Genomic DNA, 57,671 nt, shown 5'->3' on the forward strand with positions numbered 1-57,671 from the left:
AATTTATAATCAGAATGCGATGACGGCGGCCCATCGGACGTTACCCTTTGGGACTCGGGTCAGGGTGACGAATTTAAATAATGGTCGGTCGGTGGTGGTACGGATTAATGACCGAGGGCCCTTTATTGCGGGTCGTATTATTGATTTATCCCGGGGTGCGGCTCAGGAAATTGGTCTGATTCGGTCTGGGGTGGCTCCGGTGAGTGTGGAGGTGTTGGGACGTTGAGACTCCGCGCTCTTGCCTAAACTGAATCCTAATAGATCCCGTTCACTCCTAGTGAATTTAGCTCATTGTCGGGAAGCCCCGCACTGTACGTTCGCGTTCGCAACGCTTTGCTACGCAACGCTTCGCGTTCGCGAAGCGTCACGAAGTGAACGCGAACGGGGATGTCCCTAAAAAGACATCTAGAGCCTCCCGTAGAAGCACCGAACGCCTCATAGTGATATGGGGAAGCCCGCACCGTACCCCTAGGGTCGGTGTCGGGAGGATGTCACGTCTGACGCACCCTTGTATAGTGGAAGAGAGGGTGAATAAGAGGTAAGCTATCCCAAGAGAACATCGGAAAAAGTGACTGATGAAATCTGTATCTTGGATTACGGTACGCACCACCAGCACGCGCTGGGAAGCTGAACTAATGCAGCAAATCCTGACCAGTCATGAGATTCCCTGCCGTGTGGTCAACTTGGGAGCGAGTGCCTGTTTTTTGTCGGGAGAGGCTGCTTTACAGGTGTTTCCCCAAGATCGATGGACGGCTTTATTACTCCTAAGTCCTCAAGAAGAGGAGGATCTCGACGACTTCCCGGAAGACTCCTGATCGTCCTCTGCTAGTTTCGTTGTTTAACAAAAACGTTGCGAAATTCCCCTTCCTCGTTTACAGGGAGGGAATGAATAGCCAACTAAAAATAAACTAAGCAATAGCGAATCATCTGATAAGATGTTACCATCTTATCGGTACTGTTGAGTTTTGATAATGTACAAGGCCTACAAATTTCGCCTATACCCAACGAATGACCAAAAAGTATCCCTTGCTAAAGCCTTTGGGTGCTGTCGTTGGTATTGGAATTTTGCCTTAGACTTGTGCCAGAAAACCTATATTCAGACGGGGAAAGGATTGTCCCGGGGATATATCCAAGGTCTATTACCAGGACTAAAAAAGGAGTATCCTTGGTTAACAGATGCCTACTCCCAATCCTTGCAGGTGGTTGCCCTTAATCTTTCCACGGCCTATAAAAACTTTTTTGAGAAACGGGCGCAGTTACCCCGTTTCAAATCAAAGCATGGTCGGCAGACTCTGAGTTATCCTGCTAATGTTAAGTTTGAAGGAGACTATCTCAAAGTACCGGGAAAAATTGGACTGCTCTATTGCCGTCGTCATCGGGAATTTGAAGGGACAATCAAAACCGTTACTCTTTCTAAAAATCCTGATGGTCAATACTATGCTTCGGTGTGGGTGAATGACGGGAAAGATACCATTACCCCATCAGTCGGAGGTAAAGCCATTGGGATTGATGTTGGTCTAACCCATTTTGCGATTACTAGCGATGGCTCTAAGTACGACAACCCTCGCCATTTTGCCAAGCATCAGAACAACCTAAAGCGTAAGCAACAAAAGCTATCCCGTAAACAAAAGGGAAGTCAAAATCGAGCTAAGGCTAAACAAAAAGTCGCCAAAGTTCATAGTAAGATAGCCCGATGTCGTGAGGACTTTCTACACAAACTATCCCGCAAGATAGTTAACGAAAACCAAGTGATTGCTGTAGAGAATCTGAACGTTAAAGGGATGGGACAAAACCCTAAACTTGCCAAGGCAATTAGTGATGTGGGTTGGGGGATGTTTACCACAATGCTGAAATACAAAGCCGAGTGGGAGGGGAAAACTTATATTGAAGTTGACCGCTTTTTTGCGTCTTCTAAAATTTGTCACGTTTGCCTTAATCGAGTGGATAGTTTACCGTTAGAAGTTCGGCAATGGGAATGTCAACATTGTGGGACTCACCACGACCGTGATCTCAATGCAGCGCAAAACATTAAAAATGAAGCCTTGCGGATATTGTCGTTGGGAACCAGCGATACTGCCTGGGGAGGGAACGTAAGACAACCTGGTAAAACTTCGGTTTTGCTAGATGCTATTCCCGTTGAATCAGGAAGCCACATCCTCGCCAATGGCAGGGTGGGGTAGTTCACTGCTCTTATTACACAAAAACCTAAACCCTTAAAAAACTATATGTCGTTATTTGATTGGTTTGCCAATCGGCAAAAATCAGAACAAACCACCCAACAAGGTCAAGCGGAACGAGAAATCGCGGATGGTCTTTGGACGAAATGCCCAGAATGCGGGGTTTTAGCCTATACCAAGGATCTGCAAGCCAATATGATGGTCTGTGCAGACTGTGGTCATCATATGCGGGTGGATAGCAATGAACGGATTCGTCAACTGATTGATCCCAAAACTTGGAAACCCCTCAATGAGGAGTTAGAACCCCTTGATCCCCTGAATTTCCGCGATCGCAAATTCTACAAAGACCGTATTCAAGAAACCCAAGCTAAAACCGGACTCAAAGATGCGGTACAAACCGGAACCGGCCTCCTCGATGGTTTACCTGTCGCCCTCGGCGTGATGGACTTCCGCTTTATGGGCGGTAGTATGGGCTCGGTCGTGGGAGAAAAACTCTGTCGGTTAATTGAATATGGTACCCAAGAGGGCTTGACAGTTATCATCATTTGTGCATCCGGCGGAGCGCGAATGCAGGAGGGGATGTTAAGTTTAATGCAGATGGCCAAGATTTCCGGGGCTTTAGATCTCCACCGTCAAGCCCATTTACTCTATATCCCTGTGTTAACCCATCCCACGACGGGGGGCGTAACAGCCAGTTTTGCCATGTTAGGGGACTTGATTTTGGCGGAACCCAAGGCAACCATCGGCTTTGCGGGGCGGCGGGTGATTGAACAAACTCTGCGGGAAAAACTACCGGACGATTTCCAAACCTCAGAATATTTGCTCCAGCATGGCTTTGTTGATGCTATTGTGCCACGAACTCAGTTGAAAAAGACTCTCGCCCAATTAATTAGTCTTCATCAACCCTTTTTCCCCTTGGATGCCGGGCCTAATGCCCATCACGCCATGTCAACGCAAACCCTTGTCCCTCAGAATTAGGGAACAGGGAACGGGGAATAGGTAATAGACATCTCCCCTGCTCTCCTGCTCCCCGACTCCCAACTCCCGGACTTGTTCAGTAAACCCTTCCTAGTTTTGCACTTTATTGGCGATCGCAAGCAACTTGAAAAAAACATCCAATTATTGGCTACTCTTGCCCTACCTCCGACCCCAAACCCCCATCATCGGGTTAGCGATGGTCTGTACCCTCGTGTTTACAGCTAGTTGGCCGATTTTGATTAAACTGGCTGAATTGATTGCCGACTCCGTAGGTCGCGGTCAGTTAGAAATTACCGGACAAATTGCCGGACTAGGGATTCTGGTGTTTTTAGTCCGCAGTCTCTCCCTCTATGGCCAAGATGTCTGGATTGCTGAGGCCTCCCTACAAGTCGCCCATCAACTGCGCTGTGATGTTTACGCCCACTTACAACGTCTGGGCTTAAACTATTTTGAAACCACCAAAACCGGGGACTTGTCCTATCGTCTCACCGAAGATACAGACCGCATCGGGGAGGCCATTAACCAACTCTTCCATCAGTTTGTGCCTTGTGTCTTACAACTGATTGTTGTGTTGGTCTATATGATTTACATGAACTGGCAACTCACCCTAGCGGCCTTTCTTATTGCCCCTCTGATGGCCTTATTGGTGACAATGTTTGGGGAACGTCTCTTAGACTTCTCTCGGCGCAGTCAAAACCGCATTTCTGACCTTTCGGCGCTGTTAATTGAGTTTCTCTCGGGGATTCGTCTCATTCAAGCCTTCGCCGCCGAAGACTACGCCCTGCGCCGTTTTACCCAAGAAGCGGAGGAAAACCGTAAAGCCCGTTTAGGGGTGGAGAAAATCAAGGTTTTTCAAATGGTTTTGGTGGGGTTTTTATATGCCACCAGTATCTTATTGGTGTTCTTTTTGGGGGGATGGCAAATCTCCCAAGCTAACTTAACGGCCAGTCAATTTGTGGGGTTTTTGGCGGCGGCTTTAATGTTGGTGGATCCGATTAATATTACCACCAATAATTACAATACATTCAAACAAGCTCAGGCTTCGGTGGATCGGGTGTTTGAACTGGTGCAACTCGCGCCTAATATTCGGGAAGCCCAAAAGGCGATCGCACTTCCCCCCATTACCGGGCGTGTCACCTACGAGAATGTGAGTTTTGGCTATAATCCCGAGCAACCTGTGTTAAAAAACCTCAGCTTTGAGGTAGAACCGGGGGAAATGATTGCGTTAGTGGGACATTCTGGGGCAGGGAAAACCACGTTAGTTAATTTACTCCCCCGGTTTTATGATCCTGACCAAGGCAAAATCCGAATTGATGGGCTAAATATTGAGGAAGTAGAACTAAAAAGTTTACGCCAACAAATTGGCATTGTCCCTCAAGATACGATGTTATTTTCTGGCACTATTGCGGAAAATATTGCCTTTGGTCAACGAAATTTTGACCTTACCGCCATTGAAAAAGCGGCCAGAATTGCCAATGCTCATCAATTCATCGCTCAATTCTCCCAAGGGTATTATACCTATGTCGGAGAGCGGGGGGTGAACCTGTCAGGGGGGCAACGACAACGGATTGCCATTGCTCGGGCGGTGTTACTCAATCCTCGTATCTTGATTTTAGATGAGGCTACCTCGGCGCTGGATTCGGAATCTGAGGCCTTAGTACAGGAAGCCCTCGAACGATTATTGCGCGATCGCACCGTTTTCGTCATTGCCCACCGTCTCGCCACCGTCCGCCAAGCCAATCGCCTTTTTGTCCTAGAAGCAGGGCAAATCATCGAATCCGGCACCCATCAAGAGTTGTTACAACACAATGGCCGTTATGCCCAGTTTTACGCCCAGCAGTTTTCGAGTTAGGGTTTACTGAATAAGGGAACGGGAAAAATGGAAAACGGGATTAACCCCGATGAAATTTAAGTTTTAAAACAATCATTTTGGACACAACCGCGTTTTCCCAACTCCTGACTCCCAATGCCTTGACTTCTAACGTTGGGCCTTAACTTGTCAAGATTGCCTATTCCCCATTACCTCCCCCCTGCTCCCCCCGTTCCCTTGTTACACGGAATCTACAATCAAAGGCTTGTAGAGTGGAACAAGCATCTTGCGCTCTACGGTCATTATTCTATTAGTAGAACAAATTGAGAGAGATTATGGACGACCCGAACACGCCCCAAACCCCTAAAAAATCGCTAGTTAATCCCCTTATCGCTGGAGCCTCTGCGATCGCAATTCTCCTAGGAGGTGGAACAGGCTTTTGGGCTTGGAATCAATTAAACAGCCCTCAACCCACCGTTGAAACTCCTAGTGAAGCTCCCACGGGAACAGCACAACAACCCCTCTCCCCCGATGTGATTCAAGAAACCGCCATCCAACTCTACTGGCTAGATGAGAACATTGAATTAGTCGCCACCCCAGCCACCTTATTAGAGAAAACTGGCACCCTCGAAGACTCCTTAGAAAATGCTATCCAGCAACTTCTAGACGGTCCCCCGGATGACAGCTACGGTACAACGATCCCCGAAGGAACAGAACTCCGAGGAGTGCGTCTAGAGGGGGATGGCATCCATGTAAATCTGTCCGAAGACTTTACCTTTGGAGGGGGAACCGCCTCCATGAGTGGGCGAGTTGCCCAAATTCTCTATACTGCAACCAGTCTCAATCCCGACGGCAAAGTATGGCTGGAAATTGAAGGGCAACCTTTAGAGGTACTCGGAGGAGAAGGACTGATCTTAGACCAACCCCTCACCCGTGAGGGCTACGCTCAAGACTTCCCTCTTTGACACTCCCGTCGCTAAAAGCGAGGGATTCTTGGTTCACCGAGTTTCCTTAACTTGACAGGACCTATCCAATAAGTTTTCGTAGGCACCGAGGGTCTTCACCCCGACATTCTCGATAACGGGCAAAAACCATGACGGGCAACAACGGACCAACAGCCCCACCCACAAGGGGATGGGGTTTTCCCGGCAATCTTTATGAATTTGGCAAGTCCTATTTCATCTTCCACTGAAAAGATGAGATATTTCATGCTACCGTGCTTTTTCCGGTAAAATCCCGAAAATGGCGCGCTTGCTGTTCAATACGAGCAGCCAGTCGGTTACAAACCAAATTACACAACTCAAAACTCAAGGGATCGTCAACACGGTAGTAGGCAGAAGTCCCTTCTGTCCGCCGTGTTAAGATCCCTGCTTGCAACATCACTTTGAGGTGTTTCGAGACATTGGCCTGACTGGTTTGAGTTGCTTCAACCAGTTCCTGTACACATTTTTCTTCTTCCCGCAGAAGACTTAATATCCGCAGACGCATCGGCTCGCTCAAAATACCAAAGTATTCTGACAACTGCTGAACAACCTCTTGAGGGATCGGCTTAACTGATTGCATACAAGTAAGCTACATTAGGTGATCCCCACATCATAGCAGTCTTTGTCGTTAAATAACAATAGTGTTAGCAAGTTAATTTGGATTAACACGCATCAAGACTTGACCATACTCCACAGATTCCCCATTCGCCACCAAAACCTCAACGACCTGACCCGCCACTTCGGATTCAATTTCATTCATGAGTTTCATGGCTTCAATAATACAAACCGTCTGACCGACTCGTACCGCTTCTCCTATATCCACAAAAGGTGGTTCATCGGGGGCAGGCGCACGGTAGAAGGTTCCCACCATAGGGGAGGTAATTTCAACCCATTTCGGGTCAATTGTTGGGGGGGGAGAACTTTCTACTGGGGGTGGGGTGGAAGATGCCGCCTGAATAACTACTGGGGGAGAGGGCATCGTCGCCATCTGTACCCCATCCGAGGCAACGGCAGGCATAGCCATGCCGCCCTTACGCACGGTTAATTCAAAGTCGTCATCTTTTAGTTGTAACTCAACAATGTCAGTATTCGCGATCGCAGCTAGCAACTCGCGGACTTGCTGAAAATCAATAGGCACAAGTCTTTTTCCTACTCTAGCGTTATCAATCGGTTTAAGCAGCCCAGCCCATTCACTCAGGAGGAATCCACCGAATTAGATTGTTACCTTACCCTCGTTGCTTGGCTGAAGTGACCTCCGTTTCAGATGTCCTTGGCAACGGGAAGCCTGTTCCCCTCCCCATGACTCAGAATTAATCTAGCAAGGGGACAACCCGCCGTTTAAGCCAGACTACCGCCCAGCGTCAGGATGGGAGAACTAGATTCTAACATTTTTCTTTAGTTATCTCGTCCCAAATAACTATCATTGCGGGTATCAATTTTAATTTTTTCACCAATGGAGATAAACAACGGCACCATCACCTGGGCGCCCGTTTCCACAATAGCGGGTTTTGTGCCTCCGGTAGCCGTATCTCCTTTCACACCAGGATCTGTATCCGTTACTTCTAAAACCACGGAGTTGGGGAGTTCGACCTCAATCACCTGAGTATTCCAACTCACCACATTGACCTCCATTCCTTCGGTGAGGTATTTTACGCGATCGCCCACCTGTTCAGGACTTAAACGCGCTTCCTCAAAGCTTTCCATGTCCATAAACACCAACTGCTCCCCATCCTTGTAGGTATGCTGCATGGTGCGTTTTTCCAGTGTGGCTTGAGGAACCGTCTCCCCGGCTCGGAACGTCCGTTCTACAACGCTACCCGTCTGGGCATTTTTCAACTTCGTGCGAACAAAAGCAGAACCTTTCCCCGGCTTCACATGGAGAAACTCCACAACACGCCACACCGAGCCATCTAGCTCAATTGTTACACCAGTTCGGAAATCATTGCTCGAAATCATGAGGTTTTATCGACAACCCAAGAATAGTCCGCCATCCATTTTACCCTTCTCTGGGTCTTTCCTAGAAGGTCGGATCGGATTTCCGCTAGATAAACCTCACCAACCTTATCCATCAAGGCTGAAACCTTGACACTTCACCACGCTTGAGTCGGTTTTACGGTCGGCTTCTCCCAATGGAGTCCGCTCGGGATTGTCAATGGGAAGGATAATGAACCTTGTGCCAATGGTGAGCAATATCAATTCGACGACAGAGCCAAACTTGCTCCCGTTGTTGAATATAGTCCAAAAACCGAGCCAGTGCGGCTGTGCGTCCCGGTCGTCCAACTAAACGGCAGTGTAGCCCAATACTCATCATTTTAGGTTGAGTTGCCCCCTCTTCGTATAAGGTATCAAAGGCATCCCGCAAGTAACTAAAAAACTGATCTCCACTGTTAAACCCCTGATAACTGGCGAAGCGCATATCATTGTTATCCAGCGTGTAGGGAATGACTAAATGGGGTTGACCATAGTCTAAAACCCAATAGGGGAGATCATCGGCATAACTATCCGAGTCGTAGAGAAACCCCCCGGCTTCTACCACTAAGCGGCGAGTATTGGGACTAATGCGCCCTGTGTACCACCCCAGAGGACGGTTTCCGGTCATTTTAGTGTGAATAGCGATCGCATAATGAATATGTTCCCGTTCCTGTTCCTCGCCAAAATACTGATACTCAATCCAACGGTAGCCATGGGAGGCAATTTCCCAATCCGCCTCTAACATCGCGGCAACCGCTTCAGGATTGCGCTCTAAGGCCATTGCTACCCCATAAACGGTCACAGGTACACCCCGCCCGGTAAACAGGCGATAGAGTCGCCAAAACCCGGCTCTGCTGCCATATTCAAACATGGATTCCATGTTCATATTGCGCACCCCCAACAAGGGCGCTGCTCCGATAGACTCAGACAAAAAGGCCTCTGATGCAGGATCTCCATGTAGGATGCAATTCTCCCCCCCTTCCTCATAGTTAATGACAAATTGAACCGCAATCCGGGCATCTCCGGGCCATTGGGCATGGGGAGGGGTGCGGCCATAGCCGATCAGATCACGGGGGTAGGGAGCAGAATGGGTCATAGTGTTGGCTCAAGAGAATCAGGATTTGGTTGAGGTCACGAGTAGAATGATTATATTCTCTAATTTTCTGAATGGCTCACACAGATGACTATGCTCCAACTCGCTGGTTATGAGGAACTCAATCAACTTTATGCTGGAAATCGTACTCTGGTCTATCGTGCCATTCGGAAACCAGAACAACAACCCGTTATTATCAAGATTCTGCGCAATCCTCACCCGGATTTTCAGGAGTTAGTTCAATTTCGCTATCAATACACCATTTCCAGTCAATTGGAACATCCCCGCATTGTTCAACCTCTGGCGCTGGAAACTCGGGGGAATAGTTATGCTTTGGTGATGCCGGATGAGGGTGCGATCGCCTTATCCGACTATTGGCCCGGTTCTCCCCGTTCCCTAGAGGCCTTTCTCTCCCTCGCCATCCAACTCACCGAAGCCCTCGGATACCTGATTCAACAGCGTATCATCCACAAAGATATAAAACCCGCCAATATTCTCATCCACCCAGCCACTGGGGAAATTAAGCTGATTGATTTTAGTATTTCCAGCTTACTGCCCAAAGAACAACAACACCTCATGAACCCCAACGTTCTCGAAGGCACCCTAGCTTATATTTCCCCCGAACAAACCGGACGCATGAACCGAGGCATTGACTACCGCACCGATTTTTACTCCTTGGGGGTGACATTTTTTGAACTGTTGACTGGAGAATTGCCCTTTAACAGCGATGATCCAATGGAGTTAGTCCATTGTCACCTTGCCCAAGAAGTGCGCTTTCCCCAAGACATTGACGAAGAGAAAATTCCCACCGTCTTACAGGCCATTGTCTTAAAACTGATGGCCAAAAATGCCGAAAACCGCTATCAGAGCGCCTGGGGGTTACGATACGACCTCGAACGCTGTTTAGAAGCCTTACAAACCACCGGGGAAATTGAACCCTTTACGCTGGGAGAACGGGATCAGTGCGATCGCTTTTCCATCCCAGAAATCCTCTATGGACGACAGGCCGAAGTGCAAACCCTCTGGGAGATTTTCCAGCGTGTTGCTGACCCCCACCAAGAACATAAACGGGCGGAAATGGTTCTAGTGGCTGGGTTTTCCGGCATTGGGAAAACCACCGTCATCAACGAAGTCCACAAACCCATCGTCAAACAACGGGGGTATTTTATTAAAGGCAAATTCGATCAATTCAATCGCAACATTCCCTTATTTGCCTTTGTCCAAGCCTTCCGCGACCTGATGGAACAACTCCTTGGAGAACCCGACCTTCAGTTAACCAACTGGAAAAATAAGATCCTCATGGCCTTGGGAGAGAGCGCCCAGGTGATCATTGAAGTCATCCCAGAATTAGCACAAATCATCGGCCCTCAACCCCCCGTCCCCGAACTCTCAGGCAATGCCGCCCAAAATCGTTTTAATCTTCTGTTCCAGAACTTTGTGCAAGTCTTCACCACCCCCCAGCATCCCCTCGTCATCTTCCTTGATGATCTCCAGTGGGCCGATGCTGCCTCATTAAACCTTTTGCACCGCTTAATGAGTGAATCAGAAGGAGGATATTTATTAATCCTCGGCTCCTATCGGGATAATGAAGTCTCTCCCTCCCATCCCCTCCTCCTCACTTTAAGGGAGATTGCCGAACAAGGCACCCCCTTAACCACCCTTACCCTCACCCCCCTCACGGTCGAGGATCTCAACCATCTGGTCGCTGACACCCTCCTCTGTTCCTCAGAACTCGCCACCCCCCTCTCCCAATTACTCCATCAAAAGACCCAAGGGAATCCCTTCTTTGCCACCCAATTCCTGAAAAGCCTCTATGACGACGATTTAATCACCTTTAATCTCAATTGTGGTCACTGGGAATGTGATTTGAACACCGTGCGCACCCTCGCCCTCAACGACGACATAGTAGGCTTTTTAGTGGAACGGTTGCGCAAGTTATCCCCCCCAACCCAAAAAATCCTGAAACTGGCGGCCTGTATGGGCAACCCGTTTGATTTAAAAACTTTAGCGGTGGTGGATGAACAGGACATGGAAACCGTCGCCACAGACCTCTGGGAAGCCTTACAAGAAGGGTTTATTGTGCCGGAGAGTGAAACCTATAAATTCCTTCAGGGCAATCCCCACCGGGGAGAATCTTGGCAAGGGGAAACCGTCACCTACCGCTTTTTACATGATCGCGTTCAACAAGCGGCCTATACGTTAATTTCCCCAGTTGAGCAACAACTCACCCATTTAACTATTGCTCGCCTTTTGCTCCACCATGCCCCAGAACCTGACGAGACTCTCTTTCAAATTGTCAATCAGTTCAATCTGGGAATTGCCCTCCTTGACGGTGATGTAGAACGGGAATTAGTAGTCCAATTAAACCAAAAAGCCGCCGAGAAAGCCAAGGCTTCCGCCGCCTACAGTGCAGCGCGAACCTATCTCCAGCAAGGGATTGCCCTGCTCAGTACCGCCCAGGCTTGGCAACAGCACTATGATCGCCTCTTGCCCTTACATAGCTTACTGGCCGAGGTCAACTACTTAAACGGTGACTTCACTCGTGCCGAGGAAGAGATTCAGACAGTCTTGACCCACAGTAAAACCGTTTTGGATGGGGTCAAAGTCTACGAAATTCGGATTCAGTGTTACGTCGCCCAAAACCAATGTCAAGCCGCCTTAGATGTGGGGTTAGAGGTCTTAAACTTACTGGAAATTCCCCTGAGTGATGCTCCCCTGCCTCACATTGAGGTAGAAGCCCTCTATGATTTGCCCCCTCTCACCGATCCCCGGATTCTCGCTGCCCTACGGATTTTAAGTAAACTCTGGGCTCCCGCCTTTATTGCTAATCCGGCTCTCCTGCCCCCAGTCATTTTCACCCTGCTCAACCTCTCCGTCACCCACGGCAACTCAAGCCTCGGGGCTTTTGCCTACGCCCTCTATGGGATGTTGCTCTGTGCCGCTATGACCGATATTGAGTTAGGCTATCGTTTCGGGGAATTAGCCCTTCATACCCTCGATCAGTATCAAGATGTAGAATTCACCTGTAAAGTTAATCAACTGTTCTACGCCTTCATTCGCAACTGGAAAGAATTAGTGCGCGATCGCGTCGAAGCCCTCGCCCAAAACGTCCTCACAGGTCTAGAAACCGGGGATCTCGAATTTGCCTGCTATTCCGCCATTAATTACTGTGATAACCTCTGTCTCATGGGCGAGTCCCTGCCCCTTGTCCAGCAGAAACAAGAATACTACATCGAACTCACAGGCAGCCTCCACCAAACCATTCAACACAATATCGCCCAATTGTGGGGGCAATTTGTAGAAAATTTACTCGGTCAAAGCGAAAATCCCACCCAACTCGAAGGCCAACAATTCCAAGAATCCCAACAAATCCCCGCCCTCCAAGCCGCCAACGCCTTCAGCGCCTTATTCTTCTTCTGGACCGCCAAAACCATCCTCGCCTACATTTTCCAAGACTATCCAGCCGCCCTGAACCATGCCACCACCGCCAGCCAGTACCAACTCGCAGGCGGGGGGTTATTGCCCATCACCCAGATTCCCTTTTACCGCGCCCTCGCCCAGTTAGCCCTCTACCCTAGTTTAGAGAAAGACCAACAAGCCCAAGCCCTTGTTCAAATTGAGCAAGATTACGCCCAACTGAGCCAATGGGCAGCCCACGCCCCCCAAAACTTTGAGCATAAAGTCAATCTCATCGCCGCAGAACGGGCGAAAGTCTTGGGGCAACGGGAACAGGCCATGAATTTTTATGATCGTGCGATCGCCCAAGCCCAAGACCATCAATATATCCACGAACAAGCCCTAGCCTACGAATGCGCCGCCCACTTTTACCTCGACTGGGGTAAAAACATCATCGGCAGCGCCTACCTCCAAAAAGCCTACTACTGCTATGCTCACTGGGGCGCTCGGGCCAAAATCCACCAACTCGAACAAAATTATTCCCCTCTCCTCGCCCCCATCCTCGAAAAACCCGATCTCACCGCCACCAATCCCCGGGTTTCCACCCAGAGTTTTAGCACCCTCACCACAACAACCACCCTCTTTGACCTCGGTTCCGCCCTCAAAGCCTCCCAAGCCCTCTCCGAAGAAATCGAACTCGATACCCTACTCGGGAAACTCATGCACATTGTCCTTGAAAATGCCGGGGCAGATCAGGGAGTATTAGTCCTCAACACATCCGGACAATGGGAAGTCGTCGCCCACTGCCAACCAAACAGTTGTTCCCTCATACATCTCACCCTCGACCAAGTAGACATCATTCCCCAAACCCTAATTAATTCAGTCAAACGCACAGCCCGCGCCATTCTGCTCAATCAGTGTGAACAGGATAATCCGTTCATCGGGGATCTGTATTTCAACCAACATCATCCCAAAAGCCTTTTCTGTACCCCCATCCTGAACCAAGGCCGCTTTATTGGGATTCTCTACCTAGAAAACAACCTCACCGCCCAAGTATTCACCCCCCGCCGGATTGAGGTATTAAACCTCCTCACCGCCCAAGCCGCCATTTCCTTAGAAAATGCCCAACTCTATCAAAATCTAGAAGAGAAAGTCGCCCAACGCACCGCCGAACTCGCCGCCGCCAATGCCGAAATTAGCCAACTTAACGAACGCTTGCAAGCCGAAAACCTGCGCATGGGTGCAGAATTGGACGTAGCTCGACGAGTCCAGCAGATGATTTTACCCAAACGGGAAGAATTAGAAAACATTACCCCCCTAGAAATTGCCGGATATATGACCCCAGCCGATGAAGTTGGGGGCGATTATTATGATGTATTAGTCGAAAAAGATATCATCACCATTAGCATTGGAGATGTCACCGGACATGGTTTAGAAAGTGGTTTAGTCATGTTAATGGCACAAACCATTGTCCGCACCCTACGGGAATTAGGCGAGCAAAACCCCGTCCGTTTCCTCAACACCGTCAATGCCACCATTTACAAAAATGTCCAACGGATGGGAGTTGACCGCACCTTGAGTTTAGCCGTTCTCAACTATAGAGACGGGTTATTAAGTATTAGCGGTCAACATGAATTAGTCTTAGTCGTGCGCGCCAATGGTCACTTAGAAGTAATTGACACCATGAACCTAGGGATGACCATTGGTTTAGTGGATGATATTAGTTCCTTTATCTCCCAAGTTTCCCTAGTCCTAGCACCGGGGGATGGAATTGTTCTCTACACCGACGGCATCCCGGAAGCCGAAAATGAGGTTGGCGACTTTTACGGTTTAGACCGTTTCTGTGAGATCATCCGCCTCCACTGGCACGAAGACGCATCAACGATTCATCAAGCCGTTATTAACGATTTAGAGACGTTTATTGCTTCTCATAAGGTGTTTGACGACATCACCCTATTAGTCGTTAAGCGTCGGGAACAAGATCAACAGGAATCCTAATTGAGTTTAAGTTGAGTCGCTGAACCAAAAACCTACGCACAGCGACGTTTGGAGAATCTTCGGCCTTCAGGCAGGAAAGTCTGTCAAGGATCACTGTTCTGTGCCATTCGTCGAATTTCCGAGTAAAACCCCGTTTGCACAAACGTCTCCCCTTGTTTCACTAAACTGGTGCGTAGGCGTAAATTGGGACTGGCAAACCAAATCCGCTCCTCGGCATAGGTAGAGTCTTCTTCAATGATTAACGTCAGGGTGTCCTCCGCGAGGATATAACGGCCGTAATGGGTGGGTTGGGGGGTAGCAGAGCGAATAAGTTGACCCTGTGCCGGATTGTTGCTATCGGGTATCATAACCATTAGGCTGAAGCCCACTTGTTTGGGTTTTCCCCAGTCTACGGAATTATCCCAACTCATTTTTAGGCCGCCTAAGATTTGCTCTGGGGTGAGGTGTTCGGCGGCACCCAAACTCGCCACGGTGGGATCTTGAGGGGACAAAATCTCTACGGTTAAATCGGATTTGCTATTGTCTACTTCTGTTCCGACTAATTGGTAGTTGGTGCGTTGGGAGAACCACTTCCCGGCGCATTGTGCTAAAAATTCGTTAATATCCATGAAAAAATCGCTGTTCTGGGGAAAACACAATAGAGACAATCGACCATAAACGGGGGTTTTGTCTCCCCGTTACTGCTCCTCCTGAGTCAGGCTGAAACAGTCTAACTCAGGGCTGTTAATCCCCATTGTATTATGATTCGGTTTCGAGCCGTTGCAAAGAAAGGGCGGCGGCTTGGTGAACTTGGGGGTGGCTGTCTTTGACGAGGTATCTTAGGGCCGAAAGGCTTTGTTCACAGGGCAGATGGCCGAGGGCTTCGGCTAAACGTTGACGAACTAACCAATCGGGGGATGAGACAAAGTTGAGCATTTCTGGGACGGCATCAAGGGCTTTAATTTCACCGAGGGCGGCGATCGCCGCTTGATGTAGAACTACCTCATCCCCTTTCAGCGCGCTGATTAGAGCCTCTTTCGCTCGGATGTCTTTTAAGTTGCCCAAAGACACGGCCGCACTAAAACGCACTAACCATTCTGTATCCTCATAAAACGCCCGCACCAACGGTTCAAAAGCCCGAGGATCTTCTAAATACCCTAATGCCCCGGCCGCATCTGCCCGAATGCCATAATCGGGATCCGTTTCCAGCAGTTTCACTAAAATCTCAAAACTCTCCTCCGTGGGTTTAATCCCCAAGGCAAAGACGGCCATTGAGCGAATTTGCAGCACTTCATCGTTGAGGACTTTTTTAATCAGGGGGAAAGCCTCCGAGGGGGAAAAGTCCCGCAGAGAGGCTAGGGCAATCATGCGATCGCGGGAATTCTCGCTTTCCAGTTGGGTGGCAATTTGTTCTAAACTCATGGGAATTCTGGGGATAATGATACCTTTACAAATTGTAATGAATTTCTCAGATAAACACCAAAACCTCACCCCCACACCCCAGAAACACGCTATGATCCCAAAGGACAACCATCCTTAACGAATCTTCATTTGCGGAGTGTAGCTATGTTTCTTGATGAACTCACGCCCCTAGGGAAAGAACTTCTACAACAACCCATTGCCTTTATGGGCGGCTTTTTTTCCGGTGTCTTTAAACTCAATCTAAATGAAGATCCCCTCAAAAGTTGGCTCAAAGAACAAGGAGCCGTCAATCTGTCCAATTCCGGGGGCAATGACAACAACGGCAACAATAACGGCCCCCAGCCTATTCAAATTGATTAGGGAACGGGGAAAAGGGGGGGAGTCGGGAGTCGGGAGTCGGGAGTCGGGAGTCGGGGAGAGAGGGGGAGAGAGTGAGAGAGGGAGAGGGGGGGAGAGGGGGAATTAAGACTTATTCCCTATTCCCTAATCCCTAATCCCTATTCCCTAATCCCTATTCCCTAATCCCTAATCCCTAATCCCTAATCCCTATTCCCTATCCCCTATTCCCTGTTCCCCAACTTTCCCAACAAGCCCTAGGTATTTTGACTTAATTTGGCAGAATTTGCCCAAAATTCCCCCTAAATCTGAAACCTATGTAAAGTTCAGCCCCTTTCCCCTCATATCTCCCTATCATGGATCAAAAAGGGGGAGTAGTTTTGTCGTGCCAATCGACAGGATTCTGGAGTGACCATCTTCTCAACTTCCCCTTGAGAATTACTGCTCATCTTGGAGGGGAAAATATGACAACATCAGAGCAAGCTGTAACGTCATCCACAGCGCCATCAGTTGTCCCAGAGCAGGCATTAGATCGGGATTGTACCACCTTATCCCGCCATGTCTTACAGCAAACCGTTAAAACACTTAATGCTCCCTCGCTATTGTCTCCTGAAGCCCAGGATATTAGCGCGATTATGAACCGAATCGCCCTCGCCGGGAAACTCATTGCAAGGCGCTTGAGTCGTGCCGGATTAATGGCAGGGGTATTAGGATTTACCGGAGAAGTGAACGTTCAAGGCGAGTCTGTAAAGAAAATGGACGTTTACGCCAATGATGTATTTATCTCTGTTTTTAAACAAAGTGGTCTGGTTTGTCGTTTAGCCTCGGAAGAGATGGACAAACCCTATTACATCCCCGAAAATTGCCCCATTGGACGCTATACGTTGCTTTATGATCCTATTGATGGCTCGTCCAATGTTGATATTAATTTAAACGTGGGATCTATCTTTTCAATTCGTCAACAGGAGGGAGAAGATTTAGACGGCGAAGCAGTAGATTTATTGCAAGATGGACATAAACAAATTGCCGCCGGATATATTCTTTATGGTCCTTCAACGGTTTTAGTTTATTCGGTGGGAGATGGGGTGCATTCGTTTATTTTAGACCCCAGTTTAGGCGAGTTTATTTTAGCAGAAGAAAATATCAAGATCCCTGAACATGGCCCGGTTTATAGTGTGAATGAGGGGAACTTCTGGCAGTGGGAAGAATCCTTACGAGACTATATCCGTTATGTTCACCGTCACGAAGGCTACACCGCCCGTTACAGTGGCGCATTAGTGGGAGATATTCACCGGATTTTGTTACAAGGTGGTGTGTTTTTATATCCGGGAATGCTGAATAAACCAGAGGGAAAGTTAAGACTACTTTATGAGTCTGCCCCCCTTGCTTTTTTGATTGAACAAGCTGGAGGAAAAGCCAGTACAGGAACTAATCGTTTATTAGATGTCGTTCCCGATAAACTTCATTACCGTACCCCTTTAATTATTGGGAGTCCCCAAGATGTCCAGTTAGTCGAGTCCTTCATTCAAGACTACGCTAAACGCAATCAATAACCAGTTTGTAGCTTGTAGTAGTTCGTAGGTTGGGTGTAGCGGCAGCGAAACCCAACGCCCCCCGCAACCAGTTTGTAGATTACGCACAGCGCCAGCGAAACCCAATAAACCAACTCTTATCAATCATCAATTCCCCATCTAAGGAGGTCGATTATGACTACAACCAACCCAATTTTAGACATTGAAAAACAATACGGCCAAAGTATTTGGCTTGATAACCTAAGTCGAGATTTAATTGAGTCCGGGGAATTAGCCAGCTTAATTGAAACTCGGGGCATTCATGGCATTACGTCTAACCCAGCGATTTTTGAAAAGGCGATCGCAGGCAATAAAATCTATGACACAGCCATCCGCGCCGGAATTGAAGCCGGACAGTCCACCCTAGAGATTTATGAGTCCCTCGTATTCGACGACATCCGCAACGCCTGTGATGTCTTTAAGCCCGTCTACGAAGCCACCCAAGGACTTGATGGCTATGTCAGCATTGAAGTCCCCCCCAACCTAGCCAAAGACACCGACAGCACCATCCAAGAAGCCATCCGGTATTATCAAGCCATTAATCGGGAAAACGTCATGATTAAAATTCCTGGCACCCCCGAAGGTCTCCCCGCCGTTGAAGCCGTTATTGCAGAAGGAATCAACGTCAACGTCACCCTACTCTTTTCCGTCCAGAGTTACATTGACACCGCTTGGGCTTACATCAAAGGCCTCGAAAAACGGGCAGCCCAAGGCCAACCCATTCATAACATCGCCTCCGTTGCCAGCTTCTTCCTCAGTCGTATTGATAGCAACATAGATGACCGTCTGGATACCAAAATCAAAGCCGGAGTCAGTCAGGACGTAGCCAGCAAACTCATTGCCCTCAAAGGCAAAATCGCCATTGCTAACGCTAAAATTGCCTATCAACACTATAAAGAAATTTTCGGCGGCGAACGGTGGCAAACCCTAGCCGCCAAAGGAGCCAAAGTGCAACGCCTCCTCTGGGCGAGTACCAGCACCAAAAACCCCGAATACAGCGATGTCATGTATGTAGACGAACTCATTGGCCCCGACACCGTGAACACCCTTCCCCCCCAAACCGTAGAAGCTTGTGCTGATCACTGTGATCCCGCGAATCGGATTGAGTCTGACCTCGAAACGGCGAAACAGTACATCAGTACACTACAAGATCCCGACGTGGACATTAATCTAGATGCGGTCATGGCCGAATTGTTAGAAGAAGGCATTGATAAATTTATCAAACCCTTCGACTCCCTCATGGCTTCCCTCGAAGACAAAGTTAAACAACTCGCCACCGTCTAGTTAATGGGGGCCTGCTGAAAGGGAATAGGGAATAGGTAATAGGTGAATCGGTAGGAGTTTTTGCTGTTCACGATTCCCCCTCTCCCTCTCTCCCCCTCTCCCGACTCCCAGACTTTTTCAGTAATCACTACTTCTCAATTCTTCCAATTCCTGCCCATGATAACCCTGCAAGAAAACCCCCTGCGCGTTGGACTTCAACAAGAACGAACCCCCGAACCCCTGATTTTAACTATCTTTGGGGCATCGGGCGACCTGACTCAACGGAAATTAGTTCCCGCCCTCTATCAACTCAAACAAGAACGCCGCCTTCCCCCCGAAATCACCATTGTTGGGGTAGCGCGTCGAGATTGGAGTGACGACTATTTCCGGGAACAAATGCGCCAAGGTGTGGAAGAATTTGGCGGGGGCATTGGTAGCGAGGCCGTCTGGAACGATTTCGCCCAAGGCCTCTTTTACTGTTCCGGCAACATGGACGAGGCCGCCAGTTACGAGAAACTTAACACCCTCCTCGGTGAACTCGACGGCAAACGCGGCACCCGGGGCAACCGTGTTTTTTACCTCGCTGTTTCCCCTAACTTCTTTGTCCCCGGTTTAAGAAACCTTGGAGCCGCCGGAATGCTCAAAGACCCCATTAAAAACCGGGTGGTGATAGAAAAACCCTTTGGTAAGGATTTAGGCAGTGCCAAGGCTCTAAATCGGGTCGTTCAGGAAGTTTGCCGGGAAGATCAGGTATACCGGATTGACCACTATTTGGGCAAAGAAACGGTACAAAATATCCTCGTGTTCCGTTTTGCTAATGCCATTTTTGAACCCCTTTGGAATCGGAACTATGTTGATCATATTCAAATCACCGTCGCCGAAAGTGTGGGGGTAGAAGACCGGGCGGGCTATTATGAAACCTCTGGCGCACTGCGGGATATGGTACAAAACCACCTCATGCAGCTTTTAGCTATCACCGCCATGGATGCCCCCAATTCTCTTGATGCGGACAGTATCCGCAATGAAAAGGTGAAAGTCTTTCAGGCCATGCACTTGGCTGATACCCAAAACCTAGATCGTTCGGCCATTCGGGGGCAGTATTCCGCCGGGTGGATGAAGGGGAAACCCATTCCGGGGTATCGGGAAGAACCGGGGGTTAAACCGGGTACGACTACCCCGACCTTTGTGGCGATGAAGTTAATGATTGATAACTGGCGCTGGAAAGGGGTGCCGTTTTATTTGCGCACGGGGAAACGTTTACCTAAAAAGGTGAGTGAAATTGCCATTCAGTTTAAGGAGGTGCCGTTGCTGATTTTCCAGTCGGCCGCCCAACAAACCAGTCCTAATATTCTGGCTATGCGCATTCAACCCAATGAGGGGATTAATTTACGCTTTGAGGCGAAAATGCCGGGGCCGGATTTGCGGACGCGGACGGTGGATATGGACTTCAGTTATGGGAGTTCTTTTGGTATGGAAACGGCAGATGCTTACAATCGTTTGTTGTTGGATTGTATGTTAGGGGATCAAACGCTGTTTACCCGGGGGGATGAGGTAGAGGAGGCTTGGCGGGTGGTGACTCCGGCGTTGGCGGCTTGGGATGCTCCGGCTGATCCGGCTACAATTCCTCAGTATGAGGCTGGAACTTGGCAACCGACGGAGGCTGAGTTTTTGATTAATCGCGATGGACGGCGTTGGCGCAGGTTGTAAGGTCTGATCTGCTCTAGCTCGCTGTTCAGGGGATTTATCCCCCCCTAGCCCCCCTTTGGAAGGGGGGGACAATACGGGCTTAACTTGTCAAGATTGTCTATTCCCTATTACCCATTACCTATTACCTGATTATGGTTCCAACTTCCCCCCCTTTGGTTTCTCTCCAAGCCCCTAAAGATGTTTCGATTGATGAAATTGAGGCATCTTTACGGGATATTTGGCAAAACTATAGTTCTGGTGAAGAGGGTTTAGCGGCCACTCGCGCTACAACCTTTAGTTTTCTGATTTATGAACCTGATGGTACTCAATTGTTGTTGGCGGCGTTAGGGTTCTATACGGGGCCGATTGATGGCATTTCGGGTGCTCGCACTGAGGCGGCGATTAAGGCGGCACAAAAGGTCTATGATTTTGAGGTGACGGGTAAATCCGATGAGGCGTTTATCAAACGGCTTAAGGCGGAGTTTGAACAGTTGACGGTGTTGGATAAACAAACGCCGGATAATTTGCGGGCGGCGTTGCAGTATGCGCCGGATTTGGATGGGGCAGGGGTGGCTGATGCGATCGCCTCCTCCAATCCTTGCCGCATCATCACCCTTTGCCCCACCACCGGGGCTGATGAAGGGGTACAAGCCCAAGTGTCCGCCTACTGCCCCATTCAAAAGCGCAGTAGCAGCACCTTAATTTGTTGTGAATATATCAACCTACGCGGCACCGCAGAAGCCCTAGAACGGATTGGGGGCATTATTTCCGCCCTCATGATCCCCGACTTACCGAAATTCATCTGGTGGAAAGCAACTCCCCAATCGGACTATGGATTGTTCCAGCGCTTGGTGAAAAATTGCGACACTATTATTGTGGACTCCAGTAGTTTCAGCCATGCCGAAGAGGATTTAAATTGTATCGGGGGGTTAATTGCCCAAGGATTGCCCATTGCGGATTTAAATTGGCGGCGGATTGCCCCTTGGCAAGAGTTAGCGGCGGAAGCTTTTGATCCCCCTGAACGTCGTTTACAAATTTGGGAAGTGGATCAAGTGGTGATTGACTATGAAAAGGGCAATCCTTCCCAAGCCTTATTATATTTAGGGTGGTTAGCCAGTCGGTTACAGTGGAAACCGATTTCCTATGAGTATGAAGGGGGGGATTATGATATCCGTCGTATTCGTTTTGTGGGGAAAGAACAGCGTCAAATTGCTGTCGAGTTGGCGGGTATTCCTACGGCGGATTGGGGGGATATTCCGGGGGATTTAATTAGTTTAAAACTGGACTCTACCAACCGCGAGGCGGATTGTTGTACGGTGTTATGTTCGGAAACTACGGGCTGTATGCGTATGGAATCAGGAGGGGGCGCTCAGTCTTGCCGGATTAATCAAGTGAGTTCTCTTTCTGACCAAAAAACGGAACAGTTATTGGGTCAACAATTGCAACGTTGGGGGAAAGATATGCTCTATGAAGAGAGTATGGTTTTAACCTATGAAATGTTGCAGTTGATGGAGAAATAACAGTAACAATCGGTTGTGGTGGGGGGAATTCGTGAATTCCCCCTAGGATGTGGGTTAAAAGTTCTCAACAGGGGGCTAGCGTCTGGTGTTATTCAGTCAACCCTAGATACAATGGCACGTCAACGGAAAAAATCTGACATCCCCAGCAAAATCTGTCCAGTGTGCGATCGCCCTTTTAATTGGCGCAAAAAATGGGCGGACTGTTGGGATGAGGTCAAATACTGTTCGGATCGGTGTCGCAGACGACGGTCAACAGGAAACAAGAATTATTAATCTGTCAACCTGACTTGGGTTAAGCGTCTATCAGCACTGTGTCAAATGATGAATTCTCAATTTCTCTACCCCCCCAATTAATCAAACCTACTCCCCAGACGGTTTAACGGCCAAATGCGCACCATCGCCCGCCCAATAATATTGTCAGCCGGAACAACCCCCCAGACAAAGGAATCACAGCTTTTATTGCGATTATCTCCTAATACTAAATAAGAATCTGCTGCCACTGTTGGGAAAGTCCCCTCATAATTAGGCGGTTCATTAATATAATTCTCCGTTAAGGCTTGCCCATTGACAAAAATCTGTCCCCCCGTTACCTCGATTTTATCCCCCGGCAAACCAATCACCCGTTTAATATAAGCATCTCGGATGGGTAGTGTTTTCGTCGGATCACATTTCAGTGCCGTATCAGGAGGGTAAAACACGATAATTTCCCCCCGGTAGGGAGTGCGGAAACGTAACGTCACCTTGTCAATAATGAGACGATCATTCACTTGCAGCGTCGGTAACATCGACTCTGAGGGAATATAGCGAACATCCCCTAAAAAAGTCCGGATAATTAACGCTAAAACAATGCTCGTCCCTACAATAGAGCCAATTTCGACCCACACATTAGTGGGTTTTTCCTGCTTTTCGCTCACCAGTTTCTCTCCTGATTGTCCTGATCTACTATATCCACTGTGGGTCGTAATTGACCGAAGAGCGGGGAAAGGTCTAGAGACACAACGCTTGCGGTTTTGGCAGTCAACAGCATGAGCCATTTACTCATTACTGTTCACGCGCTCAGATATTTGCTAAAGATTCTCAATTATTGGGACTTGTTGCAAGTTATCCTGAAAAAGGGCTATGCTTGTCAACAAGTCGTTTTTCCTGAGAATTCTATGCTTCCTTACACAGCCACCACCTTAAAAGCAGAATTAAACTCCCGAGGCTGGCGCTTAACTCCCCAACGAGAAAAAATCCTCCACGTTTTCCAAAATTTGCCCCGAGGCAACCATTTAAGCGCAGAGGAGTTATATTCATTACTCGACCAACGAGGGGAAACCATTAGTCTATCGACGATCTACCGTAGTGTAAAACTGATGGCACGGATGGGGATTTTACGAGAATTGGAACTGGCAGAAGGTCATAAGCATTATGAACTCAACCAACCCTATCCTCACCATCACCATCATATGGTTTGTATTCAATGCAATAAAACCACCGAGTTTAACAATGATTCGATTTTGAAACATAGTCTCAAACAGGTGGAAAAATTCGGGTTTCAACTGATTGATTGTCAATTAACGGTTATGACCATTTGTCCCGAAGCATTGCGTTTAGGTTGGCCTTCTGCCTTGCCGAGTAATTGGTCTTGTTCTAGGGTCATTTCGGAAACCCCCCTAGAAGACGAAGAGAATTAAGCTTGTTGACTGGCTAGTTGAAACCCTAATGCTTTTTTCTTCATCATTTGAAAAATATTGTAAAAACCATTGGCACGGGATGGGGTAAGACTGACTCGTAATCCCGTTTCTTCAATAAAGTCTGGGGTGACAGCAAGGATTTCTTCGGGGGTTAATTCATTGAGTCCTTCAATGAGTAAGGCGACTAACCCTTTCACTAATTGAGCGTCGGAGTCCCCATGATAAATTACTTTACCATCCACTAAATCGGCGGTGATGAACACTTGAGAGACGCAGCCATGTACCTTGTTTTCTGGGGTTTTATCTTGGTCGGCCATCGGATCTAATCGGTTGGCATACCAGAGCAATTGTTGATAACGTTGTTTTGGGTCTGTGCGGCGCTTGAAACGTTGCACAATTTTGTCCAGTGTTGGGGGTAAGGGGTGAGCGGTCGATGACATGAGGTCGTAAGTTTCGTTAAACTATCTTGTAGATTCGTTACTGATCTTAACACTCCTGTTCCGACCCGGAAAAAGTTCTCTGACTGTTAACCGTTTTCCCTAACATTTTGCATGAAAGAATCCCTCCCAGAATCAGAGGTTATGAGTTGCCCGGTTTGTGAGCAATGGATTAATCCGGACGTGCCGGCTTGTCCCCATTGTGGCTGTATTCTGTGGCACGATGAACCTAGGACTTCGGAGCGTTGGTTGACTCACCAGCGTTTTATTGCGATCGCCATTTGGGGCTGTAGTCTCCTCTACATTGCCACCCTTATCCTCAGTGGTTCAAGCATTGGGGGGGTAGGGATGATGAATTTTTTAGCCCCCAATACCTTTGCTTTAGTTCTCTTTGGGGCAACCGGGGCGATTCCTGTCTTTGAATTAGGGCGCTGGTGGACTGTTTTAAGTGCCGCTTGGTTACATGGCAGTTTATTACATATTGTCTTCAATATGTTGTGGGTGAGGGATTTGGGGGCTGGGGTGGGTCAGGTTTACGGGGCGAGTCGTTTGGTGGTGATCTACACCTGCGCGGCCATCACAGGGGCCTTTTTAAGCAGTTTAGCCGGGGTTTATCTCTTGGATGCTCCCGCCCTCTTTCACGGGGCGCAGTTGTCTGTAGGGGCTTCTGGAGCCATTTTCGGGCTGTTTGGGGCGCTGGTATCCTATGGTCAGAAAATGCGCAATCGTAACTTGCGACGCAAAGCCCTGTCCTATGCGGTGGTGTTGTTTGTTTTTGGGGTCATTATGCCCAACGTGGACAACTGGGGGCATTTAGGGGGCTTTCTGGGGGGATATCTCCTCACCCAACTCCCCGGATTCCATCCCGAGGATTCTTGGGGGAAATGGGGGGAAGGGATTGCGATCGCCTGTTTGCTCCTCACCCTAGCCAGTGTGGTGGTTTCTGTCCTAGATATCTTGGTCTGGCGTTCCTAGATAGGGTCTGCTGAATAACTGGGCTAGGGAACGGGGAGCAGGGAGCAGGGGAGAGGGGTTAGAAACTGTTCGGTAATTTCTACCCATAACTAGACAAAACTAACGGAACGTCTATATATTGAGAGTAGTCCTGATTGGCATCAAGTTATGGGAGACTCTCAAATGACTATTTCAATAGGGAATGCGGCTAAAGAGCTAGGTGTCTCTGTAAAGACTGTTCGGAGGTAGGTAGATATGGGTATATATTAGAGAAGTCAAGAAAACATTGGAGGTCGAACAGTGTTACTCAGTTTCAAGACAGCTTTGATACCAAATAACAAACAGGAAACGTTGTTTCGTAAAGCATCAGGTGTGGCGCGTCATGCCTACAATTGGGCAAACGCAACTATACAGAATGTTTTAGAGCAACGTAAAACTGATAAAAATGTCAAAGTTCCTTCAGCAATCGATTTACATAAAAAGTTGGTTGCTGAAGTGAAATCACAACACGATTGGTATTACGAAGTTAATAAAAATGTACCTCAGAAAGCTTTGGCTGATTGCCGCGTAGCTTGGGATAGATGTTTCAAAAAGACATCTAAACAACCACGTTTCAAAAAGAAAGGTCAACGCGATTCTTTCTACTTAGAATCTGGCACTAAAGCATCACCTAAAATTCAAAACGATGGTAAACGTGTCAAGTTGCCTTCTATTGGTTGGGTACGTTTGGCTGAACCATTACCCGTTACAGCCGTTCATAATTGTGTGATTTCAAGACAAGCTGACAGATGGTTTATCGCTATCAAATATGAGATTGAAAAACCTCATGTCGCCATTGATAGACCGTCTGTAGGTGTTGACATTGGCATCAAAGAATTAGCTGTCTGTTCTAATGGTAAAGCGTTTTCTAACCCTAAAGCTTACCGACGTTTAAGTAAGCGTTTAAAGCGTTCACAACGTCGTTTTAGCAAGCGTGTCAAAGGTTCTAAGAATAGAGCTAAAGCCATAAAGAAACTGAGTAAATTACAGGCTCGTATCAGCAATATCCGGAAAGATGCTATTCACAAATTGACTAACTATCTTGCTAAAAACCACAGCGAAATAAAGATAGAAGATTTATCAATTAAAGCATTTTTGAAGAATCATAAATTAGCGGGCGCGATTGCGGATTGTGGTATGTACGAGTTCCGTAGACAGTTAGAATACAAAACTGAAAAGTTTGATAGCAAACTAATTCTTGTAGATAGGATGTTTCCTAGCTCTCAGATTTGCTCTAACTGTGGAAATCATCGTCACAAAATGCCCCTAAAAAACCGCGTCTACATTTGTCCTGAATGTGGTCACACTGAAGACAGAGACTTGAACGCGGCAAAGAATATTGAACGATGGTTTGAACGGATATTTATTCCGAGTCGTTCAGACTTGGCGGTGAGTTCCACCGTGTCAGCCTGTGGAGTAGACAAACCTCTCAGAAGTCATTCTGAGACTACGATGAATCAGGAAATAAACACCAAAGATGATACTTGGTTTTGGAGTGCTGAAGAAACAGATGCTCTCTGGTTTTGGTCAGCTTCTTCTATTATTGTATAGCTTTGGGTAGGTTTTATAGAACGGAGATTCATTCCTCCATCAACCCCGCCATTTCCTGTACTGGGAAGCGTTCCATTAACTGAATCGCTCGTCGGGCGTTCTTTTGTAAGCCCTCAGACACCCCCGGCACATGGGGAATCTGGGAGAGAAAATCCACCGTGCGACGCAACATCCGCACCAAATCCCCTTGATCAAAATTGGTGTTATCACACAGTTCATCCCAATCAATGCCCAGCGCCCAGCGTTCCACCACACTACTGAGCAAAGCCGTTTCCTGTTCCAACCATACCGGAAGCACCACATTATAACGGTGTTGGCATTTAATTAAGTGCTTGCGCAGGGGCATTAACTGATCCATGACCTGCAAATAGGGCGCGTTGGGGAGATAATTACACCAACTATCGGGACGGGGGGGTTCTGAGATTAATACATAGGCCAAGGCCGCCAAATGGTGGGGGTCTAAATCGTCCAAATAACCAGACACCAACACCAACCCTAACCATAGTTCGTTATCCCCTCGAATGGCTGCCGCCGCTTGTCCGAGGGGAGTTGGTTTGTACTGCTCTAAAGCGTCAAACTCTCGCAAGACTTTCACTAAATTGGTAAACTCTCGCCAGTGGGTGGTTTGGTGCTGTTTAAAGGCTTCTTGGCGCGATCGCAAAGCCGCCCGTAAATCTAAACGGTGTTGATGGCGCTTGATTAACTTACTGGGTTTCCCCCATTGATTCAGAGGATGATTTTTCAGTTGTTCCTGCACCGCTTCCAGACGGGCTGCTTGTTCTAGCACCTCCGGCGCTTCGGGCACCTCTGGGCTGTGGTCTGGCAGGAGTTCCCCCACAGCCGCGCTCACCTCGTCCCCCTTGCGGTGTTGACCCCGTTTGATGGGCAATTCTGGGGGCGGAGTCAGGGGATCTAACGCCGAGAGAGAGAGACAGCGACCATCCACCTGAATCAAATCATGGTACGACAGCACATACCAACGATTATCCCGACCCAAACAAATCAGATAGGGCGCTTGACCTCGCCCCGGAGCTTGAGCGTAGAGGACAGCCGGGAGTGGAGAATCGGTCGATTTGCCCTTAATATAAACAATGCTCCCCGTGCCGAGATGATCCAGTTGACGCGCCATCTCCTTACTGCGGATTTCTTCGGCTTGGTGTTGTAGGGTTTTGAGTAAGCGCCGTTCTTCCCGCAGTCGTTCGCTCAATTTGCCGTATTCTTGCAGGAGTTGGTCTGTCACCGGAGCCAGTTCTATATCCAGTTTCGCCAATTCTGTGGTCAGTTCTGCGATCGCCTGTTGTTCGGGTAACAAGCGCAAAGTGGCTGTATATTGGGCAAAACTCCGCTCTAGCAAATCCTTCGCCTCATCCACCGAATGGGTTTGTAGGAGGTTTAACACCATGCCGTAAGTGGGGGTAAAGCGACTTACCAAGGGATCCGGCGTTTTCAAGGCTAAATTAGCCGCATCTTTGCTCCCCTCAAAAGGAGTCTGGACAGTCACCACATGACCCATTTCATCCATGCCCCGACGACCCGCCCGGCCGGCCATTTGCAGGAATTCTGAAGCGGTTAGGAGACGGTGGCCGTGATCGGTGCGTTTCGAGATGGTCGAAATCACCGTAGTCCGTGCAGGCATATTAATCCCGGCCGCGAGGGTTTCTGTGGCAAACACCACCTTAACCAACCCCTCTTGAAACAATTCCTCAATCAAGGCTTTCCAAGCCGGTAGAATGCCCGCATGGTGGGACGCAATACCTTTATACAGTGCCTCTAGTACCCCTTGTCGTCCCACCGCACTCTGTACCGAAGGATTGAGACTTAAAAAGGCTTCAATCCGTTCGTTGAGGAGGGTGGCCTCCTCTGGGGTAATGAGAATCAGGGGGCTGTCTTCCTCCTCAGATTGGCGTTTGACTCGGGGGAGGGTGAGGTCATAAACCCTCTGCATCGCTTGATCACAACCCCGACGACTAAAAATAAAGTAAATAGCGGGTAACATGTCCTGGGCATGGAGTTGCCGCACCACATCCACCACCGTAGGGCAATCTTCCCGTCTGACTCGTTGTTTCGGATTCCGTCGTCCTTTGCCTTTTAGCCGACTGTTGATCTGGGTTTTGGACTCATTTAAGAGGGGACAGAGGGCTTGTTGATTGCTGAAATAAAATTCTAAGGGGACGGGGCGGAAATTAGACTCAATTAACTCGGTTTTACCATGGACTTGAGAAATCCATTCCGCCAGTTGATCTGCATTGGCAATGGTGGCTGAGAGGGCGACTAATTGAATTTCGGGGGGAGCATAAATAATCGACTCTTCCCAGACGGTGCCCCGTTGGCTATCGTTCATGTAGTGACATTCATCTAACACAACGGTTTCCACCCCTTCTAGGGAGGTTCCCACCTGACCGATAGGAGTTCCGTAGAGCATATTGCGGAAAATTTCCGTGGTCATGACCAAAACCGGGGCATTGCGGTTAAAGGAAGCATCTCCGGTTAACAATCCTACGGACTGTTCCCCAAATTGATCCCGAAAGTCCCGAAATTTCTGATTTGATAAGGCTTTGAGGGGGGTGGTATAAAAGACCCGTTTCCCTCGGTGTAAGGCCCGATGGATGGCATATTCTCCGACTAAGGTTTTCCCGGAACCGGTTGGTACACTGACCACAACGGATTTATTGGCATCCAAGGCGGCGATCGCCTTTTTTTGAAAGGAGTCCAGTTGGAAGGGGAATAGAGTCGTGGGATCGAGATGATTAGAACTCAAGGAAATGCTCACGGAAAGTTGCTCAACAACTTTCTATTCTGACATTCTCTCAACGCTGACCACAAGGGGGACAGTGCGGGAGTTCTATGGGTGGGGTTTGGGGAAGGGGGAATGGGGAGCAGGGGAGCAGGGGAATAGTGAATAGCTAAAACTCTTTTATTTTAGGGAACAGGGAACAGGGAACAGGGGGGGAGAGGGGGGAGAGTTCCCGGACTCCCGATTCCCAATTCCCAACTCCCGATTCCCCTAATTTGCTAGAATTTAGCTCGGGTTCAGTCAATGGGACAGAAATAATGGATGCTCACGAGTTAGAAAAATGGCTCAATGATTTAGAATCGGATCGTGTTGAGCGGAAAGCATCTATTGCTGATGGAAAAAAAATCAGACAAGCTATTTGCGCCTTTGCCAATGATTTGCCTAACTCTAATCAACCGGGCATCCTTTTTATTGGAGTCAATGATGATGGAACTTGTGCAAACTTACCGATTACAGATGACCTACTTTTAAGCCTTTCTAGTATTCGGAATGAAGGTAAAATTCTACCCTTTCCGGTTTTACAGGTCAAAAAATATCACCTCAAGGGTTGTGACCTTGCCGTTATTATTGTAGAACCCTCCGATGCTCCTCCTGTAAGGTTTGAGGGACGGACTTGGATTCGAGTCGGTCCCAGACGAGCTATTGCAACACAGGAAGAAGAACGCCGCCTCACAGAAAAACGTCGCTTTCGTGATTTACCTTTTGACTTACAGCCCTTAGTCTCTGCCTCTCTTGAGGACTTAAACCTAGAAACTTTTACCCAAGATTATTTACAAGTAGCGATCGCTTTGGATATTTTAGAAGAAAATCAGCGTTCTATCACACAACAATTAGTCTCTTTAAGGTTTGCTACGCCAGAACCTAGTTTATCTCCAACTCGCTTAGGAGTGATGGTTGTTGGCAAAGATCCGAGGCAATTTATTCCGAGTTTTTACCTACAATTTATTCGTTTTGATGGTATGGATTTAACCGATCCTATTCAAGACCAACAGGAAATAACAGGTTCTTTGATGAGTTTACTAAGGAATATAGATCAAACCTTAAAAGTCAATATTTCCATTGCTTCTGACCCGATCACAGAACCTGTGGAAATTAAAAAACCAGATTATCCTATTGCCGCATTAAGACAATTGGTTAGCAACGCTATTCTACACCGTTCCTATGAAGCAACCAATGCTCCAATTAAAGTGTATTGGTTTAAAGATAGAATTGAGATATCTAATCCCGGGGGATTATTTGGTCAAGTCAATCGAGAAAACTTAGGTCAAGGGGTGACAGATTATCGCAATCCTCATTTAGCAGAAGCAATGAAAAATTTAGGCTATGTGCAACGGTTTGGCATTGGCATTCCAACGGCTCGTCAAGAATTAGCGAAAAATGGCAATCCCCCTCCAGAATTTATTTTAGACGATGCCCATACTTTAGTTATTGTGAGGTCTTCATTATGAACCCACCTATTATTGCTTTTTTCAATAATAAAGGGGGAGTGGGTAAAACTTCCTTGGTCTATCATCTAGCTTGGATGTATAGAGACTTAGGCCGCAAAGTTATCGCCGCAGATTTAGATCCTCAAGCGAATTTAACGGCCGCTTTTTTAGAGGAAGATCGCCTAGAACAAATTTGGGAAAATTCCCAAATGCCTAATAGTATTTTTCGCTGCATTCAACCTTTATTAAGAGGCATTGGGGATATTGCCCAGCCAGAATTAGAAACAATTGACCTAGACTTACATCTGTTAGTTGGAGATTTAACCCTATCGGGGTTTGAAGATGAATTATCGTCGCAATGGCCCGATTGTTTGGATGGGAAAGAAAGGGCTTTTCGTGTAATTTCTGCTTTCTGGAGATTGCTAAATCAATCAGCGATTCAACATCAGGCGGATCTCGTTTTAATGGATTTAGGCCCTAACTTGGGTGCAATTAATCGCGCTGCTTTGATTGCGGCGGATTATATTGTAATTCCCCTTGCTCCAGATTTATTTTCCCTCCAAGGTCTGAAAAATTTGGGGCCAACGGTGAAACGTTGGCGGGGAGAATGGAAAGATCGTTTCGGGCGGAATTCTGTCCCAGACCTTCGGCTACCACCGGGTAAAATGCAGCCTATTGGGTATGTGATTCTACAACACGCTATCCGTTTTGACCGTCCGGTGAGGGCTTTTGAACGCTGGATGGGGCGGATTCCAGAAACGTATCAAAGCAAGGTGATTCAAGGGCAAGGAGAGGCGGCTGTTAGTCCGGGGAAGGATGATCATTGTCTGGCATTGCTGAAACATTATCAAAGTTTAATGCCACTGGCGCAAGAAGCGCGAAAACCCATGTTTCATCTGAAACCAGCTGATGGTGCAATCGGCGCTCACAGTCGGGCAGTAACTGGGGTGTATTGGGATTTTAAGGCGTTGGCGGATAAAATTGGCGATCGCACAGAACTCCCCCCCATTACCTGAGAATCCAGCCCGTTACAATCTCAGAAACCCCACAAGATTTTGACGCTCCCATCGCTAAAAGCGAGGGATTCTCAGTTCATCGACACGCCTTACAATTGCCTATCTCTTGCGAGCATTACCTAAACCGTCTAACCGTTCGGCCCAACCAATTAGCAAGCCTAGTTTAGACAATCCCAGAGGGCTTTATCTCCCTGAGCGTACTAGGATAATTACCTAGAGTTAATGTGCGCCCCACATTACTGAAAACAATCTAATTCTTGAGTTTTCTGGATTTGGGCTTACGTTAGTTTCCCTAGCTATGTTTTTCGTGGTTTTCGCTACCCACTATTTGTCTCCTTGTGCGACACTTTCGAGTTCAAGCTCCACCCCTATTTCAGGCTTACTGCAACACTCTGGGAATTCAAACCAATTCAATCCTATGGGTTTTTAGTTTTATGGTCAAACATTGGTCGGCTTTTCATCTCATCGGTAAAACCGAGAGCCTTTGCTGCGCAACGTTTCACGAACAAGCCGACATTTTAGGTAACGGGATCATCGCCCTACCCCCAAAAATGGGTCGCGGGATTAGGCAAAACGCCGACGCAATAAGGGCTGAATGAGCGCCAAAACTACCCCATCAAAGATGACTAACACCGCTAACACAAGGGCGAAATTCATCTCTCCCCAAGGCGCTGTCATGACGACACTATTTAACCCCCAATCACTGTTGAAATACAGATAACGAATGGGTTCAATGGCATAGGTTAAGGGGTTAAAACAAGCAATCCATTTTAACCAGTTGGCCATGAAAGAAAGGGGGGCTAAAGCCGTGCTGGCAAAGAGTAGGGGTAAGTTGGTGACAAAAATCACGGCAATCAGTTCAATATGTCCGGGGAGGGCAAAGGCCAGACCTAGACTGAGGGCTGTGACACCTAGGACGATTAAAAAGACAATGGCGGCGATCGCACCTAACCCCCCAATTCCCGGCAAACCTGCACCCAGTAAGGCACTCGCCCCGACAATTACCCCGGTTTGGATAAAGGCCAAGGCGATAATGTACAAGGTGGAAGCGGCCACAATGGAATAACGAGTGGTTAGGGGAGCCACTAATAGACGATTGAGAAAGCCAAATTCTCGGTCAAACATTACCGGAAGTCCGGCATTTAATGCCCCAGAAAAGGCGGTGAAGACAATCACACCGGGAGCAAGAAACTGCCCATAATTTACCTCAAATCCGAAGAGTCCTTGAGGGGCTTTATAAAACAACGCCCCAAATAAAATTAACCACATTAAGGGCTGAATTACCCCCGCTATTAAGGTGGAAGGACGACGCTGGAGTTGAATAAATAACCGTTGTGTTAAAGCAAGGGTTTCTTGTATAAAATTAGCCAGTTCATTTTCCCCTGTGGTCATTTCGGCTAAGGCGGGATTGGGGGCTAAACTGGTGTTACCAGTGGGTAAAATGGATTGACTCATGGTAAAAATTCCTCAAAAATAATGGTTCAAAACTGAGTTTTTTTAGCTTTTCATCGCTTGTTTTTGCTCTTTTTTCAAGTCTCTTGTCCCCGCGGCCGCTAACTCCGCATCCATTAAGGTGCGTCCTGTAGCGGCTAAATAAACATCATCTAAACTGGGGCGAGATTGGGCTAAACTAAAGGTGGGTAAGCCAATGGATTGTAGGTTCTGCTCAATTTGGGTTAAGGGGTTACAATCCCGTTGGACGACTAAATTTAAGGAGTTGCCTTGGGCTTCATTAATAATCACCTCTTCGACAAAGGGTAAGGTCTGTAATTGTTGTTTCGCTTGTTGGGCTTCTTGGGGTGGGGTAAACTCCCGAATGCGTAGGGTAACGCGATCGCCTCCCACTTGATCTTTTAACTGAGACGGACTGCCCTCTGCTAAGACTAAACCCCGATCAATAATGGCTAAACGATCGGCTAAAGCGTCTATTTCTTCGAGATAATGACTGGTAATTAAAACCGTCGTCCCCGCTTCCCGTAACTGACGCAGAAAGTCCCACATCACAAAACGACTTTCAATATCTAACCCGACGGTGGGTTCATCTAAGACTAAAAGTTGCGGTTGATGTAATAATCCCGAAGCGAGATCCAACCGTCTGCGCAATCCCCCAGAATAGGTTCCGGTTTTTTGCTCGGCATAGTCTTGTAAGCCCAACAAATTGAGTAATTGTTCAATCCGTTGTTTGGCTAAAGCATTGGGTAAATGGTACAGCGCGCCTTGCAACTTTAACAATTCTCGCCCAGTTAACATTTTGTCTAAGGCGACCTCTTGGGCGACATAGCCAAAGTATTTCCGGGCTTCCTTGGGGCGATCGCGCACGGAAACCCCACAAACTTCAATCTTCCCCTCGTCGGGCTTGGCAAGGGTGCATAAACAGCGAATGGTGGTGCTTTTGCCCGCCCCATTCGGCCCCAACAGCCCAAAAATTTCCCCCTTTTCCACCCGAAAAGAGATATCTTTCACGGCCTCTGTAGTTCCGTATTTTTTCCTTAAATGTTCTATAACAACGGCAGCAGCCATAACTTTACAATTTGCAATACTCGACGTTCCCCTATTGTGACATAATCCCGTCTCTAGCCCCATAGATTAAATGGCCAAAATTTAGTCGCGACGAGAGGCGGTAGTATCAGGCTTTTAGAGCGGTTGATTGCCCTATCCGCTAGACTGTGATCATGGTCTTGTGCGATAACTGAAGAGCTACGAAAAGCCCGCGTCGTGGGCGTTTTCTGGCGGAATGCTATGCTTTGCGTGCCGCGTCTCGGGACGAGAAAAGCACGACTCGTCGGGTAGTTTACAGCAATGTTGCGTTTTCATCCCCATCCCCTTGTGGGTGGGGAGCTTCAACTCCCCCAATTCAGCTATGAGTAATACACCTCAAACACCTTCCCCTCCTCTGCCTTTGACTCAGGAGGAGTTAATTCAAGCGATCGCCCAAAGTTTAGGCGAGAAGTTAAATTTAGCTATTGCAACGGACGAATCCCTAGAGGTGATTGCTGATGATACTTATCCCCGTTATCCCCGGGTGATCTTCGTGCGTAAGCTGATGACAGGAGTCGTGATTGTTTTCCTAATCTATGCTCTCATTAACATCTTTCACGGCGTTTTTAATGATCATCCCGCTTTTCTCTGGGGGGTGATCTGTTCAGTCGCAACAGTGGCCACAGGGTTAATCTTAATCTTGTTGTTGATCACAGAAATCTTTCGCGGTGCCGGGAAAGATCATGAACTCGAAATTAAACAAGGCTCTTATACCGTCAAAGAATATCAGTTTATCCCCTCCCTCAACCGTTTTAGTATGGTCTTGTTTTTACTGGGGATTTGCTTCCTTAGCATCTTATTAGGGTTTGCGAGTCTCTACACCGATTTATGGCGGCATCATCCAGCCCATTTCACGGGCTTACAGGATGGCTTTTTGGCGATTTATTTCTCCATTGTCACCTTCTCCACCGTGGGCTATGGAGACATCCATCCCACCTCCCTCTTAGCCCGCACGGTGGCGATTTGCGAGATTTTTCTAGCGATGTTTTTTAGTTTGGTGGTTCTGTCCACAACTTTATCATGGGTGTTAGCCAATAAACGACAACAACAAGAGATCTCGATTAGGCAACGGATTCGAGAACGGAAACAGCAACGGGCGCAAAAACCAAAAATAACATCGAGCGAGAGTTAGCCATGTCCTTTTAAGGCGTGGCGGTGGAGCGAGACTGGGGATTTATTGAGTCTTTGATTTCCCCACGCTGCGCCAATGGGTGTCAGGTGTCGGGAGACGAGGAATCAAGAATTATTCGCTATTCCCCGTTCCCTAGCCCAATTATTCAGCAAGCCCGGTCTACACCATCCACCCCGCTAGAAACTAGGCGGCCACCATCTGAGGACTGAGGGGAATGAGATCGCCATTGGTGGTCAAACCGAGGAACATGGGGCTATTTTCGGGAATCAATTCACCACTAAGAACACAACGCTCGTCTTTTTGCGCGATCGCCTCAAAAGTGGCTCGAATATCTTGTCTGGAGAAAGTCGGTCGATAAGTGCCGGATTTCTGCTGAACATAGTTCCAGAGAATATCCCGGATGAGAGCTTGATAGCCCATATTGCCCGAGATAGCTTTCAGCTTGTCTTTTAACTCCCTCTCTAAGCGAATACTGGTCACTTCCATTTCTGTGGTTGTCTTGCGAGTTTTAGTAGCGGTAGGCATGACGAAAATTTTTCTCCTCAAATAGTGGACATCTTCATAATACAAGTGTAGTATGTAAAAGGTAGGTTTTGAGCCGTCTCTTAACCAAAATTTTCCGGCCTAGTTTTAAATCCAGTGATCCTCTCCTGTGATTGAATGAACGCCATGGTTAATAAATTTGATTGTTAATAAATTGGATCATCTCTTGTGATTCCGAGGAGGAGTCCTGTGAACCGTCTCTATTCTGCTTATTCCCGCTCGATTACCATCACCACAACCCCGAACCCCCCAATGGAGTCAGGGTCAAATGGGCTAGGGATGAATGCGACCATAGATTGGGGCCTGAGTGAGGGATTACAGGCCAGCAAAGAGCGGTTTTTAGCCCAAGTGATGGGATGGTCGGCTGGGGATCTGGTTTTCGATGTCCTCAATGATTTACCCCTTGATGAGATCGCAAGATCCCATGATCCCCTCACCCTGCGGCATAGTCTGTTTATCCCCAGTGGCACGCTCCCTAGTGGACTTTTTAATTTTAAACCCAAACCCAGAAGCGGTCGGGACAGGTCTAAACCTGTACCCCAATAACCTGAAATGATTCAACAGGCTTTATCCCCCGCTTCACCTGCCACAGGAAGCGGGGGTTTTAGTGTTGAGGTGTCGCTTCTCAATTGTCTAAATAACGGCTTAAAAAAGGAGTGTAGCCGTGAGTGTGACTGAACTTTTAACAGAATCTGTGGTTGTTTTTTCCCAAAACTACCTTCCCCTGAGTCGGATTAATCTCCGACGGGCAATCTTGCTCTTAGTGACCCAAAAAGCCGAACCTCTGGACTTTTACAGCCAAGAAGGTTGGGAAATTCGTTCCCCGAATGTGGTGTTATGGATTCCCGTTCATATTCGTCTAACGGTGACGCATACCGAACGAGTCTGGAAAACCCCCCCGGTGACTCGTCGAGAAGTATTGCGCCGAGATCGTCAGACTTGCCAATACTGTGGGAGTCACAAGAAACTGACGTTAGATCACGTTATTCCTCGGTCAAAGGGCGGAAAACACAGTTGGGACAACGTAGTAATTGCTTGTGAGCGGTGTAATGGTTTTAAAGGCGATCGCACCCCCCAGCAAGCGGGAATGGAGTTACGCACCCAGCCTAAACCCCCCGCTAATCCTACCCTACTCTTTGCGAACCAATTCTGGAGAAATCACGAATCAGTTAGGGGTGATTTATAACCAGTCAATTAATTATCAATTATCAATTCTCCACATCCAACAATCCCCTTTCAAGTGCAACTCGCGATCGATGTTAAAGCTAACTTATACGGAAAACGGATTTTATTTAGAACAGTTGACTGTTTCCTTAGAAAACTGGGTGACAGCACGGATGCTCTTAGCCTTGCGTTCCGCGACTTCGATTATGATTGAACCCTCCACCGCCTCCTTTTTGTTACCCGCCAATTTGCCCCAGTGGAGTGAATTGGAACGTTTAGCGATTTCAACAGAAGGCTACGCCAACACCATCACTCTAGCGCGCTGTGACAATGAGTGCCGAGAAGTCTGTTTACAAGGAACTTGGGTCGTTTCAGAGCCAGAGAGTGAAGAGGGGATCTTTATTGCCCATTTAAGTGATGGTCTAGAGCATTTTCTCTATCAACTGTGGCGAGAAGCAGAACGGCTCACCCTACCTACGGGAGATTAACCAAAAAGTTGAGGCAATAGGGAATGGGGAATCGTGATTAGTGATTAGGAAATTGGGAATAGTAAAAAAGCCAGTAGATTTTCCTTCTACTGGCCTTTAATTCTGTTTTGTTCTTACCCAAAAACTTGGGTTTAAAGACTCGTCCTTTTCGGACTGAACGACTCCACCCACAAAGGGATGGAGATGAGAGACAAACTGATTAGAGAACAGTTCCTTCTAGAGAAGTCACATCAATGGGTTTCATGAAATACAACTTCACAAACTGAACCCCATTGCTTAAGTAATGAGGCAGTTTTTTCAGGAACTTAATCGGAGCGGGAGCGTTAGACTCCTCAATCTGACGCAACTGCTCATTATTACTCACACAAGTCTCTAAAGACTCATAGAATTTGGGATTATGTACATCTAACACGATGGGGAAAACCCGTCCGGCGGTGTCATTGGTTTTGTCAATGACATATTTATCATATTCCCGCGCATCTAAGCCCAAAGAAGCATAGAAACCCGAACGTTGGACATCATTTAAGTACATGGTAGCGAACACAGACAACAAGAAGAAACGACACCAGAGTTTCGCTTTCCAGTCGTTTAAGAATTGAGGCTGTGCTTTCATGATGGCATCAAAGAAGTCCCCATGACGGTTTTCATCTTGACACCAATTTTCAAAGAATTTGAAAATAGGATAAATCCGATTTTCAGGATGTTGCTCTAGATGACGGTAAATGGTGATATAACGCCAGTAACCGATTTTTTCCGATAAATAGGTGGCGTAGAAAATAAACTTGGGCTTAAAGAAGGTATATTGACGACTCTTGGTTAAAAACCCTAAATCTAAGGTGAGGTTGAAATCCGACATGGCCTTGTTCAAGAACCCAGCGTGACGGGCTTCATCCCGAGACATGAGTTGGAAACACTCGGCAACCAAGGGGCTAGAGGTTTTCAGTTTACGAGCCAGTTCCTTGTAGAGCAGGAAGCCGGAAAATTCAGCCGTGCAAGAACGCTCTAAGAATTCAATAAACAAGCGACGGGTTTCACCGTCGATATGCTCCCAAGATTGATTAAAGTCCTCATCTCGGACAAAGTGCTTTTGATTATAGTCGGCGCGGAATTCTTCTAGTATAGCCCGCAGTTCGTCCTCGTTAACGGAGATGTCCATTTTGGCCATCTCGTCAAAGTCTGTGGTGTAAAAACGAGGGGTGAGGATTGTTTCCTTGGCGGGAACCTTAACACCGGGACGGATTTCGTCAAATTCAGGTTTCTGAACGGTACTTACCATGATGTTGTATTGAGATGTTGTATTGAGATGTGGTATTGAGATGTTCTATTTGGAGGTGTTTTATTGATTTTGTGTTGCTCTGAAGCTAATCAGATGAAACCAATCATGGGTTACGACGCTCCAAGTTATAGGGACTTTTGTGATTCTAGATTGCATTCCAGTGTACCAAGGAGCATGGGGGGGGTTAAGCCTGTTTGTGTTAAGAGTTACAACGATTTTATGAAGTTATGTAACAAAAACCCAGAGGAGATGGATTCTGGTACCGCCAGCCTGTAGTTAAAGGGCGGGTCTTTTAGAATAGGAATAAGACAACGTGAGTATGACGGTTTTGGGTTCTATGAATAGTAACACTACCCGAACTGAGCGGTTGCTAATCTCTTACGCTCTGTGGGCGAGTATTTTTGTGGGGATTGGTGGTATTCACCGTTTATACAACGGGAAAATCGGCTCGGGGCTTTTGTGGTTTTGTACATTCGGTTTGTTTGGGGTGGGGCAGTTTGTGGATTTGTTCTTAATTCCGAATATGGCGGAGGAGTACGATCTCAAGTTGCGGATGAAGTATGGGGTGCTGCCCAATGGGGTGCCGATGCCGACGGCGACGATTGCACCGACGATGGTCGATACTTCTGGGTCGGATAATTTAAGGGTTCGTTTGCTGAAAGCGGCTCAAAAGCGTCAGGGGAGAATCTCTGTTACCCAGGCGGTGTTAGAGACGGGGGCAGATTTTGCGGAGGTAGAGGAAGCGTTAATGAAGATGGTTAAGAAGGGATATGCGAATATTGATAATGATCCGATTAAAGGAACGATTATCTACGAGTTTCCGGAGTTGTAGTAGAGTCGGATGAGGCAAAATAGAGGATATTGGCTCGACTCGGGCGGTTTTCTCAATTAATACACCATAGTTCATGTCTCTCAATCGTCGCCGTTTTTTCCAATCTTCTACGCTCCTGCTGGCTGGAACGACGCTCTCCAGTTGTGGGTGGACTTTGGCTAGTGTAAAGCCTACGGCAACGCGCCAAGGTTCGGCAGATGAACTCTATATTTACACTTGGGCGGGCTATACGGATGATGACCTGTTGCAACGGTTTCAGGAAGAAACAGGCATCCGGGCGGTGGCCGATGTGTTTGATTCTAATGAGGCGATGTTAGCTCGCTTACAGGCTAGTGGCGGGGGGGATTATAGCATCATTTACCCTTCGGATTATATGGTGCAGAAGATGGTGGAGTTAGACTTGCTGCGGGAATTGGATCACGATCAAATTGTGGGTTTGGATCGGCTGTTTCCCCGTTTCCAGAATCCGGTTTATGATCCCCACAATCGTTATAGTATTCCCTTAAGTTGGGGGACAACGGGGTTGATTTATAATCGGACTCAACTGTTGGAACCGCCTCAAGATTGGGATTATCTCTGGGAACATCAGGGGGATTTGCGTAAGCGGATTACGCTGTTAAATGATGTGCGGGAGGTGATTGGGGCTACGTTGCGATCGCTGGGTTATTCTTACAATTCTACTGACCCTGAAGCCCTAGAGGCGGCGTATCAGAAGCTAAGGGATTTAAAACCTGCGATCGCTTCCTTTACTTCTGATGCTTGGCGCAATCAAATCCTAACGGGGGATCTCCTTGTGGCCATGTGTTATGCTCCCGATGCCAATGAGGTGATGCAGGAAAACGAGGATTTGCAGTATGTTCTCCCCCTCAGTGGTTCATCCCTTTGGGGAGATACCTTGGTGATTCCCCGCACGGCGCCTAATGTGGCGGGGGCCTATGCTTGGATCAATTTCATGTTACAGCCGGATATTGCGGCCGAAATTTGCGATCGCCTCAGTTTTGCCACCCCTAACGAACAAGCCTTTAAGCAACTCCCCCGTCGTATCCGCGAAAATGTCTGTTTATTCCCCCCAGAACCCGCCATCGGCAACTGTGAGGGCTTAATCCCCATTGATGAAACCATCAGCGCCCTCTATGACCGTTACTGGACTCAACTCACCAGTGGTTAAGTGGGGGAGGGGGAGCAGGGGAGAGGTAATAAGCAACCTGAACAAGTTAAGCTTGTGTGCATTTTGTCAAGTCCCATATATAGCGTCCAATAAATTGGACAACAGTATTTTTTATAGAGTCTTCAATTTTGGACACAACCGGATTTTCCCGACTCCCCTGTTCCTTCCCGTTCCCTGTTCCCTTGACTTCTAACGTTGAGCCTTAACTTGTCAAGATTGGGTAATAGGTAATAATTATCAACTCCCGATACCCTGTTCAAGGATTGCTATATTGATTGATTATGCTTGATCCCCAACCCCCCTTAGAAAAACCCTCCCAACCTTGGTTAGGCCTTTCGATCCTCCTCGGGCCGCCCGGATTGTGGCTGTTATTACTCCTTGTCTTACCCACCCTCATTATTGTGGAATTGAGTCTAGTTCCCAATATCCACCCCGGAGAAGTGGTCAATCCCAGTGGACTGGATAACTATTTCCGGGTGTTTGATGGGATTAATCTCAAGGTTTTAGGACGTTCTCTCCTCTTCGCCTCCGGCTCCACCCTCCTCTGTCTCCTCCTTGGGTTTCCCGTGGCCTACTGGATTGCTCAAATGTCGCCCCCACGTTGGCGGAATCTGCTGTTGTTGGGGTTTATCCTCCCCCTGTGGACTTCTTCCCTCCTGCGAACCTACGCTTGGATCACCATTCTCCGCCCCACAGGACTCCTCAACACCATCCTAACCAGTGTGGGACTCCCGGCCTTAGAATTGCTCAATCGTACCCCGGCTGTGTTTATTGGCATGGCCTACAGTTATTTACCCTATATGGTTTTAATCCTCTATGCGTCTTTAGAGAAATTAGATCGGGAACTTCTCGAAGCGTCGGCTGATTTAGGCGCAAATCCCCTCGAAACCTTTTGGAAAGTGACTATCCCCCAAACCTTCCCCGGTATTGCGGCCGCTTCCCTATTGGTGTTTATTTCGGGATTGGGGGATTTTGTCGATCCTGAACTGTTGGGGGGTGCGTCCAGTATGACCATTTCTAGGCTGATTTATAACCAATTTTTAGGGGCTTCTCGCAATTGGGGGTTTGGTTCGGCTTTGAGTACCGTGTTAATTGTAGCCGTGAGTGTGGCGATCGCACTTTTAATTAAATATGGCGATCGCGAATCCATCTAATCGTTGATTGGGAATTAATCACCAACCCCCCAACAGCGTCCGTTGTTGCCACAACATAAACATCCCACTACAGGCGACAAACGCAATAGCAAAACGGCGGAATTGTTGGTCACTAATCCGCTTTAACACCCGTTGCCCCAACCAATTCCCCGGCAGCGCCGCCACCCCCAAAATAATCCCATAGCCCAAATGTTCCGTCGTCAACACCCCGAACCCCCCATAGGCGAGAATTTTCACCAGATGAACCAGTAAAATATTCAAAGATTTGGTCGCCAGCATTTGCTCCTTCATTAACCCCGCACTAAGATAAAACGGGTGTAGCACCGGCCCGGTACTACCAATTAAACCCGACAGCAACGCATAAACCAAAGCCACCGGGAGAAAATACCACGCCTTGACCTCAAAATGCTGAACTTGTCGCTCCAAAACCATCGCCACCACCGACGTTAATAAAAACAGTGCCAGCAACACCGACAACCAAGCAATCTGAGTGCGGCTAAACAAAAACGCCCCGATAATACTACCAACAATGCCCCCCGGCACATACCAACGGGTAATAGACCAATCCACCTCTTGCCAATAAATCACCGTCCGTTGAGCATTCCCAAACAACATTCCCACCGTAATAATCGGCGGAATAGCCGTCGCATCCACCAACAAACTCAACACGGGAATTAAAACTAACGGACTCCCCCCACCAATCAAGCTACTAATAAACCACGCCAGACTACTGGCAAACACTAACCCGAAAATGATCACAGTTTTCCTGAGAGTCCCTTTTTCATTTCTGCTTTTCTTATTTTAAGGGAACAGCGAACGGGGAGCAGGGAACGGGGGGAGAGGGAAAGACGAGGAATTAAGACCTATTACCCATTACCTACTCCCTATTCCCTAGCCCAGTTATTCAGCAAGCCCTATCTAGCGGCTGAACTTGTCACCAATGCAGCGAATCCCGTTAACATATGAAACATTACGCAATCAACTTTGGTTTAGGGAAAATAATTCGTGGCTAGCGTCCAAACCTCATCGAATCTAGCAAAAACGCCCCTCTATGCACTCATGGCGGCACAAAATGCCCGTTTTACGGAGTTTGCCGGATGGGAAATGCCTGTGCAGTTTAGCGGACTGAAACAAGAACATGAAGCCGTCCGAACTCAGGTGGGAATGTTTGATATTTCCCACATGGGTAAATTTCTGATTCAAGGCCATGACTTGTTACAGCATTTACAGGGTTTAGTCCCCTCGGATTTAGGGCGTTTACAGCCCGGACAAGCGCAATATACGGTTTTGTTGAATCGTAGAGGGGGAATTATTGATGATGTGATTGTCTACTATCAAGGCACCAGCGAGACGGGGGAAGAACATGGCGTAATTATCGTTAATGCCGCCACTCGCGCCCGGGATAAAGCTTGGTTATTAGCCCACTTTGAGGATGCCCCCGTTGCTATGTGGGATGTGTCTAAGGAAAAAATCCTCGTCGCGCTTCAAGGCCCCCAAGCGCTGGCGGTGTTACAGCCCCTTGTAGAAGCCGATTTAAGCAGCATACCCGCCTTTGGTCACTGTACCACCCCCCTCCTTGGTCAAGAGGCCTTTATTGCCCGCACTGGGTACACGGGAGAAGATGGTTTTGAGGTGATGGTTGATGTGGCTGTGGGTCAAGAACTTTGGCAAGCCCTGACTGAGGCCGGGGTGACTCCTTGTGGTTTGGGGGCGCGGGATACCCTCCGTTTAGAGGCCGGGATGGCTCTTTATGGACAGGATTTAGATGAAACGACCACGCCTTTAGAGGGGGGTTTAGGGTGGTTAGTTCACTTAGAGAGTAAAGGGGACTTTTTAGGGCGATCGGTGTTGGAAACCCAAAAAAGTAACGGCATCCCTCGGCGTTTAGTGGGTCTGGAAATGACCGGGCGTTATATTGCTCGCCATGGGTATCCGGTCATCTATGAGGGGGAATCGGTGGGAGAAGTGACCAGTGGGACACTCTCTCCGACTTTGGGAAAGGCGATCGCCCTAGCTTATGTCCCTAAAGCTCTAAGCAAGCCGGGACAAGCCCTAGAAGTGGAAATTCGGGGCAAAACTTACCCCGCCCAAGTGGTGAAAAAGCCCTTTTATCGTTCCCCTAATCGTCCCTCCAAGTAAGCCATAGGGGTAATTCATGAATTACCCCCACCCTCCACACCCCTAGGGTAATATCCCACCCAATTAGGTGGGATATTCCCTCTAACCGTTTTGGGTTGAATCTGTCACCATAAAGATCAAATCACTCAAGCCATGTCCTATGAAAAAGTTGGTTGAATCCTTTTACGTTTGGTATCGCAAAACCCTACGGAACACCAAATATCGCTGGGTTCTCATTGGTGGTACTATTCTATATCTCATCAGTCCTATTGATATTTCCCCCGACTTTATCCCCATCATTGGCTGGATTGATGACGGGATTATTGCCACAGTTTTGGTCACGGAACTGACTCAATTAGTGCTGGAGAACCGGAAACGCCGCAAAGAGGGCAATATGGCACAAGAGGAGGAAAGGGCGAAATCGGATTCAGAAGTCGTGGTGGATGTTGTGGCAGAACCTTCAACCTCTGCCAAAGTTTAAACCCCTTGAGGGGTCGAAAAGTTTCCCTTTAACGGGAGACTAAACTAATTCCCCAGTAAAAAACCGGGTTTCGTGAACTACCCCACCCTGCCGTTGGCGAGGATGGGGCTTCCTGATTCAATGGGAACAGCATCTAGCAAAACCGAAATCTTGCCAGGTTGTCTTACGTTCCCTCCCCAGGCCGTATCGCTGGTTCCCAACGACAATATCCGCAAGGCTTCATTTTTAATGTTTTGTGCTGCATTAATATCGCGGTCATGGTGTGTGCCACAATTTTGACATTCCCATTGCCGAACTTCTAACGGCAAGCTATCCACTCGATTCAGGCAAACGTGACAAGTTTTTGAAGACGCAAAAAAGCGGTCAACTTCAATATAGGTTTTGCCTTCCCACTCGGCTTTGTATTTCAGCATTGTGGTAAACATTCCCCAACCCACATCACTAATTTTCTTGGCTAGTTTAGGGTTTTTTACCATCCCTTTGACGTTCAGATTTTCTACAGCAATCACTTGGTTTTCGTTAACTATCTTGCGGGATATTTTGTGGAGAAAGTCCTCACGACATCGGGCTATCTTACTATGAACTTTGGCGACTTTTTGTTTCGCCTTAGCTCGATTTTTACTACCTTTTTGTTTACGCGATAGCTTTTTTTGTTTGCGCTTGAGGTTATTTTGGTGTTTGGCAAAATGGCGGGGATTATCGTACTTAGACCCATCGCTAGTAATCGCAAAATGAGTTAGTCCAACATCAATGCCAATAGCTTTACCCCTCAACCGATGGGCTAATGGCATCTTTACCGTCATCCACTAACACTGAAGCATAGTATTTGCAGTCAGGATTTTTGGAAAAAAGAAACTGTTTTGATTGTCCCTTCAAGTTCCCGATGACGACGGCAATACACTAACCCAATTTTTCCCGGTATTTTGAGATAGTCCCCTTCAAACTTAACGTTGGCAGGATAACTTAAAGACTGCCGACCATGCTTGGACTTGAAACGGGGTGACAGCGCCCGTTTCTCAAAAAAGTTTTTGTAGGCAGTAGAAAGATTAAGTGCAACCACCTGTAAGGATTGGGAGTAGGCATCTGTTAGCCAAGGATATTCCTTTTTTAGTTTAGGTAACAGGCTTTGAATGTATCCACGAGACAATCCTTTCCCCGTCTCGATATAGGTTTTTTGGCACAAGTCTAACGCCAAATTCCAATACCAACGACAGCATCCGAACGCCTTAGCCAGGGATACTTTTTGCTCGTCAGTAGGATAGATACGATACTTGTACGCCTTATACATTATCGAGAACCGATTTTGCTGACAACAGTATAACAGATTATCTAAGGATTTTATCCAAGGATTCGCTGTCGCTCAGTATATTACTGGGTTGCTATCCATCCCCTCCCTGCAAGCGAGGAAGGGGAATTCCGCAACATTTTTGTTAAAGAAACCCGGTTTTTTACTATTTCAGCCCCCCACTCCAACCCGAGAAAATGGGGGTGCAATACTCAATCCAATCTAGTTCACAGTCGGGTTTTTAACCAATCAACAATCGTCGGCGGTAAATCTCGCTGAACCTTCCCACTCACATACATCCCAATATGTCCCACTGGGAACGATTGCGCGGTGTAGTCTTTGGTTTTCACATACTGTTCTAACGCTAAAGAAGACTCCGGCGGCACTAAATGATCTTTCTCCGCATAGAGATTTAAAATCGGCATAGTCAGGTTACTTAAATTCACCTGTTTATCCCCAATCATTACCTCCCCTTTAATCAACTTATTCCCTTGATAAAAGTCTTTCATGAATTGGCGATAAGTTTCTCCTGCTTGGTCTGGACTGTCAAAAATCCATTTTTCCATGCGCAGGAAATTCAAGATTTTATCCTCACTGTCCATAATTTCCGGGAAATCTAAATACTTCTGAATCCCTAACTGTCGCGGTTTCAACATTAGAAACTCTAAATTCAGATAATCTCCGGGAATATTACCCAAAGAATCCACCATCAAATCTACATCTAACGCTTCCGCCCCTAATGTACAACCTCCCCGCATATTTAACAAACTATTGGGCATATTAAAATCTACTGGGGCAACCATGACAATCAGGTTTTTGACCTTCTCAGGATAGAGAGAACTATAACACAAGCTAAACGTTCCTCCCTGACAAACCCCCAAAAGATTTACTTTATCTAACTTGTTGGTTTCCCGGATAAAATCAACGCAATTATTGATATAACCGTTGATATAATCATCTAAGGTTAACCAACGGTCAGCCCGTGTGGGGTAGCCCCAATCAATTAAATAAACATCTAAGCCCAATTTTAACAAATTCGCCACAAGGGAACGATTTTCCTGTAAATCCACCATAAAGGGGCGATTCACAAGGGCGTAGACAATCAAAACCGGAACAGCCAAGGGCTTTTTAACAACAGGTTTAAAGCGATACAATGTGATTTTATCTTCCTGATAAACCACATCCTTGGGACTTGCGCCAATCTCAATATCTTCTTCCCGTAAACGACTTAAGTTTTCAATTCCTTTAACTAACTTTTGCGTTAGTTCGGTGTATTCGTGGGTAGTATCTTCTAAACCCATTTGGGTTAAAAACGGTAACATAATTCTGAGGACTCCTTGTAATAAATGCCAACATTCTGGAGAGAAGTGGGGCGGAAAATCCGCCACAGCAGGGGAGGGATAATCAGCCATTAAGGGATGAGCGTAGCCGTGGGAGGTGATCATTTTTCCTCCTGAATTATGTCCCTCTTCCTTCACTTGTGGTCATTTTTAACCAACCACACTTTTTGATGCGATTCGTAGGTTGGGTGTAGCGACAGCGAAACCCAACAAATCCTAGGCGAAATCAAGCATCAGTTCCTTTAGGCTTTTCTGCTTTATTCGTTGTCGCAGTTTTACTGTCTTTAGATGACAAAGTAACTTCTTTTTGCGCGTCCTTTTGTGCAAGGTCTTTTTTAAGTTGTTTTAGTTCTTTGCGCAGTTCATAGATAGTTTTGTGCATCTCGTCTACTTCACTGCGTAAGGGCATATTCATGCTTTTTAGGAACAATTCCATTAACTCTTGTTGTTCCAGTCGATAGGCACTTAAAGCATTTAAGAACGCGCCGCGAATTTTTAAGTTTTCCTCCTTACAAAATGCCTCACCAAAAACATCATCAGCAATTTCGCTCCAAACTTGTTGGAATTGCTTCCAAGTTTGAATAGCTTCGCCTTTTTCAGCGCGAGAAATCAAGTTTTGCATCAGAGATTCAAAGGAACGCACTTGAATATCTGCTAAAACTACCTGGTAGTTAATACTTGCTTGATTGAGGTTTTTCCATGCGTCAAAACTGCGAACTAATTTGCCATTAAATTCTCGCGTCGGTCCGAGAATTGGACTTTGCATCAAGCTACCAAAGCTTTCTTCATAGAATAAGTTCCAGTAGAGGTTATTTAACTCAATCCAAGCGGAACTATTTCCCGTGGCGGCTTTGCCCATTGTACCTAGATGGAGTCCCATTGGATCTAACCAAAGTTGGGTCACTTTCTGGACTTCTTGTAGATACAATTGCCACATTTGGGCAACATCTTGATTAATTTGTAGGTTGCCGTGGCTCACACTTTCGAGTTGTTCGCGCATTTTTTGGGCATACTGACTCATGGTTTTAGGCCAGTCGCCGCCGCTTTCGAGTTGGGGGAAAATATCTTTCCACGCATCAAAGGAGAGTTTAACGAAGCGCAGCCACAAGTCCTGATTTTCGAGATAACGATGGGTGAATTTATCGAGTTCTGGCTGAACATCTCCAAGGGGTTTGGCGGTGGAAACGGTTCCCATAAAATCAAACCAGTTCCGCCAAACTTGGGTACTGGTTTCTGTCCAAGTATTAACCACTTCACTGGCCATATTATTCCAGTTTTTCGTGTTGTTGGTCATAATGTTTTCCTCGTTTTTTCTTAAAACAATTGCGTAGGAGGTGGGGGGGAGGGGGAACTGATAATTGATGATTATTCCCGATTCCCTAGGGCGCAAGCATTGCGCCCCTACACCGACTCCCCATTCCCTGTTCCCTATCCATTAAGTATGATGTGCGCCATTAACGCGCAGGACTTCACCGGAGACGTAGCTACTGGCGACGGGGGAGAGGAGATAGGCAACGGCCCAAGCAATATCTTGAGGTTCTCCGAAGCGTCGGAAGGGGATTTCTGCGGTGATTTTGTCGCGCACTTTGTCGGGGATGGCTTGGGTCATTTCGGTGTTGATGAATCCGGGGGCGATCGCATTGGCCCGCACACTATACCGCGCACATTCCCGCGCTAAGGATTTGACGATGCCGATAACTCCCGCTTTGGTGGCGGCATAGTTGGCTTGTCCGGCATTCCCGCGATCGCCTGAAATGGAACTAATAGCGACAATGGATCCCCCATTCTGCTCATACATCCCTTCAATAAAGGGCTGGATGGTGTTTTTAACGCCTTTTAAGTTAACGTTAATGACGGCATCCCAATCCGCATCGGTGAGTTTGGTAAAGAAGTTATCCCGCGTGATGCCTGCATTGGCCACCACCCCATAGACGGGGCCGAGTTTTTCGGTGATGGTTTGGGCGGCCGCCTGCATTGATTCTAAACTGGTGACATCGGCTTCCACGGCTAAGGCTTTGCCGTCGTCGTCGGAAATCACAATGTCGGTATAAGCCACTTTTGCGCCTAATTCCAGCAACAAGTTGACAATCGCTTTGCCAATCCCTCGATTTCCACCGGTTACGACGATGACTTTATCTTCTAATCCCAGAGATACCATATTAATTTTGCTCCTAAAATGATTACGGATTTATCCCCCCTAGCCCCATCTTTGGGAGGGGGGAATCATGCCCCCTCCGTTCCCTTGTGGGGAGGGGAGAGGGGGGTTTATAGTCGTTCTAAGGCGATCGCAGTTCCGCCCCCGGTACCATGACACAAAGCCGCAATACCGCGTGTTTTATCCTGTTCCTGTAGGGCATTTAACAGCGTGACAACCACCCGCGCCCCCGATGCGCCGATGGGATGGCCAAGGGCGATCGCACCCCCATTCACATTCAACTGCTCATGAGGCACCCCCAGCAACTTGTTAAACAACAAATTACTCACCGCAAAAGCCTCGTTATTCTCAAACAAATCAAAATCCGCTATACCCATCCCCAGCTTATCCAGCAGCTTCTTCGTGGCATAAATCGGCACTTCCGGGAAACGCCAACTTTCGCCCCCCGCCCAAGCACCCCCTAACACCTTCGCCAACGGTGTTAAGCCATAACGCTCTACAGCCTCCCCACTGGCAAGAATTAACGCCGCCGCCCCATCAGAGAGTTGGCTACAATTCCCCGCCGTTAACACCCCATCCGGCTTAAAGGCAGGGCGTAACTTCGCCAAACTTTCCAGCGTCGTCTCAGCACGAATCCCCTCATCACTCTCCAGTAACTTGGTTTCCTTCTTCACCCGCACCTCTACCGGGGTAATTTCTCCCTTGAAAGCCCCTCGCGCTGTCGCTGCTGCCGCCCGTTGTTGGGAATAAGCCGCCACCTCATCCAGCGCCTCACGGGTAAAACCATGATCCGCCGCCAGACGTTCCGTTTGTTCTCCCATTCCTTCACCCGTCAGAGAATCCGTCAAACCGTCATAAATCAATAAATCCGTCAACGGTTCCGGCGCACCCAACAGGGTTTTATAGCCCCAACGCGCCCGGGCAGAAAGAGCAAAAGCCGTCTGAGACATAGATTCCATGCCCCCCGCTAACACCACATCCGCCTCCCCTGCCCGAATGGTAATCATCCCGTTATAAAGGGCCATCATCGCCGAGGAACAAACCATATCAATGGCGTAACCATCCACCGTCGGAGGAATCCCCGCCTTAATCGCCGCTTGACGGGGGAGCAATTGCCCATGTCCCCCTCGTAGGACATTGCCCATAATGTAGAGATCGAGGTTTTCTGGAGCAATGCCAGCCTTTTGGAGAGCAGCCGCCATTGCATAGCCTCCCAATTCGGTAGGCGCAAATCCCGACAAGCCACCCCCAAAACGACCTAACGGTGTACGAACTGCGGAGACAATATAAGTGTCAGTCATGATAATCCTGCAAAATGATTGATTATCGAAGTCGAGAAAATTCTAGTTTTTTGAGTTTCTCCTTTGATTAAATACAATTACCAACCAGAGCAGGCTTGATCTTCCAATCAACCCACTAATCCTTTTACGGCTATTGTTTCAATCAAACAAGCCTTAAGATAACATTTAAAGATCCCCTCTCTCTCGTTTTTCGCAGGGTTAAAACAATTCTTTTCTTTTCTCAATATTTATTCATGAACATTAAGGAAAAATGAAGGAGTTACGCAATAGAATTAAGTATAAAATACAACCCATTGGGATAGAATTAAACCGGATTTAATTCCGACCTTTAAAGTCGGATTTCTAAGGATATTTTATCCTAATTACTCGCCTCATGATAGGCTTGACAATATTTTCCGCGAACTCCTCCCGTAACATCTTGTTAAAAAACGTAATTCTCGGATTTTCCGAATACTATAGTCTGTAGACTGAGCGTCTCTATATTTGAGATAATGCTGTTATGACAAAAATTAATAACGCTTTGGGTCAAGTTCTGATTAAGTACAGAACATTGGCAAAAATTTCCCAAGAAGAGCTTGCTGACAGAGCAGGTATACACCGCACCTATGTTAGCCAGATAGAGCGCGGCTTGAAATCACCTACTTTATCGATTTTGTTTAAGATTTCAGAATCTTTAAACACAACTCCCAGTATTTTGCTGTCTGAAGTTGAACAGATATTAGATGACATACATCCTTAAACCAAATTTTAATATTGACTGCGGCTTTAATTTGAATGGAAACCACATCAAGTCAGCCTTAGATCAAACTAATAGATTTTTAGAAACTATCCCTTCAACTGTTTACAAGAACATTGATTATAAAACCACAAGCTCTATTGTGGGTTCTATGTTTTGTCACGCTATAGCAGATGTAGTAGGTGCAATAGTTAATCCTATCGAAAAAGGACATCCTGATATTATTCCCATCGCAGGAAAAGACGCATCAGAAGGAGAACTTCGTAATTATCCTGTAGGACTTGAGGTTAAATGTACAGTCGGCAATATTCCTAAAGGTTCTAACTTGAGGGGCTGAGTTGCTGGCTTGTTTTGTTAGACCGATAGTAGATGAATTCTTTGCTACTCTTGCCTGCCACGCCCTTTAACTCTAGTAAGGGTTTAAACGGTAAATAATCTCCTTGATACCCTTCACAAAATATAATTTCTCCTTTTCTTTCTTTTGACCATATGGCTAAGTTTTGATAATTGATTAGATGGCTGCCATAGCGATAACCTTTACCTGCATCGTCTTTGTACGGTGGATCAATAAACCAAGTCGCTTCTATGTCAGGAGCCATAGTATAATCACCGTGAATAATCTGCCAGTGCTTAATTTTAAATAAGTTGTCTGACATATATCGCTTACTAATTGCCCAATTTCTAGCCAGTAGCGGAGTTACTTTAATAGTCTTATAGTGAAACGCCATTTTTGTAGCGGCGTGGACAATATGAAGAAACTCAGAGCTTTTTTCTCCAATTTTTAGATCGGGAAGGCTTTTGATTTCAGATGCAGTCGCGTAGTGAATCAACCATCTCCAAATCTCAAAAACACGCTCATCTCTCTCAACTAAAATAACTTTTCTTTTCCAGTTTCCTCCATAAAGAGAATAAGCGGCTGAACCAGCAAAAGGTTCAATAATCGTCTCGAAATTAGGTAATGGATAATGTTTCGCGATTTGCTTTTTTCTGCCGTAGTAGTAGAACATACGCTTGCTAGGTTTTGAATACTAGGGTATTCAGTTTGTGTGCAGGAGTCAAGAGAACACACCTGACAAATCCCTACACAACAGATAATTCCTAGCTGCCGAACAAGGGGGTGCGCCAGAGAAAGGGAAACCCTGACGCACCAGACAAATTAACTCACTCTATGGGGCAAAGGTGAAAGAATCAGGATGATAAGATTGAATCCCCTGCATATATTGCACCCGTTCAAAGGCGCTTTCATTCGGACATTTAATCTGACTCATACTGCCTTGCATTTGCTTCACAGACTCATACTCATTTTCCTCCATCCAATGCACGATTTCCTGTTCTAAGGTGCGAATGTAGGGAATCCCATGACGCAATAACACAGAACAAATCTGGGTAATATTTGCCCCAGCCATTAACATTTTCAGCGCGTCTTTGCCATGTTGTATCCCACTGGTGGAGGCTAAATCACACTCAATGCGCCCGTATAAAATGGCAATCCAGCGCATGGGTAAACGCATCGCTTGGGGTGTGCTTAACAAAATATTGGGACGCACGACTAATTCATCAATATCAATGTCCGGTTGATAGAAACGGTTAAACAAAACTAACCCATCGGCCCCGGCATCACTAAAGCGTTTAGCCATGTACGCCATATTGCTAAAAAATGGGCTGAGTTTCAAGGCAACAGGAATAGAAACCTCGGCTTTGACGGCGGTTAAAATATCTAGATAATTCTGCTCAATTTGCGCCCCTGTGGTGTGCATATCGGTAGGAATATCATAGATATTCAATTCTAAAGCGTCGGCTCCGGCTTCTTGAATTAGTTTAGCAAAATGAGTCCAACCGCCAATATTATTACCGTTTAAGGAGGCAATAATGGGAATATTAACCGATTCCTTACAACTGCGAATGTGGTCTAAATACAATTCAGGGCCGACGTGGAAGGTTTCGGGTTCTGGGAAGTAGGTTAAAGCTTCGGCAAAGGTTTCTGTTCCGTAGGTTAAATGGTGATGCAGTTCGTATTGTTCTTTCTCTAATTGTTCCTCAAAAATACTATGCAGCACAACGGCGGCCGCGCCGGAATCTTCCATTAATTTAATGTTGTCCAGATTCTCGGTTAAGGGGGCGGCGGCGGAAGGAACGAGGGGGGATTTTAAGTTCAGTCCTAGATACGTGGTTGTGAGATCCATCTGTTGTTTTATCCGTAATAAAGGTGCATTCGATGTCCTATTTTGTTCAGTTTTTCCTGCTGTAGGTTGGGTGCAGCGACAGCGAAACCCAACAAGTTGCAACTTTTGTCCAGTTTTTCTTCCTGTAGGTTGGGTGCAGCCAAGCGCGAAACCCAACAAATCACCCCAACAATTCACGGCAGGATTGAGCCGAACAAAACAGGAAACAGGGGGCGATTAACCGTTGTGCGATTATGCCCCCCAAGGCTCACCCCTGAACCTAAAATTCAGGGATGAGGGCTGATTCACTCAGGGAGGAAAATCACCTTATTCCTCCGTTGTAACGTGACCGTTTCCGGTTTGACGGGCGGCCAGATATTCGTACATTTGCCAACGTAAGTTAATGTCTTGTTGGGCTTCTTCGAGTAAGCGTTTGGCTTCTTCGGGTTTGGTTTTGGTCAACATTTTGAAGCGGTTTTCGTTGTACATCGAATCTTTAACCGCTTTCTTGGGTGCGCGAGAGTCCAGTTGTAAGGGGTTTTTCCCTTGTTGGGTTAACTCGGGGTTATAGCGATATAACAGCCAGCGACCACTTTCTACAATCTCTTTCTGATGACTCATGGCGGTCTGCATATTGATGCCGTGAGCGATACAGTGAGAGTAGGCAATGATCAGGGAGGGGCCGTCATAGGCTTCGGCTTCCATGAAGACGCGCAGGGTGTGTTCATCCCGTGCGCCCATCGCAACGGAGGCGACGTAAATGTTGCCGTAGGTCATGGCAATCAGGCCGAGGTCTTTTTTGGCGCTGGGTTTCCCGCCTGCCGCAAATTTGGCGACGGCACCGCGAGGGGTGGCTTTGGAGGATTGTCCTCCGGTGTTGGAGTAAACTTCGGTGTCCATGACCAAAACGTTCAGGTTACGGCCACTGGCGAGGACGTGATCTAAACCACCATAGCCAATGTCGTAGGCCCAGCCGTCTCCGCCGATAATCCAGACGGATTTTTTAACGAGATAATCGGCTAAACTGAGCAGTTGTTTGGCTTCTGGGCTGTCTACTCCCTGTAAGCTGGCTTTGAGTTGGGCGACTCGTTCCCGTTGGTCCCAGATGTCGGCTTCGCTGGTTTGGCGGTTGTTGAGGATCTCTTGTACGAGGTTGTCCCCAACGGTGCCGGCGAGTTGGGTCAGGAGTTCGGTGGCAAATTGGGCTTGTTTGTCGATGGAGACGCGGAAGCCCATGCCGAATTCGGCGTTGTCTTCAAAGAGGGAGTTGGACCAGGCGGGGCCGCGTCCGTCGGCGTTTTGTGACCAGGGGGTGGTGGGGAGGTTGCCGCCGTAGATGGAGGAACATCCGGTGGCGTTGGCGATGACCATGCGATCGCCAAATAACTGACTAACCAGTTTTAAGTAGGGGGTTTCTCCACACCCCGCACAGGCCCCGGAGAACTCAAAGAGGGGTTCTTGTAGTTGTTGTTGCTTGATTTGGTTGAGTTTTAGGGTGGTGCGGTTGGGATTGGGCAGACCTAAGAAGTAATCCCAGTTCGCCCGTTCCGTTTCCCGCAGGGGTAGCTGTTCCTCCATATTTAAGGCTTTCAGGGAGGGCTGGGATTTGTTTTTGGCGGGACAAACATCTACACAAATTCCGCACCCGGTACAGTCTTCTGGGGCGACTTGGATAGTGAATTTCTGACCGCTAAAGTCTTTATCCCGGACGGCGGTTGATTTGAAGGTGGCGGGGGCGTTGGCTAGTTGTCCCTCGTCGTAAACTTTGCCGCGAATGACGGCATGGGGACAAACCATGATACATTTACCGCACTGCACACAAACATCGGGATCCCAGGTGGGGATAAATTGGGCGACGTTGCGTTTTTCCCATTGGGAGGTGGCGGTGGGATAGGTGCCATCACAGGGCAGAACACTAACGGGGAGTTCGTCGCCTTCTTTGATTAGCATTTTACCTTCTACGTCGCGCACAAAGTCCGGGGCGTTGTCGGGCATGGCGGGGAGACGGCGGAAGGTGGAGGTTACATCGCCGATGGGCAGTTCAAAGAGGTTGTCTAGGGTGTTGTCTACGGCTTTGAGGTTCATCTCAACAATTTGTTTGCCTTTCTTGCCGTAGGTTTTTTCGATGGCTTTCTTGATTTGTGCGATCGCCTCCTCTTTGGATAACACACCCGCTAAGGCAAAGAAACAGGTTTGCATCACCGTATTAATCCGGCTGCCCATCCCATTATCCCGCGCCACTTTATTGGCATTGATCACATAGACTTTTAACCCTTTGCGCACAATTTGTTCCTGCGCTTCCAAGGGCAAGTTATTCCAGACCTCGTTCACCTCAAAGGGCGTATTTAACAGGAAAGTAGCACCTGGGGCGGCCGCTTTGAGAACGTCGAGTTTTTCTAAAAAGAGCCACTGGTGACACCCGACAAAGTTCGCCTGAGAGATTAAATAGGTGCTACGGATGGGATCCGGCCCGAAACGTAGGTGAGAGACGGTGACCGCCCCGGATTTCTTCGAGTCATAGACAAAATAGCCCTGACAGTAGTTCTCGGTTTCGTCCCCGATAATCTTAATTGAGTTCTTGTTCGCCCCCACAGTCCCATCAGACCCTAAACCGTAGAACATCGCCCGCACCACACTATCCGGTTCTGTGTTGAAGTTGGGGTCATAGACTAGGGAAGTGTGGGTCACATCGTCGTTAATCCCCACGGTGAAATGGTTTTTCGCTTGACCTGCGGTTAAATTATCAAACACCGATTTCACCATTGCCGGGTTGAATTCTTTGGAGGAGAGGCCATAACGTCCCCCCACAATGGTACTAATGTTTTGTACTTTAGCTTTTAAGGCCCCATCCCCACTGAACAGCGCCTCTTGGACAACCGTCAGCACATCTTGATAGAGGGGCTCCCCAGCGGATCCCGGTTCTTTGGTGCGGTCGAGAACCGCGATCGCCTTCACCGTTTCCGGCAGGGCTTCAATGAACTTAATCCCCGCAAACGGACGATATAAACGCACTTTTAGCACGCCTACTTTTTCCCCTTGGGCGACCAAATAATCCACCGTTTCATGGACTGTCTCACAACCCGATCCCATCAACACCACCAGTCGTTCCGCATCCGGTGCGCCGTGATACTCAAACAGTTGATAGTTGCGTCCCGTCAGTTGCCCAAATTGATCCATCGCCTCCTGTACCGCATCGGCACATTTATCATAGAAGGGGTTCACACTTTCCCGCGCTTGGAAATAAACGTCGGGGTTTTGAGCCGTACCGCGTAACACCGGACGATCGGGAGTCAGGGCGCGAGAACGATGTTCAAACACCCGCTCATCATTGATCATCGCCCGTAACACACTGTCCTCTAACAGTTCGATTTTTTGGATTTCGTGGGACGTGCGGAACCCATCAAAGAAGTGAATAAAAGGAATACGACTTTCTAGGGTGGCACTATGGGCAATGAGGGCTAAATCCTGCGCCTCCTGCACCGAAGCGGAACACAAGAAAGCAAAACCCGTCGCCCGGGCGGAGGTCACATCACTATGATCCCCAAAAATCGATAACCCTTGGGCGGCTAAAGACCGTGCGGCAACGTGAATCACACAAGGCGTTAATTCCCCCGCAATTTTGTAGAGGTTGGGGATCATTAACAATAACCCCTGAGAGGCTGTAAATGTCGTGGTGAGGGAGCCCGTTTGTAGTGAACCATGTAGGGTTCCGGCTGCCCCC

The 57,671-nt window shown here is 47.6% G+C and carries 50 protein-coding genes and 2 pseudogenes (2 of these 52 running past the window's edge); 30 read left to right on the forward strand and 22 right to left on the reverse strand.

Annotated elements, in window-relative coordinates; all coding sequences use genetic code 11:
- The 6 genes from SPI9445_RS29440 to SPI9445_RS0120655 form a co-directional block, all read left to right on the forward strand.
- Positions 1-226, forward strand: partial view of a septal ring lytic transglycosylase RlpA family protein gene (locus tag SPI9445_RS29440; protein WP_202803741.1) — the final stretch only. The gene continues 386 nt to the left of window position 1, outside the view; the window shows 226 of its 612 coding nt (coding positions 387-612); its start codon lies off the left edge, out of view; it ends in the stop codon at positions 224-226.
- Positions 227-575: 349 nt separating this feature from the next.
- Positions 576-815: a putative signal transducing protein gene (locus tag SPI9445_RS0120635; RefSeq protein WP_017306687.1), complete on the forward strand. Its 240-nt coding sequence runs from the start codon at positions 576-578 to the stop codon at positions 813-815.
- A 156-nt stretch (positions 816-971) separates the two neighbouring features.
- Positions 972-2,180, forward strand: coding sequence for an RNA-guided endonuclease InsQ/TnpB family protein (locus SPI9445_RS0120640; RefSeq protein WP_017306688.1), 1,209 nt, complete (start codon positions 972-974; stop codon positions 2,178-2,180).
- Between the two features lie 45 nt (positions 2,181-2,225).
- Positions 2,226-3,155: an acetyl-CoA carboxylase, carboxyltransferase subunit beta gene (accD, locus tag SPI9445_RS0120645; RefSeq protein ID WP_017306689.1), complete on the forward strand. Its 930-nt coding sequence runs from the start codon at positions 2,226-2,228 to the stop codon at positions 3,153-3,155.
- A 124-nt stretch (positions 3,156-3,279) separates the two neighbouring features.
- The gene (locus SPI9445_RS0120650) at positions 3,280-5,007 is read left to right on the forward strand and encodes an ABC transporter ATP-binding protein (protein ID WP_026079974.1); all 1,728 of its coding nucleotides are present in this window, start codon (positions 3,280-3,282) and stop codon (positions 5,005-5,007) included.
- Between the two features lie 293 nt (positions 5,008-5,300).
- On the forward strand, positions 5,301-5,930 hold the full coding sequence (locus tag SPI9445_RS0120655; protein WP_017306691.1) for a GerMN domain-containing protein: 630 nt from the start codon (positions 5,301-5,303) through the stop codon (positions 5,928-5,930).
- 241 nt (positions 5,931-6,171) lie between these two features.
- Here the strand turns inward: SPI9445_RS0120655 and SPI9445_RS0120660 are convergent, their stop codons facing one another.
- From SPI9445_RS0120660 to puuE, 4 genes are all read right to left on the reverse strand, one after another.
- Complete coding sequence (locus SPI9445_RS0120660) at positions 6,172-6,528, reverse strand: ArsR/SmtB family transcription factor (RefSeq protein ID WP_017306692.1); 357 nt, start codon at positions 6,526-6,528, stop codon at positions 6,172-6,174.
- A gap of 72 nt (positions 6,529-6,600) precedes the next feature.
- Positions 6,601-7,086 carry an acetyl-CoA carboxylase biotin carboxyl carrier protein gene (gene accB, locus SPI9445_RS0120665; protein WP_017306693.1) on the reverse strand — a complete coding sequence of 162 codons (486 nt, stop codon included), beginning with the start codon at positions 7,084-7,086 and terminating at the stop codon, positions 6,601-6,603.
- Positions 7,087-7,343: 257 nt separating this feature from the next.
- Complete coding sequence (efp, locus tag SPI9445_RS0120670; protein WP_017306694.1) at positions 7,344-7,904, reverse strand: elongation factor P; 561 nt, start codon at positions 7,902-7,904, stop codon at positions 7,344-7,346.
- A gap of 193 nt (positions 7,905-8,097) precedes the next feature.
- Positions 8,098-9,015, reverse strand: coding sequence for an allantoinase PuuE (puuE, locus tag SPI9445_RS0120680; RefSeq protein ID WP_017306696.1), 918 nt, complete (start codon positions 9,013-9,015; stop codon positions 8,098-8,100).
- Between the two features lie 90 nt (positions 9,016-9,105).
- Here puuE and SPI9445_RS0120685 point away from each other — a divergent pair, with 90 nt between their 5' ends.
- Positions 9,106-14,406 carry an AAA family ATPase gene (locus SPI9445_RS0120685; RefSeq protein ID WP_017306697.1) on the forward strand — a complete coding sequence of 1,767 codons (5,301 nt, stop codon included), beginning with the start codon at positions 9,106-9,108 and terminating at the stop codon, positions 14,404-14,406.
- An 83-nt stretch (positions 14,407-14,489) separates the two neighbouring features.
- Here the strand turns inward: SPI9445_RS0120685 and SPI9445_RS0120690 are convergent, their stop codons facing one another.
- Both SPI9445_RS0120690 and SPI9445_RS0120695 read right to left on the reverse strand, forming a co-directional pair.
- Positions 14,490-15,014: a phycobiliprotein lyase gene (locus SPI9445_RS0120690; protein ID WP_017306698.1), complete on the reverse strand. Its 525-nt coding sequence runs from the start codon at positions 15,012-15,014 to the stop codon at positions 14,490-14,492.
- A gap of 130 nt (positions 15,015-15,144) precedes the next feature.
- Positions 15,145-15,807 (reverse strand): HEAT repeat domain-containing protein, encoded by a 663-nt coding sequence (locus SPI9445_RS0120695; RefSeq protein WP_017306699.1) that lies wholly within the window; start codon positions 15,805-15,807, stop codon positions 15,145-15,147.
- 144 nt (positions 15,808-15,951) lie between these two features.
- On the opposite strand from SPI9445_RS0120695, the gene SPI9445_RS0120700 reads away from it, so the two are divergent.
- The 6 genes from SPI9445_RS0120700 to SPI9445_RS28910 all read left to right on the forward strand — a co-directional run bounded on the left by SPI9445_RS0120700 (position 15,952) and on the right by SPI9445_RS28910 (position 22,456).
- Entirely contained in the window at positions 15,952-16,167 is a 216-nt protein-coding gene (locus SPI9445_RS0120700; protein WP_017306700.1) for a ssl0294 family protein, read from the forward strand.
- Positions 16,168-16,607: 440 nt separating this feature from the next.
- Entirely contained in the window at positions 16,608-17,696 is a 1,089-nt protein-coding gene (gene fbp, locus SPI9445_RS0120705; RefSeq protein WP_017306701.1) for a class 1 fructose-bisphosphatase, read from the forward strand.
- A 153-nt stretch (positions 17,697-17,849) separates the two neighbouring features.
- Positions 17,850-18,998, forward strand: a complete 1,149-nt coding sequence (gene tal, locus SPI9445_RS0120710; protein WP_017306702.1) for a transaldolase — start codon at positions 17,850-17,852, stop codon at positions 18,996-18,998.
- Positions 18,999-19,154: 156 nt separating this feature from the next.
- Positions 19,155-20,684, forward strand: coding sequence for a glucose-6-phosphate dehydrogenase (gene zwf / locus SPI9445_RS0120720; protein WP_017306704.1), 1,530 nt, complete (start codon positions 19,155-19,157; stop codon positions 20,682-20,684).
- 131 nt (positions 20,685-20,815) lie between these two features.
- A complete protein-coding gene (gene opcA / locus SPI9445_RS0120725) occupies positions 20,816-22,183 on the forward strand; it encodes a glucose-6-phosphate dehydrogenase assembly protein OpcA (protein WP_017306705.1) in 1,368 nt (455 codons plus the stop codon).
- A 111-nt stretch (positions 22,184-22,294) separates the two neighbouring features.
- Complete coding sequence (locus SPI9445_RS28910) at positions 22,295-22,456, forward strand: DUF2256 domain-containing protein (RefSeq protein ID WP_071525362.1); 162 nt, start codon at positions 22,295-22,297, stop codon at positions 22,454-22,456.
- A gap of 77 nt (positions 22,457-22,533) precedes the next feature.
- Here the strand turns inward: SPI9445_RS28910 and lepB are convergent, their stop codons facing one another.
- A complete protein-coding gene (gene lepB, locus SPI9445_RS0120730; RefSeq protein ID WP_017306706.1) occupies positions 22,534-23,097 on the reverse strand; it encodes a signal peptidase I in 564 nt (187 codons plus the stop codon).
- Between the two features lie 240 nt (positions 23,098-23,337).
- On the opposite strand from lepB, the gene SPI9445_RS0120740 reads away from it, so the two are divergent.
- The gene (locus SPI9445_RS0120740) at positions 23,338-23,859 is read left to right on the forward strand and encodes a ferric uptake regulation protein (protein ID WP_026079977.1); all 522 of its coding nucleotides are present in this window, start codon (positions 23,338-23,340) and stop codon (positions 23,857-23,859) included.
- Here SPI9445_RS0120740 and SPI9445_RS0120745 read toward each other — a convergent pair.
- Positions 23,856-24,299, reverse strand: a complete 444-nt coding sequence (locus tag SPI9445_RS0120745; protein ID WP_017306709.1) for a SufE family protein — start codon at positions 24,297-24,299, stop codon at positions 23,856-23,858. The genes SPI9445_RS0120740 and SPI9445_RS0120745 overlap by 4 nt on opposite strands.
- Positions 24,300-24,410: 111 nt before the next feature.
- On the opposite strand from SPI9445_RS0120745, the gene SPI9445_RS0120750 reads away from it, so the two are divergent.
- The 3 genes and pseudogenes from SPI9445_RS0120750 to SPI9445_RS26435 all read left to right on the forward strand — a co-directional run bounded on the left by SPI9445_RS0120750 (position 24,411) and on the right by SPI9445_RS26435 (position 26,840).
- On the forward strand, positions 24,411-25,271 hold the full coding sequence (locus SPI9445_RS0120750) for a rhomboid family intramembrane serine protease (RefSeq protein WP_017306710.1): 861 nt from the start codon (positions 24,411-24,413) through the stop codon (positions 25,269-25,271).
- A 147-nt stretch (positions 25,272-25,418) separates the two neighbouring features.
- Positions 25,419-25,496, forward strand: a pseudogene (locus SPI9445_RS32240) (IS607 family transposase); the annotation flags it as partial.
- A 54-nt stretch (positions 25,497-25,550) separates the two neighbouring features.
- The gene (locus SPI9445_RS26435) at positions 25,551-26,840 is read left to right on the forward strand and encodes an RNA-guided endonuclease InsQ/TnpB family protein (protein WP_017306711.1); all 1,290 of its coding nucleotides are present in this window, start codon (positions 25,551-25,553) and stop codon (positions 26,838-26,840) included.
- A gap of 28 nt (positions 26,841-26,868) precedes the next feature.
- On the opposite strand, the gene SPI9445_RS0120760 is transcribed toward SPI9445_RS26435, so the two are convergent.
- Positions 26,869-29,610 carry a DEAD/DEAH box helicase gene (locus tag SPI9445_RS0120760; protein ID WP_017306712.1) on the reverse strand — a complete coding sequence of 914 codons (2,742 nt, stop codon included), beginning with the start codon at positions 29,608-29,610 and terminating at the stop codon, positions 26,869-26,871.
- 281 nt (positions 29,611-29,891) lie between these two features.
- Here SPI9445_RS0120760 and SPI9445_RS0120775 point away from each other — a divergent pair, with 281 nt between their 5' ends.
- Positions 29,892-31,082, forward strand: coding sequence for an ATP-binding protein (locus tag SPI9445_RS0120775; RefSeq protein ID WP_017306715.1), 1,191 nt, complete (start codon positions 29,892-29,894; stop codon positions 31,080-31,082).
- The gene (locus SPI9445_RS0120780) at positions 31,079-32,077 is read left to right on the forward strand and encodes a ParA family protein (protein WP_017306716.1); all 999 of its coding nucleotides are present in this window, start codon (positions 31,079-31,081) and stop codon (positions 32,075-32,077) included. The genes SPI9445_RS0120775 and SPI9445_RS0120780 overlap by 4 nt, the downstream gene beginning before the upstream one ends.
- Before the next feature lie 564 nt (positions 32,078-32,641).
- Here the strand turns inward: SPI9445_RS0120780 and SPI9445_RS0120785 are convergent.
- Both SPI9445_RS0120785 and SPI9445_RS0120790 read right to left on the reverse strand, forming a co-directional pair.
- Positions 32,642-33,532, reverse strand: coding sequence for an ABC transporter permease (locus SPI9445_RS0120785; protein ID WP_017306717.1), 891 nt, complete (start codon positions 33,530-33,532; stop codon positions 32,642-32,644).
- Between the two features lie 42 nt (positions 33,533-33,574).
- Positions 33,575-34,597 (reverse strand): ABC transporter ATP-binding protein, encoded by a 1,023-nt coding sequence (locus tag SPI9445_RS0120790; RefSeq protein WP_017306718.1) that lies wholly within the window; start codon positions 34,595-34,597, stop codon positions 33,575-33,577.
- A 340-nt stretch (positions 34,598-34,937) separates the two neighbouring features.
- On the opposite strand from SPI9445_RS0120790, the gene SPI9445_RS27875 reads away from it, so the two are divergent.
- On the forward strand, positions 34,938-35,747 hold the full coding sequence (locus tag SPI9445_RS27875; protein WP_017306719.1) for a potassium channel family protein: 810 nt from the start codon (positions 34,938-34,940) through the stop codon (positions 35,745-35,747).
- Between the two features lie 183 nt (positions 35,748-35,930).
- On the opposite strand, the gene SPI9445_RS0120800 is transcribed toward SPI9445_RS27875, so the two are convergent.
- The gene (locus tag SPI9445_RS0120800) at positions 35,931-36,272 is read right to left on the reverse strand and encodes a ribbon-helix-helix domain-containing protein (protein ID WP_017306720.1); all 342 of its coding nucleotides are present in this window, start codon (positions 36,270-36,272) and stop codon (positions 35,931-35,933) included.
- 207 nt (positions 36,273-36,479) lie between these two features.
- Here SPI9445_RS0120800 and SPI9445_RS0120805 point away from each other — a divergent pair, with 207 nt between their 5' ends.
- The 3 genes from SPI9445_RS0120805 (at position 36,480) to SPI9445_RS0120815 (ending at position 37,942) form a co-directional block, all read left to right on the forward strand.
- Positions 36,480-36,836, forward strand: a complete 357-nt coding sequence (locus SPI9445_RS0120805; RefSeq protein ID WP_017306721.1) for a hypothetical protein — start codon at positions 36,480-36,482, stop codon at positions 36,834-36,836.
- Positions 36,837-36,954: 118 nt separating this feature from the next.
- Complete coding sequence (locus SPI9445_RS0120810) at positions 36,955-37,476, forward strand: HNH endonuclease (RefSeq protein ID WP_017306722.1); 522 nt, start codon at positions 36,955-36,957, stop codon at positions 37,474-37,476.
- A gap of 70 nt (positions 37,477-37,546) precedes the next feature.
- Positions 37,547-37,942 carry an alr0857 family protein gene (locus SPI9445_RS0120815; protein ID WP_017306723.1) on the forward strand — a complete coding sequence of 132 codons (396 nt, stop codon included), beginning with the start codon at positions 37,547-37,549 and terminating at the stop codon, positions 37,940-37,942.
- Between the two features lie 199 nt (positions 37,943-38,141).
- Here SPI9445_RS0120815 and acsF read toward each other — a convergent pair whose 3' ends face one another.
- A complete protein-coding gene (gene acsF, locus SPI9445_RS0120820) occupies positions 38,142-39,218 on the reverse strand; it encodes a magnesium-protoporphyrin IX monomethyl ester (oxidative) cyclase (protein ID WP_017306724.1) in 1,077 nt (358 codons plus the stop codon).
- Positions 39,219-39,555: 337 nt separating this feature from the next.
- On the opposite strand from acsF, the gene SPI9445_RS0120825 reads away from it, so the two are divergent.
- From SPI9445_RS0120825 to SPI9445_RS0120835, 3 genes are all read left to right on the forward strand, one after another.
- Positions 39,556-40,050, forward strand: a complete 495-nt coding sequence (locus SPI9445_RS0120825) for a TM2 domain-containing protein (protein WP_017306725.1) — start codon at positions 39,556-39,558, stop codon at positions 40,048-40,050.
- Positions 40,051-40,123: 73 nt separating this feature from the next.
- Positions 40,124-41,218, forward strand: coding sequence for a polyamine ABC transporter substrate-binding protein (locus SPI9445_RS0120830; RefSeq protein WP_017306726.1), 1,095 nt, complete (start codon positions 40,124-40,126; stop codon positions 41,216-41,218).
- 281 nt (positions 41,219-41,499) lie between these two features.
- The gene (locus SPI9445_RS0120835; RefSeq protein ID WP_017306727.1) at positions 41,500-42,372 is read left to right on the forward strand and encodes an ABC transporter permease; all 873 of its coding nucleotides are present in this window, start codon (positions 41,500-41,502) and stop codon (positions 42,370-42,372) included.
- 18 nt (positions 42,373-42,390) lie between these two features.
- Here SPI9445_RS0120835 and SPI9445_RS0120840 read toward each other — a convergent pair whose 3' ends face one another.
- Positions 42,391-43,131 (reverse strand): sulfite exporter TauE/SafE family protein, encoded by a 741-nt coding sequence (locus SPI9445_RS0120840; RefSeq protein WP_017306728.1) that lies wholly within the window; start codon positions 43,129-43,131, stop codon positions 42,391-42,393.
- A gap of 246 nt (positions 43,132-43,377) precedes the next feature.
- On the opposite strand from SPI9445_RS0120840, the gene gcvT reads away from it, so the two are divergent.
- Both gcvT and SPI9445_RS0120850 read left to right on the forward strand, forming a co-directional pair.
- Positions 43,378-44,511: a glycine cleavage system aminomethyltransferase GcvT gene (gene gcvT, locus SPI9445_RS0120845; protein WP_026079978.1), complete on the forward strand. Its 1,134-nt coding sequence runs from the start codon at positions 43,378-43,380 to the stop codon at positions 44,509-44,511.
- Positions 44,512-44,650: 139 nt separating this feature from the next.
- The gene (locus SPI9445_RS0120850; RefSeq protein WP_017306730.1) at positions 44,651-44,971 is read left to right on the forward strand and encodes a YkvA family protein; all 321 of its coding nucleotides are present in this window, start codon (positions 44,651-44,653) and stop codon (positions 44,969-44,971) included.
- A 77-nt stretch (positions 44,972-45,048) separates the two neighbouring features.
- Here the strand turns inward: SPI9445_RS0120850 and SPI9445_RS27125 are convergent.
- From SPI9445_RS27125 to SPI9445_RS0120875, 5 genes and pseudogenes are all read right to left on the reverse strand, one after another.
- Positions 45,049-46,259 (reverse strand): annotated as a pseudogene (locus SPI9445_RS27125) (RNA-guided endonuclease InsQ/TnpB family protein).
- Between the two features lie 224 nt (positions 46,260-46,483).
- Positions 46,484-47,578: a class III poly(R)-hydroxyalkanoic acid synthase subunit PhaC gene (phaC, locus tag SPI9445_RS0120860; RefSeq protein WP_026079979.1), complete on the reverse strand. Its 1,095-nt coding sequence runs from the start codon at positions 47,576-47,578 to the stop codon at positions 46,484-46,486.
- Positions 47,579-47,822: 244 nt separating this feature from the next.
- A complete protein-coding gene (gene phaE / locus SPI9445_RS26450; RefSeq protein ID WP_052646686.1) occupies positions 47,823-48,890 on the reverse strand; it encodes a class III poly(R)-hydroxyalkanoic acid synthase subunit PhaE in 1,068 nt (355 codons plus the stop codon).
- Positions 48,891-49,031: 141 nt separating this feature from the next.
- A complete protein-coding gene (gene phaB / locus SPI9445_RS0120870) occupies positions 49,032-49,754 on the reverse strand; it encodes an acetoacetyl-CoA reductase PhaB (protein WP_017306733.1) in 723 nt (240 codons plus the stop codon).
- A 107-nt stretch (positions 49,755-49,861) separates the two neighbouring features.
- Entirely contained in the window at positions 49,862-51,052 is a 1,191-nt protein-coding gene (locus tag SPI9445_RS0120875; protein ID WP_026079980.1) for a thiolase family protein, read from the reverse strand.
- Positions 51,053-51,551: 499 nt separating this feature from the next.
- Between SPI9445_RS0120875 and SPI9445_RS0120880 the strand changes: the two genes are divergently transcribed.
- Both SPI9445_RS0120880 and SPI9445_RS30155 read left to right on the forward strand, forming a co-directional pair.
- The gene (locus tag SPI9445_RS0120880) at positions 51,552-51,791 is read left to right on the forward strand and encodes a helix-turn-helix domain-containing protein (protein WP_017306735.1); all 240 of its coding nucleotides are present in this window, start codon (positions 51,552-51,554) and stop codon (positions 51,789-51,791) included.
- A complete protein-coding gene (locus SPI9445_RS30155; RefSeq protein ID WP_017306736.1) occupies positions 51,775-52,125 on the forward strand; it encodes a hypothetical protein in 351 nt (116 codons plus the stop codon). Before SPI9445_RS0120880 ends, SPI9445_RS30155 begins: the two co-directional genes overlap by 17 nt.
- Here the strand turns inward: SPI9445_RS30155 and SPI9445_RS31235 are convergent.
- The 3 genes from SPI9445_RS31235 to nifJ all read right to left on the reverse strand — a co-directional run.
- Positions 52,109-52,795, reverse strand: a complete 687-nt coding sequence (locus tag SPI9445_RS31235; RefSeq protein WP_017306737.1) for a hypothetical protein — start codon at positions 52,793-52,795, stop codon at positions 52,109-52,111. The two genes, SPI9445_RS30155 and SPI9445_RS31235, sit on opposite strands and share 17 nt — an antisense overlap.
- A 159-nt stretch (positions 52,796-52,954) precedes the next feature.
- Complete coding sequence (locus SPI9445_RS0120895) at positions 52,955-53,971, reverse strand: dihydroorotate dehydrogenase-like protein (protein WP_017306738.1); 1,017 nt, start codon at positions 53,969-53,971, stop codon at positions 52,955-52,957.
- A 306-nt stretch (positions 53,972-54,277) separates the two neighbouring features.
- Positions 54,278-57,671, reverse strand: partial view of a pyruvate:ferredoxin (flavodoxin) oxidoreductase gene (gene nifJ, locus SPI9445_RS0120900; RefSeq protein WP_017306739.1) — the 3' portion only. It continues 197 nt past the right edge of the window; the window shows 3,394 of its 3,591 coding nt (coding positions 198-3,591); its start codon lies off the right edge, out of view — the gene reads right to left on this strand; its stop codon occupies positions 54,278-54,280.

The sequence above is a fragment of the Spirulina subsalsa PCC 9445 genome (assembly GCF_000314005.1).
GTDB classification, from domain to species: Bacteria; Cyanobacteriota; Cyanobacteriia; order Cyanobacteriales; family Spirulinaceae; genus Spirulina_A; species Spirulina_A subsalsa.

Excerpts from the sequence above, each read along its gene's own strand:
- phaE (WP_052646686.1), bottom strand. The coding sequence starts at position 48,890 with ATGACCAACAACACGAAAAACTGGAATAATATGGCCAGTGAAGTGGTT.
- phaB (WP_017306733.1), bottom strand. The coding sequence starts at position 49,754 with ATGGTATCTCTGGGATTAGAAGATAAAGTCATCGTCGTAACCGGTGGA.
- phaC (WP_026079979.1), bottom strand. The coding sequence starts at position 47,578 with ATGTTACCGTTTTTAACCCAAATGGGTTTAGAAGATACTACCCACGAA.
- SPI9445_RS0120695 (WP_017306699.1), bottom strand. The coding sequence starts at position 15,807 with ATGAGTTTAGAACAAATTGCCACCCAACTGGAAAGCGAGAATTCCCGC.
- fbp (WP_017306701.1), top strand. The coding sequence starts at position 16,608 with ATGACAACATCAGAGCAAGCTGTAACGTCATCCACAGCGCCATCAGTT.
- tal (WP_017306702.1), top strand. The coding sequence starts at position 17,850 with ATGACTACAACCAACCCAATTTTAGACATTGAAAAACAATACGGCCAA.
- SPI9445_RS28910 (WP_071525362.1), top strand. The coding sequence starts at position 22,295 with ATGGCACGTCAACGGAAAAAATCTGACATCCCCAGCAAAATCTGTCCA.
- SPI9445_RS0120800 (WP_017306720.1), bottom strand. The coding sequence starts at position 36,272 with ATGCCTACCGCTACTAAAACTCGCAAGACAACCACAGAAATGGAAGTG.
- opcA (WP_017306705.1), top strand. The coding sequence starts at position 20,816 with ATGGTTCCAACTTCCCCCCCTTTGGTTTCTCTCCAAGCCCCTAAAGAT.
- SPI9445_RS0120660 (WP_017306692.1), bottom strand. The coding sequence starts at position 6,528 with ATGCAATCAGTTAAGCCGATCCCTCAAGAGGTTGTTCAGCAGTTGTCA.
- SPI9445_RS0120700 (WP_017306700.1), top strand. The coding sequence starts at position 15,952 with ATGTTTCTTGATGAACTCACGCCCCTAGGGAAAGAACTTCTACAACAA.
- SPI9445_RS0120690 (WP_017306698.1), bottom strand. The coding sequence starts at position 15,014 with ATGGATATTAACGAATTTTTAGCACAATGCGCCGGGAAGTGGTTCTCC.
- SPI9445_RS0120635 (WP_017306687.1), top strand. The coding sequence starts at position 576 with ATGAAATCTGTATCTTGGATTACGGTACGCACCACCAGCACGCGCTGG.
- SPI9445_RS0120790 (WP_017306718.1), bottom strand. The coding sequence starts at position 34,597 with ATGGCTGCTGCCGTTGTTATAGAACATTTAAGGAAAAAATACGGAACT.
- SPI9445_RS0120825 (WP_017306725.1), top strand. The coding sequence starts at position 39,556 with ATGAATAGTAACACTACCCGAACTGAGCGGTTGCTAATCTCTTACGCT.
- SPI9445_RS0120875 (WP_026079980.1), bottom strand. The coding sequence starts at position 51,052 with ATGACTGACACTTATATTGTCTCCGCAGTTCGTACACCGTTAGGTCGT.
- SPI9445_RS0120740 (WP_026079977.1), top strand. The coding sequence starts at position 23,338 with ATGCTTCCTTACACAGCCACCACCTTAAAAGCAGAATTAAACTCCCGA.
- efp (WP_017306694.1), bottom strand. The coding sequence starts at position 7,904 with ATGATTTCGAGCAATGATTTCCGAACTGGTGTAACAATTGAGCTAGAT.
- accD (WP_017306689.1), top strand. The coding sequence starts at position 2,226 with ATGTCGTTATTTGATTGGTTTGCCAATCGGCAAAAATCAGAACAAACC.
- SPI9445_RS0120780 (WP_017306716.1), top strand. The coding sequence starts at position 31,079 with ATGAACCCACCTATTATTGCTTTTTTCAATAATAAAGGGGGAGTGGGT.
- zwf (WP_017306704.1), top strand. The coding sequence starts at position 19,155 with ATGATAACCCTGCAAGAAAACCCCCTGCGCGTTGGACTTCAACAAGAA.
- SPI9445_RS0120830 (WP_017306726.1), top strand. The coding sequence starts at position 40,124 with ATGTCTCTCAATCGTCGCCGTTTTTTCCAATCTTCTACGCTCCTGCTG.
- SPI9445_RS0120750 (WP_017306710.1), top strand. The coding sequence starts at position 24,411 with ATGAAAGAATCCCTCCCAGAATCAGAGGTTATGAGTTGCCCGGTTTGT.
- SPI9445_RS0120785 (WP_017306717.1), bottom strand. The coding sequence starts at position 33,532 with ATGAGTCAATCCATTTTACCCACTGGTAACACCAGTTTAGCCCCCAAT.
- SPI9445_RS0120640 (WP_017306688.1), top strand. The coding sequence starts at position 972 with ATGTACAAGGCCTACAAATTTCGCCTATACCCAACGAATGACCAAAAA.
- SPI9445_RS0120745 (WP_017306709.1), bottom strand. The coding sequence starts at position 24,299 with ATGTCATCGACCGCTCACCCCTTACCCCCAACACTGGACAAAATTGTG.
- acsF (WP_017306724.1), bottom strand. The coding sequence starts at position 39,218 with ATGGTAAGTACCGTTCAGAAACCTGAATTTGACGAAATCCGTCCCGGT.
- SPI9445_RS0120880 (WP_017306735.1), top strand. The coding sequence starts at position 51,552 with ATGACAAAAATTAATAACGCTTTGGGTCAAGTTCTGATTAAGTACAGA.
- SPI9445_RS0120685 (WP_017306697.1), top strand. The coding sequence starts at position 9,106 with ATGCTCCAACTCGCTGGTTATGAGGAACTCAATCAACTTTATGCTGGA.
- SPI9445_RS0120850 (WP_017306730.1), top strand. The coding sequence starts at position 44,651 with ATGAAAAAGTTGGTTGAATCCTTTTACGTTTGGTATCGCAAAACCCTA.
- SPI9445_RS0120815 (WP_017306723.1), top strand. The coding sequence starts at position 37,547 with ATGTTAAAGCTAACTTATACGGAAAACGGATTTTATTTAGAACAGTTG.
- SPI9445_RS0120895 (WP_017306738.1), bottom strand. The coding sequence starts at position 53,971 with ATGGATCTCACAACCACGTATCTAGGACTGAACTTAAAATCCCCCCTC.
- SPI9445_RS30155 (WP_017306736.1), top strand. The coding sequence starts at position 51,775 with ATGACATACATCCTTAAACCAAATTTTAATATTGACTGCGGCTTTAAT.
- SPI9445_RS31235 (WP_017306737.1), bottom strand. The coding sequence starts at position 52,795 with ATGTTCTACTACTACGGCAGAAAAAAGCAAATCGCGAAACATTATCCA.
- SPI9445_RS27875 (WP_017306719.1), top strand. The coding sequence starts at position 34,938 with ATGAGTAATACACCTCAAACACCTTCCCCTCCTCTGCCTTTGACTCAG.
- SPI9445_RS0120775 (WP_017306715.1), top strand. The coding sequence starts at position 29,892 with ATGGATGCTCACGAGTTAGAAAAATGGCTCAATGATTTAGAATCGGAT.
- SPI9445_RS0120835 (WP_017306727.1), top strand. The coding sequence starts at position 41,500 with ATGCTTGATCCCCAACCCCCCTTAGAAAAACCCTCCCAACCTTGGTTA.
- SPI9445_RS0120655 (WP_017306691.1), top strand. The coding sequence starts at position 5,301 with ATGGACGACCCGAACACGCCCCAAACCCCTAAAAAATCGCTAGTTAAT.
- puuE (WP_017306696.1), bottom strand. The coding sequence starts at position 9,015 with ATGACCCATTCTGCTCCCTACCCCCGTGATCTGATCGGCTATGGCCGC.